Below are 54,317 nucleotides of genomic sequence, written 5' to 3'. Positions count from 1 at the left end.
GGAGATCGCCATCGCGAGGATCTGACATGCGCTTCCTCTTCTACACCCATTCCCTCGTCTCCGACTGGAACCACGGGAATGCGCATTTCCTGCGCGGCGTCATGCGCGAGCTTCTGGCGCGGGGGCACGAGGCGCTCGCGCTCGAGCCCGCGGACGGCTGGAGCCGCACCAATCTCCTCGCCGATCAGGGGGAGGTGGCGGTCGAGCGTTTCGCACGCGATTTCCCGATGCTGCGGTCGCAGGTCTACGGGCCGGATTTCGCCCATGAGAAGGCGCTCGACGAAGCCGACGTCGTGATCGTGCACGAGTGGACCGATCCCGCGCTCGTCGCCCGCATCGGCAGGGCGCGGCGCGAGGGTGGACGCTTCACGCTCATCTTCCATGACACGCACCATCGTGCCGTCTCGGCCCGGCCCGAGATCGCGGCGCTTCAGCTCAAGGACTACGACTGCGTTCTCGCCTTCGGCGAAGCCTTGCGGCAGCGCTATCTCGCCGCCGGCTGGGGCGGGGAGGTGGCGACCTGGCACGAGGCGGCCGACACGCGGCTCTTCCGGCCGCTCGAGGAGGAGCGCCGGGGCGATCTCGTCTGGATCGGCAACTGGGGCGACGGCGAACGCTCGGCCGAACTCGCGGCGATGCTGATCGAGCCGGCCCGCCGGCTCGGCCTTGCCGGCGAGGTGCGCGGCGTGCGCTATCCGCCTGAGGCGCTGGAGCAATTGGCGACGACCGGCCTCAAGTACCGCGGCTGGATCGCCAATGCGGACGTGCCCATCGCCTTCGCCCGCCACCGGGTTACCGTGCACGTGCCGCGCCGGCCCTATGTGGAGGCCCTGCCGGGCATCCCGACCATCCGCGTCTTCGAGGCGCTGGCCTGCGGCATCCCGCTCGTCTCGGCCCCCTGGTCCGACAGCGAAGGACTTTTCCGCCCGGGCGAGGACTTCCTCGTCGCAAGCGACGGCGAGGCGATGGCGCGGATGCTCCGGGACGTGCTGCACGATCCCGCCCTTGCGGCATCGCTCGCCGCCTCGGGCCTTCGGACCATCCTGGCCCGCCACACCTGCGCGCACCGCGTCGACGAACTTCTCGGGCTGATCGCCCGCAGGGGCACGGATGCGGTGCGGCGCCAGATCCCGCTCATGGAGGCCGCCGCACGATGAAGATCGCCTTCTACGGTTCGAGCCTGGTGTCGTCCTACTGGAACGGTGCCGCGACCTATTACCGGGGGCTGCTCAAGGCGCTCGCCGCACGCGGCTACGACATCACGTTCTACGAGCCGGATGCCTATGACAGGCAGAAGCATCGCGACATCGAGCCGCCGTCGTGGTGCCGCGTGGTCGTCTACGAGGCGAATAGCGATGCGCTGAAGGCGGTGGCGGGCCGCGCCGGCGAGGCGGATGTCGTCGTCAAGGCGAGCGGCGTCGGCTTCGCGGACGACGAAATCCTCGCGGCCGTGCTCGATGCCGCGGCGCCGGACGCCATCAGGATCTTCTGGGACGTCGACGCTCCGGCGACCCTCGCGGAGATGGCGCAGGACCCGGGGCACGCGCTGCACCGCGCGCTCGCACGGCTCGACCTCGTCCTCACCTATGGCGGTGGCGATCCCGTGGTGCGGGCCTACGAAGGCTTCGGCGCCGCCCGCTGCATCCCAATCTACAATGCGCTCGATCCCGAGACGCATCATCCCGTGGCGCCGGACGAGCGCTTTTCCTGCGATCTCGCCTTCCTCGGCAACCGCCTGCCGGACCGGGAGGCGCGGGTGGAGGAGTTCTTCCTCCGCGCGGCCAGCCTCCTGCCCGGGCAGCGCTTCCTCCTCGGCGGCGCCGGCTGGGACGACAAGCCGCTGCCGGCGAACGTGCGCTCCCTCGGCCATGTGCCGACGCGCGACCACAATGCCTTCAACGTCACGCCGAAAGCGGTGCTCAACATCAGCCGGGCCAGCATGGCCGAGAACGGCTTCTCGCCCGCGACCCGGGTGTTCGAGGCCGCCGGGGCGGGCGCCTGTCTCATCACCGATGCATGGGAGGGGCTCGACCTCTTCCTGAAGGAGGGCGAGGAGGTGCTCGTCGCCCGCGACGGGCGCGACGTCGCCGAGGCGCTCGCCGCCCTGACGCCCGAACGGGCCCGGGCCATCGGCGAACGGGCGCGGGCGCGCATCCTCGCCGAGCATACCTACGAGCACCGGGCCGAGCAGGTGGACCGCCTGTTCCGCCGGTTTGTCCGGTCCCGCAACGTCGAGGCTGCCGAATGACCAAGCGCCTGTCCATCGCCGTGCTCGGCCTGTCGCTGTCCTCCTCGTGGGGCAACGGCCACGCCACCACCTACCGGGCCCTGCTGCGGGGCCTGGCGGAGGAGGGGCACGATATCCTGTTCCTCGAGCGGGACGTGTCCTGGTACGCCGATCACCGCGACCTGCCGAAGCCCGACTTCTGCCGGCTCGCCTATTATCGCAGCGTCGAGGGGCTGCGCCGCTTCCTGCCGGCGCTGCGTCGCGCCGATGCGGTCATCGTCGGCTCCTTCGTGCCCGACGGCGCCGCGGTCATCGATTTCCTTGCGAAGGCAGGCCTCGCCAACCTCAGTTTCTACGACATCGACACCCCCGTCACGATGCGGCGGCTGGAGCATGGGGAGGAGGACTACCTCGCCCGGCGGCAGGTGCCGCTCTTCGACATCTACTTCTCCTTCTCCAGCGGCGACGTGCTGGAGCGGCTCGAGCGCGAGCACGGCGCCCGGCGGGCGGTGGCGCTGCACTGCTCGGTCGATCCTGCCGCCTACCAGCCGACCGGCGAAGCGCCGCGATGGGACCTCGGCTATCTCGGCACCTACAGCCCCGACCGGCAGCCGGCCCTGGAGCGCCTGCTGATCGGGCCGGCGCGGCGGCTGCCGCATCTGCGCTTCGTGGTGGCGGGCGCGCAATATCCGCCTGACATCGCCTGGCCGGACAATGTCGAGCGCATCACCCATCTGCCGCCGGGCGAGCATGCCTCGTTCTACAGCCGGCAGCGCTTCACGCTCAACGTGACGCGGGCCGACATGATCGCCGCCGGATGGTCGCCGAGCGTGCGGCTGTTCGAGGCCGCCGCCTGCGGCACCCCGGTGATCAGCGACCGCTGGCGCGGGCTCGACGGGCTTTTCCCCGACGGCGAGGCCATCGTCATCGCCGACACTGGCGAGGATGTCGTCACCGCGCTGACGCGGATATCCGACGCCCGGCGCCGGCAGATCGCGGCAGCGGCGCGCCGGCGCGTCCTGGCCGGACACACCGGCAGGGCGCGGGCCCGCGAAATGGTGGCGGCGCTCGATACGACGGCGGTCGATCCGCTCCGCACGGTGGCGGCCGAGTGAGACGGCAGGAGATGGCAGATGGATGCATCGGTTCGTGGCAGGCGCGTGCGGACGGTTCTCGTCGCTGGCGGAGCGGGCTTCGTCGGGTCGCACCTGTGCGATGCGCTCATTGCCGAGGGCGCCAGCGTGATCTGCGTCGACAGCTTCGTGACGGGCCGGCGCGCCAACGTCGCACCGCTCGACAACCACCCGCGCTTCCGGCTCATCGAGCATGACGTGAGCGAGAGCCTCGCGATCGACGAAGAGCTCGACGAGATCTTCAATCTCGCCTGCGCCGCATCGCCGCCGCGCTACCAGGCGGCGCCGGTCCACACGATGATGACGAGCGTGGTCGGCACGGCGAACCTCCTGACGCTGGCCGAGGAGCATGGCGCGCATTTCCTGCAGGCGTCCACCAGCGAGGTCTACGGCGATCCCGAGCAGCACCCGCAGCGCGAAGACTATCGCGGCAACGTCAACTGCACCGGCCCGCGTGCCTGCTACGACGAGGGCAAGCGGGCGGCGGAGGCGCTGTGCTTCGATTTCCTGCGCCTCGGCCGGGTCGATGCGCGGGTCGCGCGCATCTTCAACACCTATGGTCCGCGCATGCAGCCGGACGACGGCCGCATCATCTCGACCTTCATCTACCAGGCGCTGGGTGGGCGGCCGCTCACCGTCTACGGCGACGGCGAGCAGACGCGCTCCTTCTGCTTCGTCTCCGACCTCGTCAAGGGTCTCCTGAGGCTCATGCGGGTCGAACCCAACCCGGGCGCGCCGGTCAATCTCGGCAATCCCGGCGAGTTCACGGTGAATGAGCTGGCCCGTCTCGTCCGCGACGGAACCGGCTCGCCGTCAAGCGTCGTCTACCTGCCCCTGCCGGAGGACGATCCGCTCAGGCGGCGGCCCGATATCGGGCGGGCGCGCGACGTGCTCGGCTGGGAGCCGGTTGTGCCGCTCACAGAGGGACTCGATCTCACGATCGACTGGTTCAGGGTATCGGCGCGGGCGAACGGCGACAAACGGCGCCGCCAGCCCCGTCGTCTCAAGGAACGGGTGCAGCAGAGCAATGAAACTCAACGAACGATCTGACGCGACCGTCGACATCCGCCGCCGCATCGCCGAACTCGGCCCGTGGTTCCACAACCTGCGCATCCAGGGCGTGGAGACGGCGCCGGACCATTTCCTCGGCGATTATCCGGCCTTCAAATGGGCCCGCTTCGCCCATGCCCTGCCGCAGGACCTCGAAGGTCGCAGCGTGCTCGACATCGGCTGCAACGCGGGCTTCTACCTCATCGAGATGAAGAAGCGGAATGCCGGCCGTGTCGTCGGCATCGACGCCGATCCCCATTACCTCGAGCAGGCCGCCTTCGCCGCCGAGCAGACCGGCGTCGATGTGGAGCTCAGGCAGATGTCGGTCTACGAGGTGGGGCAGCTCGGCCAGCGCTTCGACATCGTGCTGTTCATGGGCGTGTTCTATCACCTGCGCCATCCGCTGCTGGCGCTCGACCTCATCCACGAGCACGTGGCGGGCGACATGCTCGTGTTCCAGAGCCTGATGCGCGGCTGGGACACGGTGCCCGACCTTGCCGACGACTACCCCTTTGCCGAGTGGGATGCCTTCGAGCGGCCGGACTATCCGAAGCTCTTCTTCGTCGAGGAGCGTTATTCGGGCGATCCGACGAACTGGTTCATCCCGAACCGGGCTGCGGTCGAAGCCATGCTGCGCAGCGCCGGCTTCGTCATCACCGACCGGCCGGAGCCGGAGGTCTATCTCTGCAGGCGGGGGCAGCGGCATTACGCGGCCGAGCCGCCGCCCTTGTGATCGTCGGCAGCCGCCGACGTCGCTCAATCCTGCTCCTTCTCGCGCCGTTGCCTCGTCAGTGCCTCCTGGAGCTCGAGGGCAAGCACGAGCAGCCGCTCGGGCACCGGTTCGCGCTCGATTTCGTCGAGCAGCAAGCTGACGTCTCTCGCGCACGTCGCCGAGGCAGTCGGTTCCTTCATGTGCTTGCCGATCTTCTCGCCCATGGCGACCCTAACAATTGTTAATCACATGTGAGCCTCGGCCCTTGCAATCGCGATTGCAAGCGAAACATCACCATTTGCCAGAGATTTCAACGTGTTCCGATCTATCGGCCGGTATCGGGAAAATCTCCGCGCGGCGGGTGCTGGATCGGATGATCACCCGGTGCCTGGCGGGGTGGAACATCCGTTTCGTCGGGATTGGGGTCAGGCACCTCGTCCGGCAGGCGATCGGGATCCGGCTCCTCCACGGGCGGGATGGGCCGGTGGGGCGGCGGCATCGGAATGGGCGGCTCCGGTCCGGGATCCGGACCCGGCCGCGGAGGTTCCGACATCGCGGCGACGGGTCTGCGGGGCATGGGGACGAAGGTATGGGACATTGGCATGTTCGCTTCCTTCAACGATCGTGGCGGGCGGCGCGTCTCGGCCCCCGGGGAAGCTCGCGCCTCTAACCGCCGACACGGCGACCTGTTCCGGCCTCAGTTGCGGGGAAGGGCGTAGGCGATGACGTAGTCGCCTGCATCCGTCCCGATCGAGCCGTGGCCGCCGGCGACATGGACGACGAACTGTCGGCCGTCGGCTTCGTAGGTCATCGGCGTCGACTGGCCGCCGGCCGGCAGGCGCTGCTCCCACAGCGTCTCGCCCGTCGCCACGTCGTAGCCCCGGAGGTAATTGTCGATCGCCGCGCCGAGGAAGGCGACGCCGCCGGCGGTGATGATCGGGCCGCCGATGCCCGGCACGCCGATGCGGATGGGCAGGGGCACGGGCGCCGCATCCCGGATGGTGCCGTTCTTGTGCCGCCAGGCGACCGTGCCGGTGCGCAGGTCGACGCCGGCGACATAGCCCCAGGGCGGTGCGTGGCAGGGCAGGCCGAGCGGCGAGGTGAACGGCTGCATGATCACGCCGTAGGGGCCGCCGACATTGAGGTTGAGGCCGGCCTCGCCGGCATTGGCGCGCGCATCGGGGCTGATCTCGTCAGCCGGTATCAGGCGGGAGGTGAAGGCGACATAGGTCGGCATGCCGAACATGGTCTGGTTCACCGGGTCGACGGCGACGGAGCCCCAGTTGAAGGTGCCGAAGTTGCCGGGATAGACGAGCGTTCCCTCGAGCGAAGGCGGTGTGTAGCGGCCCTCGTAGCGTAGCGACCGGAAGGCGATGCGGCAGGCCAACTGGTCGAACAGGGAGACGCCCCACATGTCGCGGCCGCGCAGCGTCGACGGGTTGAAGGTGAGGGCGGAGACCGGCTGCGTCGGGGCGGTGAAATCCTCGGGGATGGCGCCGCCGGGGGCGGGCACCTCGCGCACGGGCAGGATCGGTTCGCCCGTCGCGCGGTCGAGCACGTAGATATCGCCCTGCTTGGTGGGGATGACGATGGCGGGTCGCGTGCCCTGATCCGTCGTCAGGTCGAGGAGGGCGGGCTGGGCGGGCACGTCCATGTCCCACAGGTCGTGGTGGACCGTCTGGAAGACCCAGCGCACTCGCCCCGTGCCGATCTCGAGCGCGACCACCGACGACGAGAAGCGCTCGACGGCGTCGCTGCGGCCCATGCCGAGCTGGTCGGGCGTCCGGTTGCCGAGCGGGACGTAGACGAGGCCGAGCTCCTCGTCGGCGCTCGAGACGGACCAGCTGTTGGGCGAGTTGGGCGTATAGGTCGCTCCGGGCGGAAGCGGCTCCGTACGCTCGGGATTGCCGGAATCCCAGTTCCAGACGAGCGCGCCGCTGCGGGCGTCATAGGCGCGGATCACGCCGGAGGGGGAATCCATGGCGTAGTTGTCGTTGACCGCGCCGCCGATGATGACGAGGCCCTGGGCGACCACGGGCGGGGAGGTGGAATAGTAATAGCCGCTCTTCTGGTTCGGCATGTTGGCCCACAGGTCCACGGCTCCGTCCTCGCCGAAGTCGGGACAGGTCCGCCCGGTCCGGGCGTCGAGCGCGATGAGGCGGGCATCCGACGTCGGCAGGTAGATGCGCGTGGCGCAGGCTTCGTCGGCGGCCTGCAGGTCGGTGCCGGCGAAATAGGAGACGCCGCGGCAGGTCTGGTGCTGCCGGTTCGGGTCGAGCGGGATCTCGGGGTCGAAGCGCCAGCGCTCCTCGCCCGTCGCGGCGTCGAGCGCGATGGCGATGTGGTGCGGGGTGCAGAGATAGAGCAGGTTGCCGACCTTGAGCGGCGTGACCTGATAGGTGGTCTCCTCGACATCGTCCTCCCGGCGCACGTCGCCGGTGCGATAGGTCCATGCCACCGCGAGCTGGGCCACATTGCCCGGATTGATCTGCGTCAGCGGCGAGTAGCGCTGCCCCTGCAGGGTCCGGCCATAGTGATGCCAGTCCCCGTCGGGGACGGATCCGGCCTGCAGGACGGCCTCGCCCGCGCCGGCCGCCAGGGTGCCGGACTTCTCGTGCGGGTTCTGCGTCAGCGCATAGCCGGCGACGCCGATGGAGACGACGATGACGGCCGCCAGCGCGATGCGGCCGAAATCCCACCGGCGTCCGTCGCCCACGGCCCACGGCAGCAGGAGCCACAGGCCGACGAGCACGGGGATGCCGCCGCGGGTGCCGAGCGGCCACCAGTCGAAACCGACCTCCCACAGGGCCCAGGCGAGCGTGCCGGCGAGCACGAGGGCGTAGACCGTCCGGGCCGCCGGCTGGCGGACGAAGAGAAGCGCCGAGGTGACGAGGCAGGCGAGGCCGGCGATGAGGTAGTACCAACTGCCGCCGAGGGCAACGAGCCAGCCGCCACCGAAGGCCAGCGCCGCTCCCATGACGAAGAGGACGATTGCCGAGAAGACCGCCATGTCGTTTCCCTTGCCTCGCTTCGCATGCATGCGCCGTGTGTACGGCGCCCCCCGAACAAGGCCGCCCCGGAACTGTTCCGAAATCGCCGCGGCGATGCCGATCCCGTGGGAACAGAAGCGACCGCGCGCCGTTCTGGGAAAGGTCGCCCGGACAACAGCGCGAAGGAGGTCCATCGCCATGCCCGACCGTGAAGCGGAGCTCGAGGAACGCATCCGCCAGCGCGCCCACCGCCTCTGGCGGGAAGAAGGCTGCCCTCCGGGCGGCGAGGAGCGCTACCGGGAGATGGCGAGCGAAATCATCGCCATCGAGGACAGCCAGGCCGACACGCTCGAGCCGAATCCGCTGACCCATCCCCAGGAGGCCGAGACGCCCGTCGAGCCGGTCGAGGCCGTCGAGAATGCCGGCGAATTCCCGACCTTGACCGATCAGGGCGAGGGCGAGGCCGTTTCCGCGCGGCGGGAGCCCGCCCCGGCGCCGCTGCCTACTCCCGACGAGGAACAACGCGAAAAGGGCACCGGAACCGGTTCCGCCAAGGACGGTAGCTGACAAGGACCACGGCTAAGGCGTGCGGCCGGATCCTTGGCGGGACCGGCCGTCGAGCCGCAGCTCGATGGCGGCGATGACGGCCGCGAGCCTGTCCGCCGCCTCGCGCAGGCCTTCAAAATCTCCCCGCAATGCCTTGAGACCGTAGCGTTCCTGCTCGATCTCCGTCTGCGTCCGGAAGCCGAGGCGGCGCAGGACGGGCACGGGCGGGCACCAGCCCTGGATGGCGTGCTGGAAGAGGAAGGCGGTGACGAGGGCGGGCAGCAGGAGCCATTTGCGGCTCGCCGTGATGCCGAGGACGAGCCCCGTGAAGGCGAAGGCCGAGGCATTGGCTTCCAGCAGGCGCTCCACGTCCCATTCGGCGTCGAGCTCGTCGAGCCGGTTGTCGATCTCTTCCGGATGGGCGGCGAAGTGGCTGAACCTGCGGGCGGTTTCCAGCGCGATCCGCCGGTTGATCTCTTCATCCGTATGAACGGGAACGCGGTCGACGGTGTCGGGCATCATGGCGGCGGTTCTCCGGGCGGTGGAGCCGCCCCAACCCCGCGCCGGAACGGATTGTTCCCACGCGCTGCTCCCGCCGGCCTGCCCGCATCATCGGCCGCTCTTCGGCACGATGCTGAGGGAGCCGCTCGGCTCCAGGATGGCGAATTCGATCTCCTCCAGCCGCTGCAGGCCATGCTTCTGGCGGGCCGCCTCGAGCACGTCCTCGACGCTGACGCGGGCGCGCCGCAGCGCTTCCGCGTCCGGCTGGCCGCGGCTGATGAGCACCGTCGGTGTGCCGTCCATGAGGAGGGCGGCACGGGGCGACCACTGCTTGACGTAGGACAGCGCGACATCGGTCGTGAACAGGGTGATGATGAGGAGGACGGCGTTGATCATGGAAAAGTCGTCGCCGAGCAGCGCCTGCTGGGTCGTCTCCGCGATGATGAGCAGGAGCACGAAGTCGAAGGGCGTCGCCTGCGCCAGGGAACGCCGCCCCGACAGGCGCAGCACGATCAGCAGCACGAAATAGATGGCGATGCCGCGCAGGACCGTTTCCATGCGGTGCTCCTACGGCAGGATGAGGGTCGTCGCCGTGATGGCGGGGCCGTCGAGGCCGATCGCGTAGCGCGCGAGCCCCGCCCGCCGGGCGCGGGCATGGATCGTCACCCGGTGCGGGGGAGCCGCCTCCGCCGGAAATTCCAGCGCCCGCGCATCCGGCAGGAGAAGCGAGCGCTGCGGCTGGGGCTGGATGTCCTCGATCTGGAAATAGTCGGCAAAGCTCTTCGAGATGACGAGCCGGTGCATCGGCTGTTCCTCGTTGAAGACGATCTCGAACGTCTCGGGCGCGTCGAGCCGCGCGATGCGGGGCAGATCGGTCTGCCCGCCGCCGGCGGCGAGGCTGGTGCGCGCGAGGGGACCGCTCGCGCCGGTGAGCCCGGCGAGCGCCACGGCGATTATCGCGGCGAAGACGATCCAGGCCCAGCGCTCGGCGGTCCAGAACCTGCGCTGGAAGGCGCGTTCCTCGTCGAGCTGAAGGCCATCCGGCCGCAGCGGCGGTACCTCGAGCTCCGGCGGCTGTCGCTTTCGGGCGTTCATCGTCCGCTCCGCCATGGTCACTCTGGATGTGGGACATCTCTCATGCCCGGCGGCACAGAACGGCTGGCGCAGCAGGAAAGTTCCTCGGAACGAAAGCGCGCCCGCTCCATTTGAAGGGATGTGTTCCGGATTCTGACCTACAACGTGCATTACTGCCGCGGCACCGACGGCCGCGTGTCGCCCACCCGCATCGCCGAGGTGATCGCCTCGTGCCGGCCCGATATCGTCGCCCTGCAGGAGCTCGACGTGGGGCGTGCCCGCAGCGGCCGCATCGACCAGGCGCGCGAGATCGCCCGCGAACTCGGCATGCACATGCTCTTCCATCCCTCGATCGAGGTGATGGAGGAGCGCTACGGCAACGCCATCCTCAGCGTGCGGCCGGCGAAGCTCGTCAAGGCCGGACCATTGCCGGGCCGGCCGGGAGCCGAGCCGCGCGGCGCGCTCTGGACGACCGTGCAGCTCGGGGGGGCGACCCTTCAGGTCGTGACCACGCATCTCGGGCTGCGCCGTCCCGAGCGCCTCCTGCAGGTGGAGACCCTGCTCGGGCCGGACTGGCTCGGCCATCCGGCCTGCCGGGAACCCTTCATGCTGCTCGGCGATTTCAATGCCGTGCCACGCTCACGCGCCTATCGGAGCCTTGCGATGCGCCTCGACGATGCTTCGGTCGCCGTGGCCGGACGGAGGCGTATCGCCACCTTCCCGAGCTGGCTGCCGGTGGCGCGCATCGACCATGTCTTCGCCTGCGGCATCGAGGTGTTGCGCGTGGAGACCCTGCGCGGCCGCCTGGCGCGGGTCGCCTCGGACCACCTGCCGCTCCTCGTCGAGTTCCAGATCGCGGCGGCACGCGAGAGGCCGGCCCGGGCCAACGCGCTGCAGACGGACTGACAGGGCGATGGAGGGAGCGGCCGTGCAACACGATGTTGCCGCAGAGGGACGGGAGCCGCGCCGCGGCGGGGCGGCCCGGCCCCTGTGGCGCCGCTGGCAGACGTGGGCCGTGCTGGCGGCCGTCACGCTGGCCGGCGTCCTCCTCTACCGGACGCTCAGCCGCTACAGCATGGAGGAACTCGTCGCCTCGGTCGCCGCCGTGCCGATGGCGCGGCTCCTCGGCGCCGCCGGCTTCGCCGCGGCGAGCTATCTTTGCCTGACGGGCTTCGATTTCCTGGCGCTGCGCTCCGTGGGCCGGCCGTTGCCCTATCCCAGAGTGGCGCTCGCCTCCTTCATCAGCCTGTCCATCGGCCACAATATCGGCGTCGCCTTCCTCAGCAGCGGGGCGGTGCGCTACCGCTTCTATTCGCGCTGGGGGCTCGGCGCCGCCGATATCGCGAAGGTGATCCTCTTCTGCGGCGTCACCGTGGGGGTCGGGCTCGCCACGCTCGGCGGCATCGCGCTGCTGCTGCGGCCCGGCCTGGCGCAGGACGTGACGGGCCTCGGCCGCTCGCTCGCCTTCGCGGTGGGCATCGGCTGCATCTGTGTGCCGCTCGCCTATCTCGGGCTGGCGGCTTTCGTGCGCCGGCCGGTCGGCATCGGCCGATGGCGTCTCGCCCCGCCGCGGCCGCTGCTGGCCCTTGCCCAGATCGCCGTCGGCGCCGCCAACTTCGCCTGCGTCGCCGGCTGCCTGCACCAGGCCATCTCCGCCGTTGTCGAGACGGGCTATCTCGAAGTCGCGGCCGTCTACGTCATCGCCAATGTCACGGCGCTCATCAGCCACGTGCCCGGTGGCCTCGGCGTCATCGAGAGCGTCGTTGCCTTCCTGATGCCGCGGGCTGACCTCATCGGCGCGCTGCTCGTCTTCCGCTTCGTCTATTTCCTTGCGCCGCTCACCCTGGGGCTCACTCTGTTCGGCGCGACGGAGCTCGTATTCCGGGCGAAGGCTTCGGGCGCTACCGCCGCCGGGGAACGAGGGCGCCGAGAATCCTGAAGGGCCGTTCGGGGTCGAGCAGCCGCGTGCCGATGATCGGCCGCCGCGGGCCGCGCTGGTGCATCGCCTCGAAGGTCGCAAGGCCGCGCGGGCGCGTGTTGAGCCGCTCGATGGCGGCGATGAGCGAGCCGTCGTGCCCGGCGATCTCCGCGGCGACCTGCGCCTCGTCGGTGCCGAGATGCTCGGCAGCCAGGGTGTTCCGCAAGCGGGCGATGCCGTTGCGCGTCGTGGCGTCCTGCGCCTCGACGGCGAGGTCGCATTCGGTGTCGAGGCCGATGGATCGGTTGTTCAGGTTCGAGGAGCCGATGCGCAGGAAGACGTCGTCCACGATGACGAGCTTGGAATGGACGAGGATCTGCCGGCGCCGGCCGTCGTCATGCGGCGTGCAGGGATAGTAGACCCGCAGGCGGTCGTTCTTGTCGGCCCGCCTTAGGCGGCGGATGAGGCGGTCGCGGTTCATGCCCATGACGAGGCGCTCGGTCAAGCCGCGCGACTTGCGGGTCAACAGGATGACGACCTCGGGACCGTCCGGGCGCCGCAACTGCCGCTCCAGCACGTCGCCGACAGCGGGCGCCGTCAGGTACTGGGCCTCGATGTAGATGGTCCGGCGCGCAGCCGCGAGGGCATCGAGCGTCAGATTGGCCGCCTCGCGCACCTCCTTTTCGCCGTTCCAGGCGGGAAGCGTGCGCGCGATGGCGACCGGGACGCGCTCGAAATGCGGCGCAAGGCCCGCCGGCCACGCGTCATCCGCGCTGTCGGGGCAGGGGGGCAGGGGCTCGCCCGTCGCCAGGAACCAGCGGCTGCGGACGAGCTTCATCACGGCCGCAGCCGCCTCGCCGTCCACCACCATCTGGATGTCGTGCACCGGGTCGTAGGACGAGCCGTCGGGATGTTGCCGCAAGGGTTCGTCGGCCGCATGGGCGGAGGTATCCCAGCGTCCCACGGTGAGGTCGATGCCGCCGACGAAGGCGAGGCAATCGTCGATGCAGACGAGCTTCTGGTGATGGGCGGCATAGAGCGGGTGCTGGGTGTCGAGCTTCAGCCGGATGCGCGGGTGCTCCTGCCAGGCGGCGCCGAAGATGAGCGGGCCCGAGGCGCCGGGGGCGTGCACCACGGCCGTGCTCCAGACGAGGATGTCGACCTCGAGCTCCGGCCGTTCCTCCACGAGCGCGCGCAGGAACGGTCCAAGCGGCGGCGAGGCATCGGGGTCGACCTGCGGGCGCAGGCGGATGCGGCCGTCGAAATCCCAGCCGACGATGCGGATGGAGCGGCGGGCGGCGCGCAGGGCCGCCTCGAGCTCGCGGAAATAGGCGGCGCCGTCGACCAGCACCGCCATCCGGCGGGCTTCCGCCAGGCGCCAGAAGTTGCGTCCCGGCGCGAGGATGCGGTGTCGCGGCATGTCCCGGCCATCGAAAGCCGCCGGCTGTTCCACCTGTGGTGAGCGCTTGAGCATGGGCCTTGGTGTTCGCATCGGCTTCCGAAGCAACGAAGCACCATGGGGAAGGTTCCCTCGGCCGGCAGAATGGCTGCTGCCGGCTGCGGGGCCCGCCTCATGCGACGCCGCGCATTCTCGTCGTCGCCCGGCCCGCGTAGCGCTCGATCATGGTGGCGCAGAAGGCGGCGAATTCCTCCTTCACCAGCGGCGGGCTCGTGTGGTGAGGTGCGATGCCCCGGTGCTCGGGCGTAAAGCAGAAGGTCAGCGTGACGTCGAAATCCTCCAGCGCCGCCATCTGCCGGTCGAACCAGGCGAGCGCGTCCGGGCGGAAGCTGTCGGCCCATGACAGGCCCGTGCGCACCGACCGGACGCCGAGCCGCCTCAGCCACGTGACCGCCTCGTCGAGCCGCGGGTCCTCGAAATGGAACCACTGGCAGATGCCGAATTCGGGCGTGTGGAGGGCGAATTCCTCGAGTGCGGGCTTCGGCGTGCCGTCCTCGCGGATGAGGCCCATGTAGAAATGGCGGTAGTAGGAGGAGCCTTCCGCCTCCCTGTGCCGCGTGGTGGCGCCCCAGGCCTGCGGCAGGTCGAAGAGGCTGTACCACTGGATGCGCGGTGCGCGGCCCTTGAGCAGCTCGGCCGTCCGCCTGAGACCCCACAGCTGCACCTCCTCGGCGCCGAAGGTGGAGACGCCGACCTCGCTGATCCAGACGGGCAGGTGCGTCAGGGCCTTGATTTCGTCGACCCTCTGCGGCCATTCCCCGATCTGCCACAGGTTCCAGTCGAGCGGGAAGCCGTGCACGGCGATGGCGTCGACATGATCGAGCACGCCCTTGCCCTGCATGTTGCGGATGAACAGCGGGTCGATCGGCGAGATGCCGCCGAGCACGGTCACGATATCCGGATTGGCATCCTTCACGGCATCGGCGGCGACGATGGCCATCTCGGCGAACTGAGACCAGTCGGGATCGATCTCGATGTCCCAGTGGGACTTGTTGTTCGGCTCGTTCCAGATCATCGCAGCTTCGATCATCGATGGTTTCTCCCGCATCAGGTCCATTGCTCGAGCCCGGAGGCGACGCGTCCTCCGGCAGCGGCACGCCGGCGCCCGGCGGGCGCGCCGGCGGTCGCGTGCACGCCCGCTTCCGGCTGCCGCGGCGGCGCAAGGAGGCGGTGGGCCGCGCGATAGCCCTCGAGAGTGCCGACATCGACATAGTGCTCGCCGGCCTTGACGCCGGCCGCCGCTCCGCCGCGGGCGAGATAGGCATTGACGAGGGTGCCGAGATATTCGTCACTGCCGTCCCGCGCGAGCCACAGCCGGCGCAGGTCGTGCAGGATGTGGCCGGGCATGCGCAGCGCGCCCCAGATCCAGTTCGTCGCCGGGGCGGGTTGCTTGACCTCGATCTCGAGAACGCGCCCCTCCGCGTCCGTCCGCACGGCGTCGAAGGCCTGCGGCCGGTCGACCGGGAAGAGCAGGAAGGACAGGCGGTCGCCGGGAAGCTCCCGGAAGCCGTCGGCCGGGAGCCAGACGGTGTCCGGCAGGCCGACGAGCACCTCCTCGTCGGGCGCGATGAAGGGGGCGGCGCGGAACACCGCGTCGCACAGCCCGACCGGCTCCGGCTGGACCACATAGGCGATCGCGGCGGGACCATAGCTGCCGCCGTAATATTCCATGATGTCGGACTTGCCGGGCGCGATGACGAAGCAGAGCTTGTCCGCGCCGCCGCGGATCATGCGCTCGCACAGATATTCGCTCACCGCGCGGGGACGCTCGGCGCCGCCGTCGAAACGGCTGCCGACCGGCAGCAGTTCCTTGGAGAAGGCCAGCGGCTGGATGCGGCTGCCGCAGCCGGCGGCGGGAATGATGCCCCACATGGTTCAATTCTCCTCGATCTGCAGCACCGGCGCGGCGCGCGAGGGACCACGTGCCTCCTCGAGGAGGGCTTCCAGTTCGTCCACGCGCCGGGCCGACGTGTGCTCGGCGAGGACGCGCTCGCGTGCGGCCGCGGCCATGCGCCGGAGCGCGGCATCGTCCGTGTCGAGCGCGGAAACGACGTCCTCGGCGCGCGCGGCAACGAGGATCTCCTGCCCCGGGTGGAAGAAGGCATCGAGCCCGGCCCAGGCATCGGAGAGGATCGGGACGCCGCACGCCGCAGCCTCGAAGAGGCGGCCGGAGGGGCACCAGCCCATGCTGGCCATCGCCTGGCGCGTGATGTTGAGCGTCAGCCGCGACGACGAATAGAAGGCCGGGTGCTCACCCGGCGGCAGGTGGTAGACGAAGAAGATGTTGTCGGTCCACGGAAAGTCCTGCGGATATTGCGCGCCGGCGATCACGAAGCGCTCCTGCGGCCGCTCCCGGGCGGGCCGGAGGAAGAGCTCGACGAGGGCCTCCTGGCGGTCGGCGGCATAGGTGCCGATGTAGGAGAGCGCCGCCCGGTAGTCGGCTCTCGGCTCGGCGGGGCGGTGGACGTCGGGATCGACATGGCCGAAGAGCGGGCGCGCCATGCGGGCGCCGAGCCTGTCGCGCAGCGCGGCCAGTGCTTCGCCGCCGGTGTAGCTGAGGACGAGGTCGAAGTCCTCGAGGCCGCGCGGCCCGATGTAGGACAGGCTCTCGCCGCGCTGCAGGGCGGACAGCGTCGCGGGCGTGTCGAGGTCGTAGAACAGCTTGAGGGGCCGGGAGGCGGCAAGCACGAGGTCGGCCGCGGCGATGCCGTCCGGGCAGTAGGACGTCACCATGGCGACGTCGGCATCGGCGAGGTGGCGCTGCGCCACCGGCTCGATGGCCTCCCAATCGTCAAAGAGGACGATCTCGGCGCCGTCGATGGCGAGGAGGTCCCGGGCGCGGGCATAATAGGGCACGTCGCGCTCGAAGAAGACCACATGCCAGCCGCGGCGCACCATGGCGTGCACGAGGCCGCGCCAGAGCGTCGCGTGCCCGTTGCCCCAGGAAGAGGTGATCGTCAGGCCGAAGATCACGACTTTCAATGGATCGCCTCCTCGGGCTCCGTGCAGCCGGGCTCGTTGAGGGTGAGGATCGTGCCGCCCTCGGCCTCCACGAGCAGGCTCGTGATCGAGACGGGGTCGATGTCGAAGAGGTGGATGTGCTGGAACGGCAGGTCGAGGTAACGGCAGATGCAGGCCTTGATGACGTCGCTGTGGCTGACGACGCCGATGCTGGTCCCCGGCGTCTGGCTCGCCAGGGCTTCCAGCAGCCCGGTCGCTCGGGCGGCCACGTCGGCCATCGTCTCGCCGCCCGGCGTGCGGGCGCTATCGCGCCGGGCGTTCCAGACCCGCCAGCGCGGATCGCGGTCGAGCGCCTTGAAGGTCTGGCCGGCCCAGGAGCCGAAGTCGATCTCGTCGAAGGCGGGTGCCACCCTGACGGCGAGGCCCGTCGCGTCGGCGATGGCCTGCGCCGTCTCCAGGGCCCGCGGCTGGGGGCTGCTGTAGAGGCTGTCCAGGCCCACGGCGGCCATGCGCTCGCCCAGAACCTCGGCCTGGGCCCGCCCGATCGCGGAGAGGTGCACGCCCGGCAGGCGCCCGGTCAGGATCTTGCCGACGTGGCCGTGGTCGGCATGGCGCAGGAGATGGACGATCGCAGTCACGACCGTGGCCCGCTCGTCTCATCCTCGCCGGCGACGAAGGCGAGGGTGCGCGCCCTGGCCTCGCTGTCGGTGAACTGTTCCGGCGGGGATTTCATGAAATAGCTCGACGGCCCGACGAGCGCGCCGCCGATGCCGCGGTCCATGGCGAGCTTGGCGCAGCGCACGGCATCGATGACAACGCCGGCGGAATTGGGCGAATCCCAGACCTCGAGCTTCACCTCGGCGCTGATCGGCACGCCGCCGAAGGTCGTGCCCTCCATGCGGATGTAGGCCCATTTGCGGTCGGTCAGCCACGGCACGTGGTCGCTCGGGCCGACGTGGATGTTCTCGGGGGCCATGGGCACGCCGAGCTGGCTCGTCACCGCCTGCGTCTTCGACAGCTTCTTCGATTCCAGCCGCTCGCGCTCCAGCATGTTCTGGAAATCGGTGTTGCCGCCGAAGTTGAGCTGGTAGGTGCGGTCGAGCCGCACCCCGCGTTCGCGGAACAGGTTGGTCAGCACCCGGTGCACGATGGTGGCGCCGAACTGGCTCTTGATGTCGTCGCCGACGATGGGCAGGCCGCGTTCCTCGAAGCGCCGGCGCCACTCCGGCCGCGAGGCGATGAAGACGGGGATGCAGTTGACGAAGGCGCAGCCCGCCTCGAGAGCGCGCTCGGCATACCAGAGCGAAGCCTCCTCCGAGCCGACCGGCAGGTAGGAAACGACGACATCCGTGCCGCTGCTGCGCAGCACCTCGGTGACGTCCGCGACCGGTTCCGGCGATTCCGGCACCACGTCGCGCAGATAGCGGCCGATGCCGTCGAGCGTCGGCCCGCGGGCCACGGTGACACCCGTCGGCGCCACGTCCGCAAAGCGGATGGTGTTGTTGGGAGGCGCGAAGATGGCCTCGGCAACGTCGCGGCCGACCTTCTCGGCGCTGACGTCGAAGGCGGAGGAGATGGCGATGTCCTCGACGCGGTAGCCGCCGATGTCGCTGCTCATCAGCCCGGGGATCGGCGTGTTCGACTGCGCGTCGCGGTAGTAGCCGAGACCCTGCACGAAGGACGAGGCGCAATTGCCGACGCCGACGATGCCGACTCTCAGAGCGGATTGCTGCATGCTGTCACCTCCGTACGCGGCCGCCCCGGCGGACCGAATGTCCGCTCCGAACAACGTCGCTCCGCTCTTGTTCCAGAGTAGATGCTCGGTGCCGGTGCCGAAGGGGGGCGGGAGAAGGAACATCCGCGCCGCGAAGCCGTTGAGCGAAGGGACCATTTCGCAGGGATCAGCCGAGGAGCAGGCCATGGCCGAGCGCCCGGTCTGGAAGGGCCAGCTGCGGTTGTCGCTCGTCTCCATCCCGGTGGAGATGTATTCGGCGACGAACACGTCGGCGCGCATCTCCTTCCGCCAGATACACAAGCCCTCGGGCAAGCGCGTGCAGTACCAGAAGGTCGTGCCCGGCGTCGGGCCGGTGAAGAACGACGATGTCTGGAAGGGCTATGAGGTCGAGGACGACGAATATGTGCTGATCGACCCCGACGAGATCGACGCCATCAGACTCGAGACGAAGAAGACGCTCGAGCTCGTGCATTTCGTCGATGCCTGCGAGATCCCTCCGCTCTACTTCGACCGTCCGTATTTCCTCGCCCCCACCGACGAACTGGCGGAAGACGCCTTCCGGGTGGTGCGCGACGCGCTCGCGGAGACGCGCAAGGCGGGCCTCGGCCAGCTCGCCATGCGCGGCCGGGAATATCTCGTCGCCGTGCGGCCGTGCGGCAGCGGCCTTTTGGCGGAGACGCTCCACTACGAGGAGGAGATCCGCAAGACCGACGCCTTCTTCTCCTCGATCTCGCGCAAGGCCGCCGAGAAGGACCTGCTCGAGGTCGCCAAGCAGCTGATCGACCGCAAGAGCGGCCCCTTCGACGCGAGCGCCTTCGAGGACCGCTATGCCGAGGCCATCCGGGCCCTGATCGACGAGAAGGTCAAGGGGCGCAAGCCGAAGCGCGTGAGGGCCGAGGAGGAGGCCCGGCCGCGCGGCGGCAATGTCGTCGACCTGATGTCGGCCCTCAAGGAGAGCCTCGAGAAATCCGGCAAGCAGCCGTCGGCGCAGAAGAAGCCGCCGGCGCAGAAGAAGCCGGCCGCGAAGGCGGCCCCGGCCTCGCGGCGCAAGAAGTCGGCGTGAGGGCCCCATGGCCGAGGCGCGGCATCTCCTCAGGGAATACCGGGAGCGGCGGGATTTCACCAGGACAGCCGAACCCGACGTCACGGCCGAGGCCGGCACCGGCGAGGGGCTGCTCTTCGTCGTGCAGAAACATGCCGCGACGCGCCTCCACTACGATTTCCGCCTCGAATGGCAGGGTGTTCTGAAGAGCTGGGCGGTGACACGCGGCCCGAGCCTCGACCCTGCCGACAAGCGGCTCGCGGTGCGGACCGAGGACCATCCGCTCGCCTATGGCGACTTCGAGGGCATCATTCCCAAGGGCCAGTACGGCGGCGGCACCGTGATGCTGTGGGACCGCGGCACCTGGGAGCCTGTCGGCGACCCTGACGAGGGCCTGCGCCGCGGCAAGCTGACCTTTCGCCTCCACGGCGAGCGGCTGTCGGGCGAATGGGCCCTCGTGCGCATGGCGCCGAAGCCGGGCGAGAAGCGGGAGAACTGGCTGCTGATCAAGCATCAGGAGGAAACCTCCGGCCGACGCCGCCCGCCGGACATCCTGGCGCGCCATACCCGCAGCGTCGCCTCCGGGCGCACGATGGAGGAAATCGCCGCTGGGGGGCGCACGATCGCCCCCGAGGACGTCGCGCCCAAGCGGCGCGCCCGGCGGCCGGCGGCGAAGGCTGCGGAGAAAAAGGCCGGCACGGGCGGCCGGGGCGGGCATGCGCTGCCGCGCTGGGTGGAGCCGCAGCTCGCCACGCTGGTCGACGCCGCGCCCGAGGGCGGGCAATGGCTGTCGGAGATGAAATACGACGGCTACCGCGCCCTGGTCGCCATCGGCGGCGGCACCTGCCGCGTCTATACCCGCAACGGCAAGGACTGGACCGATCGCTTCCCCGAGATCGCGCAGGCGGCCAGCCATCTCGACACGTCGGGCACCCTGATCGATGGCGAGATCGTCGCCTTCGACGAGAAGGGCAAGACCGACTTTTCCACCCTGCAGGCGGCGTTGCAGGAGGGCGGGAGAGGACTGACGTTCTTCGCCTTCGATCTCCTGTGGCTCGACGGCGAGGACGTCCGCGGGCGTCCCCTCACCGAGCGCAAGGACCTGCTGCAGCAGCTCCTCGGCGAGGCCGGGCCGCCGCTCATCTATTCGACGCATGTCGTCGGCAATGCGTCCGAGGTGAACCGGCGGCTGTGCGCGGCCGGGCACGAGGGGATCATCGCCAAGCGGGCGGAGGACGCCTACCGCTCCGGCCGCGGGCGCAGCTGGCTGAAGGTGAAATGCGGAGCGCGCCAGGAGTTCGTCATCGGCGGCTACAGGCCGAGCGACAAGAAGGGCCGCACCGTCGCCTCGCTGCTGATCGGCGTCAACGAGGGAGGCAAGCTCGTCTACAAAGGACGGGTGGGGGCCTTCGAGGGCGACCATCTGGCGCGGCTGGAGCAGCTCCTCGCCAGCCGCGGCCGCAAGACCTCGCCCTTCACCGAGCTGCCGCGCGACATCGCCCGCCGGGCCCGCTTCGTGCGACCGGACATCGTCGTCGAAGTCGGCTTTACTGAATTCACGCGCGAAGGCGCCGTCCGCCACGGCGTTCTGAAGGGCATCCGCGAGGACAAGGCGGCGCGCGAGGTGGTGCTGGAGACACCCAGGGGGACGGCCATGCAGGAGCACGAAGCGCGGGATGTCATCGCCGGCATCAGGCTGTCCAACCCGGACAAGGTGCTCTTCGCCGAGCAGGGCGTGACGAAGGCCGATCTGGCGGCCCATTACGAGCGCGTGGCCGGGCGGATCCTGCCCTTCGTCTCGGAGCGTCTCCTCAGCCTCGTGCGCTGTCCCGAGGGGGCCGGCACACAGTGCTTCTTCCAGAAGCACGGCAACAAGACCGTGGCCCGCGAGCTCAAGCGCCGCGAGATCACCGAGAGCGACGGCGAGCGCGGCGTCTATCTCTATGTCGACGATCTCGCGGGTCTCGTCGCCGGCGTGCAGATGGGGACGCTCGAATATCACATCTGGGGCTCGCGCATCGATCGCCTCGACCAGCCGGACCGGCTGGTCTTCGATCTCGATCCCGACGAGGGGCTCGACTTCGCCGCCGTGCGCGCCGCCGCCTTCGACCTGCGCGAGCGGCTCGCGGCGCTCGGCCTTCAGACCGTGCCGCTGCTGACCGGCGGCAAGGGCATCCATGTCATCGCCCCCCTCGTGCGCCGGGCGGACTGGCCGATGGTCAAGGCCTTCGCCCGCGGCTTCGCCCGGCTCATCGCCGGGGAAGAGCCGGACCGCTATGTCGCCCAGGCCTCGAAGGCAAAGCGCGCCGGCCGCATCTTCGTCGACTGGCTGCGCAACGAGCGCGGCTCCACCGCCATCGCGCCCTATTCGACGCGGGCGAAGAAGAACGCGCCGGTCGCGACGCCGGTGGGCTGGGAGGAACTGCGGACCCTCGACACCGCCCAGGCCTTCACCATCGCCGACATGGAGAGGCGCCTGTCGATGCCGGATCCCTGGGCGGGTGAAGCCGAGGGGCGCCAGGCGATCACGAAGACCATGCTCGGGAAAGTGGGCGCCGAGGAGGGCTGAGAAGGAGCCGGGCCGCGTCATCGGGCCGGGAACAGTCCGCTTGGGGAGTGGTTGGGGGGCACACGCGCGTCTCCGGGCGCCCTTTCGCAACAGCCCGCAAGCAAGGTGAGTCCCATGAAACAGGCACGACCGACGCAGGTGCCGCCGCCCGAAGCGCCGGCGACCGTGGAGCGTCTGCGGCGCGACATCGACCTCGGAAAGACGGGGGACAAGGTGCCCTTTCCCGACCCCGCAGCCGCGCCGCTCGGCACCGACGACGAGGCGGCCGGAACGCCCGTCACGACTGCGGAACTGCACGCGGAAAGCCATGCCCTGACGCCGCAGCCTTCCTCGCCACCCCACAGCCGCCGCGCGATCATCGTCGCGGCCGCGATCGCCGGTGCGGCCATCGTCTTCATCATGGCTGTCGCGGCCCTCGGGTGAGGAGCCGCGACAGGCAGTGGGCGGGGCGTGATGAGTTCGTTTCGGGTCGCGCTGTCGTGTGCCCACGGCGGACCCCGGAAAAGGGGCCCAGCCGGCGTCCGCTACGTCGCAGACCAGGGGAAGGGGGGATGGGGGCGACGCACCACCGCCGGCTGGACTTCAACCAACCATCGGTGAAGGGCGTTGTTCCGCTCCGTGATGAAAAAAATAGGATGAAAAATTCGGCGGGTCGCCCGGCGGCATGCTCCCCCGGCTCCGGAACCTTTCCAGCCCCGCCAGGGTTCGGAGGGCATTCACAGTCGCGCCCTGCGACAGCGTGCAGGGCAGGCTGTGCCGGACCTCAACGAGACTAAGAAGGGGCACGGACAATGCCGAGAGAACGTTCCCCCTGGTACGGCGACGACCGGGAGTATTTCGAAACCGACGACCTGCGCTATCGCGACCGTGACTACGGGCCGATGAGCGAGGATGAATGGGCGCGGCAGGTGCGCCGCAACAACCCCTACGAGGACTATTACGAGCGCCGCTACGGCCGTGGCTACAACGAGTGGCCGCGCCGCGACCCGCGCTATGACCTCGCCCCGACAGGGGCCGGGCGCTATTCGGCCCTCTATGAGGGCACCTACGGCACCGGCGGGCGCCGCCAGCGCCAGCCCTACGGCGGACGGGAACACTACGCGCGCGACTATCGTGCTCGCCGGCCCGAGGAGCGCGACTTCTGGGACAAGGCGAGTGACGAGATCTCGTCCTGGTTCGGCGACGAGGAGGCCGAGAGGCGCCGGCGGCAGGACCAGTACCGCGGTCACGGCCCGAAGGGCTACACCCGCTCGGACGAGCGCATCAAGGAGGATGTGAGCGACCGCTTGAGCGACGACCCCTCGCTCGATGCATCGGGCATCGAGGTGAGCGTCGAATCGCATGAGGTGACCCTCTCCGGCGAGGTCTACAGCCGGTACGACAAGCGGCGGGCCGAGGATATCGCCGAGGATGTGTCGGGCGTCACCCATGTCCAGAACAATCTGAGGGTGAATGCCAGAGCGACAGGCCCGGACACGGGCGTGAACACGACCTTCTGACACTTTCCGGATCGGCAGCCCGCCGTCCTGCGCCGGCCGGCTCGCGGCCGGCGCTTTCGTGAGACGCCATGCTCGCCCATGCGCAAACGGCTTCCGTCCTCCCGCCCGATCCGCCCGCCAGCGCGGAGGCCGCCGATCTTCTCTACATCAACGACGGGGAGCCGGGCATCCGGCGCAGGCGCGCCGGGCGCGGCTTCTTCTATGTCGATGCCGCCGGCCGGCGTGTCGAGGACGAGGCGACGATGGCGCGCATCCGCAGCCTCGCGATCCCGCCCGCATGGACCGACGTGTGGATCGCCCCGACGAGCCGCGGCCATGTCCAGGCGACGGGGCGGGACCAGCGCGGCCGCAAGCAATATCGCTATCATCCGCTCTGGACCGCCTGCCGCGACGAGGTGAAATACGCGACGCTCGCCGCCTTCGCCCGCGCCCTGCCGCGGATGCGCCGGCGGGTGCGGCGCGACCTCGCGCTGAAGGGGGTGCCGCGCGAGCGGGTGCTGGCCGCAGTCGTATGGCTGCTCGACCGCGCCATGATCAGGATCGGCAACGAGACCTATCGGCGCCAGAACAAGAGCTTCGGCCTGACCACGCTGCGGGCCCGCCATGTCGCGGTGCGCGGCGCGTCGCTGCGCTTCGCCTTCCGCGGCAAGTCCGGCAAGGAATGGAACCTTCGGATCGAGGACCGGCGCATCGCCAAGGTGATCCGCAGCGTCCAGGATCTGCCCGGGCAGCATCTCTTCCAGTATCGCGACGAGGACGGCAGCCGCCGCCCGGTCGCCTCCCAGGACGTGAACGACTACATCCGCGCCGCGAGCGGCGGCGAGCCCTTCAGCTCCAAGCAGTTCCGCACATGGGGCGGTACGGTGCTGGCTGCGCGCCTCCTCTCCGGGACGCCGCTGCTGGAAACGAAACGTGAAAGGGCGCGGAGCCTCAACGAGGTGATCGACGCGGTGGCTGCCCAGCTCGGCAACACACGCGCGATCTGCCGGCGCTGCTACATCCATCCCGGGCTGATCAGCTCGTGGGAGGAGGGCCGGCTCGCCGAGGAACTCGCCGATGTGCGCGCCAGGCTCGGCCGCCCGCCGGCCGGGCTTGCCCGCAACGAGGCGGTGGTTCTCGCCTGGCTCGAGCGGGAAGGGGGATAGACACCCTCAAGCAAACCACATGAGGAGCAGCGGCAGGATGACGGCGGCGGCGAGGCCCGCGATGAAGATGGCCCGCCGCAGGGGCGTGCGCAGGATGATCTCACCCTGGCGGACGTCCTCGGCCGAATAGACCTTCTGCTCGCCTTCCTGCGTTCCGCCCCCGTCGCGCCGGTCTTCGTTCATCTCTGGCCTCCTTGCCGGCCGAACGGGTGGCGCATGCGAACGTTCCCCGGAACATTCACCGGGCCCGCCGGTTGGGCTCGGCGCATCGAGCAGGGAGCACGACATGCATCTCGGCAGACACCGCGGGCACAGGCGGGATACGTGGGGCGCCAACCTGGGTGCCAACCTGGGCGTCAACTGGGGAGAGGGTTCGACGGTAGGCACCTGGGGCCGCCAGATCCGGGACCATCTCGGCGGCGGGCGCCACCACCGGAACGACGGGCACGGGCATGGGAATGCGGTGCTAGTGATCGCCTTCTGCGCGCTGGCCGCGGGCGTTGCCGCCTTCGCGATCACGCGCGGCAGCTCCATGCGCAACAACCGGCGCATCGACGCGGGCGATGCCCCGCGCCACACCGTGCGCAGGCGCCGTCTGCCAGGGCGCCACAACGCCGTCCATGTCGGGCGCACCGTGACCATCAACCGGCCGCGCAAATATCTCTTCTCCTTCTGGCGCGACTTCTCCCGCCTGCCGCAGTTCATGGAGAACGTCCAGTCGATCACCGTCATCGACGACAAGCGTTCGCGCTGGGTGGTCAAGGGTCCCGGCGAGATGGACGTGACCTTCGAGACGGAGATCACGGAAGAAGTGCCCGGCGAGGTCATCGCCTGGCGGTCCAGCGACGACGCGGACGTCAAGCACAGCGGCCGCATCCTCTTCCGCGATGCGCCGGACGGGCGCGGCACCGAGGTGGAGGCCGCCATCACCTATGTGCCGCCGGGCGGCAGGCTCGGCCAGCTTCTCGCCAAGCTCGCCGGGCGCGAGCCCGAGATCCAGACCCGGCGCGAGCTCAAGCGCTTCAAGCAGCTGATGGAAACCGGCGAGATCGCCGACGCGGCCCCGCGTCCGGCCGCCAGAGCCTGAAGGAGGACGAGGATGCGAGCGCTCGTCTGGCACGGCAAGAACGACGTCCGTGTCGACACCGTCGAAGACCCGGCCATCGTCAATCCGCGCGACGTGATCATCAAGGTCACGTCGACCGCCATCTGCGGTTCGGACCTGCATCTCTACCACGGCGTCATCCCGACGCTGCGCGCGGGGGACATTCTCGGCCACGAGTTCATGGGCGAGGTCGTCGAGACCGGTGCCAAGCAGAAGAAGCTGCGCAAGGGGGACCGCGTGGTCGTGCCCTTCGTCATCGCCTGCGGCGAATGCTTCTTCTGCCGCAAGCTGCAGTATTCGGCCTGTGACAACTCCAACCCCGTCGACAAGGCGGACATGTCGGAGATGCTGTTCGGGCACCAGATGAGCGGCATCTTCGGCTATTCCCACCTCACCGGCGGCTATGCCGGCGGACAGGCGGAATATGTGCGCGTGCCCTTCGCCGATGTCGGCCCCATCGCCGTGCCCGACGACCTGGAGGACGACAAGGTGCTGTTCCTGTCGGACATCCTGCCAACGGGCTGGATGGCGGCCGAGAACTGCGAAATCGAGGAGGGCGATACCGTCGCGGTCTGGGGCTGCGGGCCCATCGGATTGTTCGCGGTGCAGAGCGCCTTCCTCATGGGCGCACACAAGGTGATCGCCATCGACCATTATCCGCACCGGCTGGAACTCGCGCGCAAGTTCGGCGCCGAGATCATCAATTTCAAGGACGTCGACGTGCATGCCGCCCTCGTCGAGATGACGGGCGGCATCGGCCCGGACGCCGTCATCGACGCCGTCGGCATGGAGAGCCACGGCATGGCGCCCGACAACATCCTCGACTGGGCCGAGCAGACGGTGATGCTGGAGACGGACCGTCCGCACGCCCTGCGGCAGGCCATCCACGCCTGCCGCAAGGGCGGGCGGGTCTCGATCCCGGGCGTCTACGGCGGCTTCGTCAATCACTTCCCCATCGGCGCCGTGATGGAGAAGGGGCTCACCATCCGCACCGGGCAGACGCACGTGCAGAAGTATCTGCCGCGCCTCCTCGACATGATCCGCGAGGGGCGCATCGACACGACCTTCCTCATCAGCCACCGCCTGCCGCTCAAGGAGGCGCGGGAGGGCTACCGCCTGTTCGACGAGGAGCAGAACGAGACGACGAAGGTGGTGCTCAAGCCGGGAATGGAGGCAGCGAATGGCCGCTGATCGTGGAATTGCCGTCGTCACCGGTGCCTCGACCGGCATCGGCTACGAACTCGCCCGATGCTGTGCCGCCGAGGGCTACGATCTTCTCATCGCAGCCGACGAGAAGGCGATCGTCCAGGCCGCCGAGGACTTCAGGCCGTATGCCGTCAAGGTCGATGCGCTCGAGGCGGACCTTGCCACGGAGGAAGGCGTCGGCATGCTCTATGACGCGATCGGCGGCCGGCCCGTGGATCTTCTCCTCGCCAATGCCGGGCGGGGCCTCGGCCATGCTTTCCTCGACCAGGATTTCGACGACATCCGCCAGGTGATCGGCACCAACGTCACCGGCACCGTCCTGCTCATCCACCGCGTCGGGCAGGACATGCGCGCCCGCAACCGCGGCCGCATCCTGCTGACCGGCTCCATCGCCGGCTTCATGCCCGGCAGCTTCCAGGCCGTCTACAACGCCACCAAGGCCTTCATCGACAGCTTCGCCTGGGCCCTGCGCAACGAGCTCAAGGACACGAACGTCACCGTCACCTGCCTGATGCCGGGCCCGACCGACACCGCGTTCTTCGAGCGGGCGGACATGATGGACACGAAGGTGGGCGCGGATGACAGCGGCAAGGAAGACCCGGCGAAGGTCGCCCGGCTCGGCTTCGAGGCGATGATGAAGGGCGAGGCCGGCGTCATCAGCGGCTTCAGCAACAAGATCCAGGCGGCGATGGCCCACCTCCTGCCGGCGAGCCTCTTGGCCGAGCAGCATCGCCGCATGGCGGCGCCGGGCACGGCGCCCGACTGAAATCGCCGCGGCCCGCGGCTGCCGTGGAACAGGAGCGGCAGCCGGTTGTTTGCTCAATCATGCTGAGCGAAGGCGGCTCCCTGACCGACCACATGGCCGTGCACATCGGCGCGATGAACGTCGTCGCGCCCGTGGCCGCCCTCGTCTTGCGGCGGCGCGCCGTCGTGCTGGCCGGGGCACGCTGGCCGCTCGCAGCCGCCGTCACGCAGGTTGCGCTGATCGCCATATGGCACCTGCCGTCGATGCTCGCCCTCGCCATGCACCAGCCCGCCGCCATGGCCGCGATGCATCTGTCGCTCTTCCTCGCGGCGCTGTGGTTCTGGCATGCGGCGCTCGCCGCGGCCGATGGCGAGGCGTGGCGCAGCCTTCTTGCCCTGCTCGTCACCGGCAAGGTGTTCTGTCTCGTCGGGGCGCTGCTCGTCCTCGCGCCGGCCCCGCTTTATGCGGCGGCGTTCGCTTCGCACGGGGAGGGGCCGGCGGCCGGGCTGCTCGCCGACCAGCAGACGGCCGGGCTCCTGATGCTCGTCGCCTGTCCCATGACCTATGTTCTGGCCGGTATTGTCGTGACCGCGCGCTGGCTGTCGCGGGTCGATCGCGCGCAGGAGTGGCCGGGCCCTGCGCGGCCGGCCTGATCCCATGGCCAGGCGCAGCCCACGCCTTCGCCGTGCAGCCTGGGGCTTTGCTGCAGGGATCGGCATGGTGGCGATCGGGCTTGGTCTCCTGGCCGTCTCCGGCCTCTACAACGTCGCCGCCACGAGGCCGCATTTCCGTCCGGTCGACCACCTCATCAAGTTCGCACTGCGCCGCTCCATCTCGCTCCACAGTCTCGGCGTGCTGCTGCCGGATCTGACCGATCCCGCGCTCGCGCAGCTTGGCCGGGAGCATTTCGCGACCGGCTGCGCCCCCTGCCATTCGCAGCCCGGCCATGCGCGCCACCCGATCGCCCGCGGCATGCTGCCGTCGCCGCCGCGCCTCGAGGGCGCGGCGAGCCGCTGGGAGACGCGCGAATTGTTCTGGATCGTCCGCCACGGGCTCAAGTTCACCGGCATGCCGGCGTGGACGGGGCGGGACCGCGATGACGAGGTCTGGGCCGTGGTCGCCTATCTGCAGCGGATGCCGCATGACGACGATACGGTCCCCGCCCGGGAGAAAAGGACCCCGGCACTCGGCTTCGGCATCGACGAGCCGTCGCCGCTCGCGCGTTGCGCCGCCTGCCACGGCGACGGCAGGCGCCGGCCCGTCCATGCGTCCGTCCCCGTCCTGCACGGGCAGAAGGAGGGCTATCTCGCCCGGGCGCTGAGCGAATATCACGACGGCCGGCGGCAAAGCGGCATCATGGAGCCGTTGGCGGCGGTTCTGTCGGCCGAGGACATCGGGCGGATCGCCCGCCACTTCGCGGAGGCGGGCCGGCCGGCCGCGGCCGCAACGACCGCGGATGAGCGTGTCGCGCGGGGGCGGCGGATCTTCCGAGAGGGCGTGCCGCGCCAGGAACTGCCGGCCTGCCGCGCCTGCCATGCGCCCGAGACCTCCGGGCAGTTTCCGCTGCTCGACGGTCTCTCCGGCCACTATGTGGAGGCGCAGCTCGGCCTCTTCCGCAGCGGCGTGCGCAGCGGAACGACCCACGGCCGCATCATGTCGGTCATCGCCGAGCGGCTGAGCCCGGAGCAGATCGCCGACATCGCGGCCTTCCTCGACAGCGGGGGCGAGCGGGCGCCGGTGCCCGCCGAGGCGCGCCGGGAGGGCGAGTGATGGCCCGCCCGGCGCGCGTCCTCGCCTGCACCTGCAGCTCCGCGATGCTGCCGCTGGCGGGATGCGCCGGCATCCAGTCCGCCCTCGTGCCGAAGGGCGGCGAGGCGCTCGATATCGACCCGCTGTTCTGGACCTCGGCCGGCGTCGCCATGGCGGTCATGGCCATGGTGACGATCCTCGTCGCGGTCGCGCTCCGGGGGCCCGTGCGCTGGCGGCAGGTGCTTTCGCGCGAGTGGTTCCTGACCGGCGGCGGCATCGTGCTGCCCATCGTGGTGCTGACGTTTCTGCTCGTCTACGGCTTCCTCGTGATGCAGGCCGGTGCCACCCGGATGAGCGCGGCCGGAGAGCATGTCGTCACCGTCACCGGCAAGCGCTGGTGGTGGCGCGTCGTCTACCGCACCCCGGAGGGGCGGGAGGTCGAGAGCGCCAACGAGCTGCGCCTGCCCGTCGGCCGCAAGGTCATGGTGCGGCTTCTCTCCGACGACGTCATCCACTCCTTCTGGGTGCCGCAGCTCGCCGGCAAGCTCGACATGATCCCGGGCCGCACCAATGTGCTGACGCTCGAGGCGGCGGAGCCCGGCGTCAGCCGCGGCCAATGCGCGGAATATTGCGGCGGGGCCCATGCCCTGATGGCCTTCCACGTCGTCGCCATGCCGGCGGCGGAATACGACGCCTGGCTGGCGCGCGAGGCCATGCCGGCGCGGGCGCCGGCCAGCGCCGAGGAGGAGCGGGGTGCGGCCCTGTTCATCGCCAATGGCTGTGGCGCATGCCACACGATCGCCGGTACGCCGGCGCAGGGCCGCCTCGGCCCGGATCTGACCCACGTGGGAAGCCGGCACTCCATCGGCGCCGCGACGCTGCCCAACGACGCCGCCGCTTTCGCGCGCTGGATCGCCGAGAACGACCACATCAAGCCCGAGAACCTGATGCCACCCTATCGTAACCTCGCGCCGGACGAGCTGCGGGCCCTCGGCACGTTTCTCGACCGGCTGGAGTAGGGCGATGCCGGACTTCGCCTCCTTCAGCCCGCTGCTCAACATCGCGCTCTTCGCCGTCGCGGCGGTCGTCGTCTGGCTGGCCGGGGCCCGGCTCGCCCGCTATGCCGCGGCCATCAGCGCCGTGACGGGGCTCGGCCAGGCCGTCATCGGCATCGTCCTGCTTGCCGGCGTGACGTCGCTTCCCGAGATCGGCGTCGTCCTCACCTCGGCGGCGCGGGACAATGCCGACCTCGCGCTCAACAGCATCTTCGGCAGCATCGCCCTTCAGGTGGCGCTGCTCGCGGTGGTCGATTTCGTCATCGGCCGCAGGGCGCTGACCGCCGTCGTCCCCGAGCCGGGCGTCATGCTGCAGGGCAGCCTCAACATCATCCTCATCGCCACGGCCGCGGCGGCGATGATCGTCGGCGACGTCCCCGTCCTGGGCATCGGGCTGTGGGCCTGGGGGCTGATGCTGGCCTATCTCGCCTGCGTGTGGGTGCTCGCCGGCGCCGAAGGGCGGCGGCCGTGGCTCGCCGCCCGCGACGGCCGGGTCGACCGCGCGATCGTGGAGGAGCCTGCCGCAGGCGGGCAGGGCGGGCGGAAGGGCGCGCACGGCGGCAGCGCGCAGGACAGTCTGTCCTCGCTCGTGCCGCGCACGGCGGTGGCCGGCATCACCATTCTCATCGCCGGCTTCATCCTGGCGCAGTCCGGGGAGGCCCTGGCGGACCAGACCGGCATCGGGTCGAGCTTCATCGGCTTCGTCCTCGTCGCCTTCGCGACGTCGCTGCCGGAACTGAGCACGGCCCTGTCGTCGGCCCGGCAGGGTCTCTTCACCATGGCCATTTCCGATATCCTCGGCACCAATCTCATCAATGTCGCCATGGTCTTCCTCATCGACCTCGTCGCGCCCGGCGAGCCGGTGATGACGCGGGCGGGCGCCTTCTCCGTCTTCGGCGCGCTGCTGGCGGTCGTCGTGACGGCCCTGTTCCTCGCCGGGCTTGCCGAGCGGCGCGACAGGTCGCTGCTGCGCATGGGCTACGATTCCATCCTGGTGCTCGCCGTCTATGCCGGCGGCCTCGTCTTCCTCTACCTCCTGCGGCAACAGCCATGAACCGCGCCGGACCCGACGACCTGCCGAATGCGCTGCCCCGCCCGCCGGGCGAGGAGGAGAAGCTCAAGCGGATATGGGCGACGCCGCGCGGCTGGCGCATCCTGAGCGCGGTCAACAACACCGTCGTCGGCGTCGCCTATCTCGGCTTCGCCTTCCTGTTCTTCCTGCTCGCGGGCGTCGTCGCGCTCGTCATGCGCGCCCAGCTCGCGATGCCGGGCAACGATGTCGTCGGCCAGGACCTCTATAACCAGCTCTTCACCATGCACGGCACGACGATGATGTTCCTCTTCGCCGTGCCGGCGATGGAGGCGCTCGGCGTGCTCCTGCTGCCGCAGATGCTGGCGGCGCGCGACCTGCCGTTCCCGCGCCTCAGCGCCTTCGCCATCTGGGCCTATGTGATCGGCGGGCTCGTCTTCTTCTCCACCATCTTCTACGGCCTTGCGCCGAAGGGTGGCTGGTTCATGTATCCGCCGCTGACGCTGACGGAATATTCGCCGGGCGACAACGCCGATTTCTGGCTGCTCGGCATCGGCTTCATCGAGATATCCGCCATCGCCGGCGCCATCGAGATCGTCGTCGGTACGCTGCGCACGCGCCCGCCGGGGATGAGCCTGACGAAGATGCCGATCTTCGCCTGGGCGATGCTGATCTTCGCGGCGATGATCATGTTCGCCTTTCCCGCCGTGATCCTCGCCACCATGCTGCTCGAGATCGAGCGGGCCTTCGGCTGGCCGTTCTTCTCGGCCGAGAAGGGGGGCGATCCGCTCCTGTGGCAGCACCTCTTCTGGTTCTTCGGCCATCCGGAGGTCTACATCATCTTCCTGCCAGCGGCGGGCCTCGTGTCGATGATCGTGCCGGCCATGGCGCGGCGGCCGCTCATCGGCTACCGGCTCATCGTCGTCGCGCTCATCGGCACCGGCTTCTTCAGCTTCGGCCTGTGGGTGCACCACATGTTCGCCACGGGCCTGCCGGCGCTGAGCCTCGCCTTCTTCTCGGCCGTGAGCATGGCGGTGGCCATCCCCTCCGGCATCCAGGTGTTCTCCTGGATCGCGACCATCGCGGCGAGCGAAGGCCGCTTCCGCATCACCATCCCGTCGCTCTTCGTGCTCGGCTTCCTCGCGATCTTCACGCTCGGCGGGCTGACGGGCGTGATGGTGGCCCTCGTGCCCGTCGATCTGCAGGTGCACGACACCTATTTCGTCGTCGCCCATTTCCATTACGTGCTCATCGGCGGCATGGTCTTCCCGCTGTTCGCCACCTTCTATTACTGGGCGCCGATGGTGAGCCGCCGGCGCCTGTCCGAGAGGCTCGGGCGCATCGCGTTCTGGCTCATGTTCATCGGCTTCAACATCGCCTTCCTGCCGATGCACCTGACGGGCCTGCGCGGCATGCCGCGGCGCGTGTGGACCTATCCCGGCGATATCGGCTGGGACGTGCTGAACATGATCTCGACGGTGGGGGCCTTCGTCCTTGCCGCCGGCGTCCTCGTCTTCATCGTCGATCTTCTGCGCAATTTCCGCCCGACCGCCGGCGGTGGCGGCACGGGCGATCCCTGGGGCGCGGGCACGCTCGAGTGGCTGCCGGGCGATGTCTATGCGGCGCGCAGCATTCCCCTGGTGCGCAGCCGCGAGCCGCTCTGGGACCAGCCGAACCTCGCCCGCGAGGTGGAGGAGGGGCGCCATTTCTTGCCCAATGCACCGACGGGCGGGCGCGAGACGCTGGTCTGCTCGCCGGTCGAGGCGAAGCCCGAATACGTGCTGCAGATGCCGGGGCCGGGCTGGTCGCACGTGCTCGCCGCCATCTTCATGGCGGGCTTCTTCCTGCTGCTCACCGTCAAGCTCGTGGTGCCGGCCGTTCTGTCCGGCATCGCCTGCATCATCGCCTGCATCTGGTGGGGCTGGAGCCTCGATCCGGGCCCCGTCAAGGGCAACGTGCCGATCGGCGCCGGCATCGTCCTGCCGACCTATGTGAGCGGACCGCGCTCGCACGCGTGGTGGGCGATGATCGTCCTCGTCTTCGTCGCCACCTCGCTCTACATCGCCTATGTGTTCTCCTACCTCTACCTCTGGGTCGTCTCGCCGGACGCGTGGTCGCCGCACGGCGCGCCGGCCCTGCCGCCGGCCATCTGGCCGCTCGCGAGCGGCGCGCTCGTCGCGGCGGGGGCGGCGGCCATGCTCCTCGCGGGGCGGCGCCTGCCGGTGCCGGGACGGCCATCGGCCACGGCACCGCTGCTCCTCGCCTTCGCTGCCCTCGCGATGACGGGCGCCGTGGTGCTGGAAGTGCTCGGCCACTGCTACAGCGGGCTGCGGCCGGGCCAGAACGCCTATGCGGCGGCCACCTATATGGCGAGCGTCCTCAACGTGCAGGTCGGCATCGCCGTCGTGCTGCTTGCAGGCTATGCGATTGCGCGCAGCCTCGCCGGCCGTCTCGACGCCGTGCGGCGCGTCAATTTCGACAACTGCGCCATTCTCTACCTCTACGGCGCGGTGCAGATCCTGCTGTCGCTCCTTCTCGTTCACGGCTTCCCACGGATGGCGGGGTGACATGCGCAGCGAGCCGACGGCGTCCTTCTGGGGCACACTCCTCTACATCCTCGCCGGGCCGATCCTGTGGGCGGTGCAGTTCACGCTGATCTATGCCGGCCATACGGCCGCCTGCCTGCCGGCGGTGCCGGAAACACTCGCCGTTCCCCTCGTCGCCGTCCCGACCGTCGCCGCCGCATTGGCCGCCGTCGCTTTCATCCTCCGGCAGGAGGCTTTCGCCCGGGCGCTCGGCGCGCCCGAGCCGCCGCGCGCCGCAGCCCTTCACGCCATCGCGCGCATCGCTGTGCTGCTCGCGCTCGTGGCCGTCATCTGGAGCGGCTTCGCCCTGGCGCTGGTCGACAGCTGTCTCGCAGGGCGCTGACGGCCCGGGAGGGCCGCCAGCTAGCGGCGGTCACGGCCGTCGAGCGAGAGGAGAAAGGCGATCAGCGCATCCTGCTGCGCCTCCGTGAAGCCTTCTGCGGCATCGACGTAGAAGTCGTGGCCCTCGCCGCTCACGTTCGTCGCCCGCGGCCGGGCGTCCTGCCTGTTCGCGTCGATCACGCGGCGCCGCAGCTCGCGGTCGACAAGGGCGCGCAGGGAATTGGCCGGGTCCGGCCGCACGCCGGCATGGACCGTGCCCGGCAGGCCGATGTCGCGCTCCGGGTCCGGCCCCACGGCGACGCCGCCGTCGTGCAGATAGGGTGCCGTCCAGCGCAGGCCGACGAGGCCCTTGACCTTGTAGCCACCCCGGCCATCGGCCGCGAAGGCGAGTTGCAGTTGCGCCGCCTCGTCCTCCCCGACGGGGACGGGAAGCGTCTTCGGCGCCTGTGGCAACGGCACGGACGTGTCGGGCGTATAGAGGACCGGTGGCGCCAGGTTCTGGCCCTGCTTCATCAGCGCCTGCGCCCGCGACGGCTGCGTTCCGATCTCGGCGACCGGCAGGACCCGGTTGTTGGTATAGCCGGGCCCGGCGTGGCATTGCCCGCAGCCCGCCTCCTCGAAGACCTGCCGGCCGAGCGCGACCGCGTCGCCGGCGGGCGGCGAGGGCGGCGGCAGGAGCGTTTCCTGGAAGGCGGACATGGCGCTGACATGGTGCCAGATCGGATGATCCGGCTCGCTCGCGAGCACGCTGTTGGTCGCGACGTAGCTGCCCTTGGGAAACGAGGGCAGGGCCACCGAGCGGATGAGGGCGGGCCCGGCCGGCCAGGGTGTCGCGGCCTTCAGGACCTCGCTCGGCCGCCGGCCGCCATCCGGATCGAAGCGCAGGTCCGGGTTGGCGGCATTCTGCAGGAGGATGCCGAGGTAGAGTTCGGGGTCCATGTCCAGCAGCGCATCGGCCGCCTCGGCGATGGTGGTCATGTCGGCATTGAGGCCGTGCACGTTGTTGGTGAGCGTGTTGAGCCCGCGAAACGGCCCCACGGCGGCAAAGCCGCTCCAGCCGAAGGGATGGTCGTGGCGGGTGAAGCTGTCGGGGATCTGCGTCGGGTTGTTGATCCCGTCCGGGGTCGAATCGAAATTGCCCGGTGCCCAGGCGGCGAGCATGTCGTCGACGGCCCGTTCCGTCGCCGCTGGATCGGGCAAAGGCAGGACTTCGCCGTTGCGCCCCGTGACGGTGCGGGCGGGATCGGTACCCTGCCGGTCGATGCCGTTGATATCCACGTGGCCGAGATAAGCCGCCGAATTCGTCGCCATGGCGAGCAGGGGGCCGACGGCGAGATCGGCATTCGGTGCGCCTTCGACGACACGGCCGCTTTCGGGGTCGACCGTCGCATGGCAGAGGGCGCAGGTCGCGCCCACGCGGATGGTGCCGCGGTCGTAGACCACCTTCATGCCGAGCGGCGCGAAGCTGCCACGCGGCACGTCGATGCCGGTGGAGACGAGGGTTCCCTTCTCGTAGGTCCTGCCGCCGAAGGTCACGGTTTCGGCGAGTTCCACCTGAAGGTCGGTGGTGCCGCGACCCCGCAGCTTGAGGACCGCCTTGGCGACCTGGAAGGGCGTCAGCGCGCCGCGCGTCAGGCCCATGACGTCGGTCATGAACCACTCGTTGCCGAAGGTCTCGTTGTAGAACGCCCGCCGGCCGAGCTGCCGCAGGTCCTCGTCGACACGGATGGCGCCCTCGGCCGGCGACAGGCGGCGCCTGCCGTCATCCGTCTGCTGCAGCTCGTCCGCCTCGCTCCGGGTGATCTCCCTGCCGAGAACGTCATAGGCCACGTCGAGCGTGCGGCGCTCGGGATTGAGGAGGTCGGAGGTCGCTGGCACGGGCGCGTATTCGAAGCGCACCAGGAAGGCGGCGGCGACCAGCGTGGCCACGATCGCGAGGAGGACGAGAAGCAATCTCATGACGGGTGGCGCGGTTCCATCACGGCACGGCAGGGAGAGGCAAGGATGGCGTCGGTCCCCCCAACCGCGCCCGGCCCCGTCTGTTCCGCCGTATCGTCCGCGTCGCGATCAGCCGGGGATGTTGCTCGATGCGCGCATGCGCGCCCGCGTCGCCTCGTCCACCAGAGCGCGGATCTCGGCCAGAAGCGGGTGGCGGGCAGTGTGCTGCACGCCATAATCCAGGTTGAAGGCGTAGTCGAAGCCGGGCGGATTACGGCCGACATTGTGCTGGAGCATGGTTTCCAGCTTGTCGAAACCCTTGGCCAGGATGGCTTCTGGCGTCGCGGCGGCGTTGTATTCGTCCCACAGGGCGAGGATGTCGCGATTAAGGTCCTCGGGCAGGGGCGCGCAGAGCTGCATCAGGTCCGCCCGCTCCCGGGCCGCCTTGTCGTCGTCGGCGCGCTGGTCGATGGCGGGGATGTCGCCCGAGATCGCCTCGCCGAGATCGTGCACGATGCACAGCTTGAGCAGGCGATGCAGATCGCAGCCGGCGAGCTCCTTCTCGAACATGATCACCAGCAGGCACAGGCGCCAGCTGTGCTCGGCGGTGCTTTCGGCGCGGCCGTTCGACGTCCTGCCGCTGCGCAGCGTGTCCTTCAGCCGCTCCGCCGCCTGGATGAAGTCGATGATGCCGGTGAGCCTTTCGCTGTCGATCACGGGTCGCATGCCGCTGTCCTTCGGGGTCTTCGTGCTGCGCCAGCGCACGGGCGGTTTCGGCCCCACGAGGCGCCGAATCTCTCGATAGCCGATCGTTCCGACGCATTTTCGACACCGCCGGTGCCGTGTGGAAAGGCCCGGGAGCGTTCCTGCGAGGCCGCGGCTGCAGGTCAGCCAGTTCGCCGCCGTGCGCCCTGGCTGGAAAGACCCTGCACCTTCCACTCGCTGAGCGGCAGGATGTCGGGCGCTCCGCCCATCGGGGCGTACCAGGAATCGACCGCCCAGTCGGTGCCGCCCGCATCGCGGATGACGGCGGTGGAGTGGAAATAGCGGCCGTCGAGGAGGAAGCCGCGCGAGGCGACGGACCCCACCGTGTGATGGCGCAGGAGATCGTGCTCGGCGAGATAGAGGAGGAGGGCGCGCGTGTTGGTCGATTCGTCGATGCAGTCCATCTGGCCCGCTTCGCCCGAGGCGCCGAAGCGTGAGCGCGGCTCGTCGCGGATGCCGATCACGTCGAAGGCGCGGCGCTCGAAATAGCGCACGGCGTCCGAGATCGCGGCGCGCTCGGCGGCCGGGGATCGACGTCCCGCCGCGAGGATGGCGGCGAAGCGCCGGGCATCGGCGGCATCGAGGGCAAGGCTGGCCCTGAACCAGCAGCCGTAGCCGTGGCAGACGTGGATCACATCCTGCGCCGCTGCCGGGCGGCCGGCGCCGTCGACGGCAGACAGGAGGGAGAGGAGCAGGAGGAGCGACAGCAGGCGGCCGCTCCTGGCGCTGATTCCCGGCAGCGAGACGATCATCCGGAGCCTCTCGAACGCAGACGCCGCGATCGGGAGCAAACCTGCCGGCTCGCCCCCAGCCGTCGAGAACTATAGCGCTCGCTGCACCTTGCACCAGCATCTGCCGCCGGCGGGTGCCTGCCTGGACTCCATCAGTGCAGACCGAACACGGATTTCATCTGACCCGGCAGGTGCTTGTGGGGGCTTCTGCCACCATTTTCCTCGCCGCTTGCACATTCCCAAGTTTCGTAATATCAAAAGTTACATGAAGCGCGACAGCCGTCTTTCCTCCGTCCTGCATGCCCTGCTGCATATGGCCGCCCACGATGCGCCCATGACGTCGGACGTGCTCGCCCGCTGCATGGGCACGAACCCGGTCGTGGTGCGGCGGACGATGGCGGGGTTGCGCGAGGCAGGCCTCGTGAAGTCCGAGAAGGGACACAACGGCGGCTGGTCGATCGCCTGCGACCTCGAGGCGGTGACGCTGCGGGATATTCATGCGGCGCTCGGCGAGCCCGCGGTCTTCGCCATCGGCCACCGCAACGAGGCGCCTGAGTGCCTCGTGGAGCAGGCGGTCAACGCCGCGCTCGACGATACCTTTCGAGAGGTGGAGGCGCTCCTGCTGGAGCGGTTCAGCCGCCTGACGCTGGCGCAGCTCGCCGAGGACTTTGCCCGGCGCCTCGCCGCCCATCGGCAACAGATGAGGAACAAGCCCGATGCAGTTTGACGTCATCGTCGTCGGCGGCAGCTATGCCGGCATGGCCGCAGCCCTCCAGGTGGCGCGCGCCCGCCGCCGGATCATGGTGATCGATGCGGGGCTTCGCCGGAACCGCTTCGCGCGGCATTCGCACGGCTTCCTGAGCCGGGACGGCCATGAGCCTGAGCGGATCGCGGCGGAGGCGCGGGAGCAGTTGCTCGCCTATCCGAACGTCGCCTGGACCGAGGGCAGGGCCGAGAGCGCCGAGCAGGTGGACGGCGGCTTCCGCATCGCGACGGAGGCCGGGGAAAGCTTCGAGGGACGGCGCCTCGTCCTGGCGCTCGGGGTGGTCGACCGGCTGCCCGACGTGCCCGGCCTCGCGGAGCGTTGGGGCAGGAGCGTCTTCCACTGCCCCTATTGCCACGGCTACGAGCTCGGCGGCGGCCCGTTGGGCGTGCTCGCCACCGGGCCCGCCGCGATGCACCAGGCGCTGCTCATCCCCGAGTGGGGGCCGACGACGCTGTTCACCAACGGCGCCTTCTCGCCGGGCGACGAGGAGCTGGCGCAGCTCGCCGCGCGTGGCGTGAGCGTGGAGGCCGTGCCGGTCGACGGCATCGCCGGCCATGCCGATGTGCATCTCGCCGACAGCCGCACGATCGCGCTCGCCGGCCTCTTCACGGTGTCCACGACCCGTCCTGCAAGCCCGCTCGCGGAGGAACTCGGCTGCGCCCACGAGGAAGGGCCGCTCGGGCCCTTCATCCGCACGGATGCCATGAAGCAGACATCGATCCCCGGAGCCTTCGCCTGCGGCGATGTCGCCCGGGCCACGGGAACGGTGTCACTCGCGGTGGGCGACGGGGCGCTCACCGGAGCGGCAGTGCACCGCTCGCTGCTCCTCGGCTAGCGCCACAGCCCGCGGCTTGAGAAAAGGCAATCGCACCAGACATATCGGGCGTGGCGCGCCCTCCGGCGGGGCGCCGGGTGCTGGCGTATCATCAATTCACGCTTGACACCGGTCGGCTTCCGCCCCAACCTGCTGAAAAAATGTAATCGATTACAAACGTCGATCGCAACGCTTCTGGGAGGAAGCCATGGGCTCGTTCTCACGCCTTTCAGCGTGCACGCTTGCTGTCACTCTGCTCTGCGGCACGTCCGCCTTCGCGCAGGAGAAGGCGGAGGTGATGCACTGGTGGACCTCGGCCGGGGAATCCGCCGCGGTCAAGGTCTTCGCCGACGCCTATACCAAGGGCGGCGGCACCTGGGTGGACAATGCCATCGCCGGCGGCGTCAACGCCCGTGCGGCGACCGTCAACCGCATGGTGGGCGGCAATCCGCCGACCATGGCGCAGTTCAACACCGGCAAGCAGTTCGACGAGCTCATCGAGAACGGCCTCCTCATCGACGTCGAGGCGATCGCCGAGGCCGGCAAATGGCGCGAGCTGATGCCGAAGCCGATCATCGAGGCGAGCGTTCGCGACGGCAAGTTCTACGCCGTGCCCGTCAACATCCACGGCCAGAACTGGATGTTCTACAACACCAAGGTCTTTGCGGACGCCGGGCTCGAGCCGCCGAAGACCTTTCCCGAGCTCATCGAGACGGGCGAGAAGCTGAAGGCCAACGGCATCATCCCGATCGCGCTCGGCGGCCAGCCCACCTGGGAGCGCAACCTGTTCAGCGCGGTCCTCGTCGGCCACGGCGGGGCGGACCTCTTCCGCAAGATCTTCGGCGCCCGCGACGTCGAGGCCGCCAAGAGCGACAAGTTCAAGGAAGTGGCCGAGCTCTACGGCAAGATGCGCGGCCTCGTCGACCCCGGCAGCCCGGGGCGCAACTGGAACGATGCCGCCTCGCTCGTCATCACCGGCAAGGCGGCCATGCACTTCAACGGCGACTGGGCGAAGGGCGAGTTCATCGCCGCCGGCCAGACGGCGGGCAAGGAATATGGCTGCACGATCGTCGGTGATGGCAAGCTCGTCATCGGCGGCGACGTCTTCGTCTTCCCGGTGACCAAGGACGCCGGCGCCCAGGCGGCGCAGCAGAAGCTCGCGGCGGTGCTGCTCGACCCCGAGACCCAGCTCGCCTTCAACAAGAAGAAGGGCTCCATCCCCGTGCGTCTCGATGTCGACGTGTCGAGCATGGATGCCTGCGCCCAGAAGTCCCACGCCGTGCTGAAGGATCCCGCCAACCAGGTCGAGGCGACGGAGATTATCAGCACGCCGAACTTCACCGGTGCCATGCAGGACGCCATCACCCAGTACTGGAACACGTCCTCCATGTCGGCCGACGCCTTCGTCGAGAAGGTCGTCACGGCGATGCGCAGCGCAAGCTGACCCGCGGCGCCGGTCCGGCCATCGCCCGGACCGGCCTCACGCCCGTTCCAACCTCTGCCAACGCAGGCCGCCGCGCCGCTCCTCCGGGAGGCGGGCGGAACCGGGAGGAGGTCCCATGGCTACCGTCACCGTCCGTGCCGCCGCGACCGGCGCCGCGGCGCCAGCGGCACGCCCGCGCATCGGACGAGGCCTTCCCGCCGCGCTCGCCCTGGTGCCGACGGCGCTCATCGTGCTCGTCGTCTATGTCGGCTGCATGCTGTGGACCGTGCGGCTGTCCTTCACGAGCTCGACGCTGCTGCCGAAGTTCGACTTCGTGGGCCTCGCGCAATATGAGCGGCTGATCGTCAACGACCGCTTCGTCGTCTCGGCACAGAACACCGTCATCTTCGGCGTCCTGTTCATCGCCGGCTGCCTCGTGCTCGGCTTCCTGCTCGCGGTCTTCATCGACCAGCGGGTGAGGGGCGAGGGCGCCTTCCGCACCGTCTTCCTCTTTCCCTATTCCATGTCCTTCGTGGTGACGGGCGTTGCCTGGCAGTGGTTCCTCAACCCCGGCCTCGGGCTCGAGAAGCTCGTGCGCGACATGGGCTTTTCCAATTTCACCTTCGACTGGCTCGTCAACCAGGAGATGGCGATCTACACCCTCGTCATCGCCGGCATCTGGCACGGGGCGGGGCTCACCATGGCGATCCTCCTCGCCGGCCTGCGCGGCATCGACGAGGACCTGTGGAAGGCCGCGCGCGTCGATGGCGTGCCGCCCTGGCGCTACTACCTCTCCATCGTCCTGCCCCTGCTGCGGCCGATGGTGGTGACCGCCACCGTGCTCCTCGCCATCAGCGTGGTGAAGCTCTACGACCTCGTCGTCGCCATGACGGGCGGGGGGCCCGGCATCGCCACCGAAGTGCCGGCCAAGTTCGTCATGGACCACCTCTTCGAGCGCAACAACATCGCGCTCGGCACCGCCGCCGCGACGCTGATGCTGGTGACCGTCGTCATCATCATCGCGCCGTGGATCTACGCCCGCTACGTGCGCAGCAAGGGGAGGCGCTGATGAGCGCGTCGCTGCCCAGCGGCCCGCGGCCGCGCCGCCTCACGCCCGGCCGCATCGGCCTCTATGCCTTCCTCCTCACGGCGGCGGTCTTCTTCCTCCTGCCGCTGTGGATCATGCTCATCACCTCCTTGAAGCCGATGGAGGAGATCCGGCTCGGCAACATCCTTGCGCTGCCCATGGCGCCGACCCTCGAAGCGTGGGGCAAGGCCTGGTCGTCGGCCTGCACGGGACTCGACTGCAACGGCATCAGCGTCGGGTTCTGGAACTCGGTGCGCATCCTCGTGCCGTCGGTCATCCTGTCCATCGCGCTCGGCGCGGTGAACGGCTACGCCCTGTCGTTCTGGCGGGTGAAGGGGGCGAACGTCCTCTTCGGCGTGCTGCTCATCGGGGCCTTCATCCCCTACCAGGTGTTCCTCTATCCGCTGGTGCGCATCTTCTCGCAGATGGGCATCTACAATTCGCTCACCTGCATCGTGCTGGTGCACGTCATCTTCGGCCTGCCGACGATGACGCTGCTCTTCCGCAACTATTACGCGGGCATCCCGATCGAACTGTTCAAGGCGGCGCGCATCGACGGCGGCGGTTTCTGGACCATTTTTCTGCGCGTCATGCTGCCGATGTCGGTGCCGATGCTCGTCGTCGCCACCATCCTCCAGGTCACCGGCATCTGGAACGACTTCATCTTCGGGCTCACCTTCGCCGGCCGCGAAAACCTGCCGATGACCGTGCAGCTCAACAACATCGTCCACTCCACCCAGGGCGAGCGCGCCTACAACGTCGACATGGCCGCCACCATGCTCGCGGCGCTGGTGCCGCTCGTCGTCTACTTCGTCTCCGGGCGCTGGTTCGTCCGCGGCATCGCCGCCGGCGCAGTGAAAGGATGATCCATGTCGGCTGTCTCCATCCGTGACGTCTCCGTCGCCTTCGAGGCGGTCCGCGTCTTCGACGGGCTTTCGCTCGACATCGAGGAGGGCGAGTTCGTCGTTCTCCTCGGCCCCTCCGGCTGCGGCAAGTCCACGCTGCTCAACGCCGTCGCCGGTCTCATCGACGTTGCCGACGGCCAGATCTTCATCGGCGGGCGCAACGTGACCTGGGAGGAGCCGAAGGACCGCGGCATCGCCATGGTCTTCCAGTCCTACGCGCTCTACCCGCGCATGAGCGTGCGCGAGAACATGTCCTTCGGCCTCAGGATGGCGAAGACGCCGAAGGCGGAGATCGGGCGCCGGGTGGCCCAGGCGGCCGAGCTCCTGCAGATCGGCCACCTGCTCGACCGGCGGCCGGACCAGCTCTCCGGCGGCCAGCGCCAGCGCGTCGCCATCGGCCGGGCGCTCGTGCGCGATGCCGCCGTCTTCCTCTTCGACGAGCCCTTGTCGAACCTCGACGCCATGCTGCGCAACGAGTTGCGCGTCGAGATCAAGCGCCTGCACGCGCGCCTCGGCAAGGCGACGATGATCTACGTCACCCACGACCAGATCGAGGCGATGACGCTGGCCGATCGCATCGTCGTCATGCGCGACCAGAAGGTGCAGCAGATCGGCTCGCCCGCCGAGATCTACGGCCGGCCGGCCAATCTCTTCGTCGCCGGCTTCATCGGCGCGCCGCAGATGAATTTCCTCAACGGCCGGCTTGAGGCCGAGGGCGGCGGCCTGTCCTTCGTCGCCGGCACCTTGCGCCTGCCGCTCGCCGGCTATGCCTTCAACGGCGCGCCGCCCGTCGGCCAGGAGGTCGTGCTCGGCGTGCGGCCGGAGCATCTGGCGCTCGCCGAGGCGGGCCTCTGGCAGGGCTTCGGCGTCGACATCGTCGAGCCGATGGGCGCCGACACGGTGCTGTGGTGCTCCGACGGCACCCATACCCTGCAGGTGCGCACGACCGGGACGAGCCGGATCACGCGCGGCGAGCGCGTCGGCCTCGGCCTCGATCCCGAACAGGCTTCCCTCTTCGCCGCCGATACCGGCGAGCGCCTGTGAACCCTCCCTCGGCCGGCGCGGGCGTTCCGCGCCGGCCTTTCCGCTATGCATGAGGCTCTCATGTCCGTCACCGATTGCCTGTCGATCCAGCTCTACACCCTGCGCTCGCTCGAAGACCTCGACCGCATCCTCGATACGGCGGCCGAGGCCGGCTACCGCCGGGTCGAGACCGTGGGCTCGCAACTCGACGACGCCGCGCGCGTCAAGGCCAAGCTCGACGCGCGAGGGCTCGCCGCCTCGTCGAGCCACGTCAGCCTCGCGGCCCTGCGCGAGCGGCCGGAGGCCGTCGTCGAGGCCTGCCGCACCCTCGGCATCACCGATCTCTACATGCCGGCGGTGCCGCCGGAGGACCGGGACATGGCGGCGGAGGGCTGGCGCGCCGTCGGCCGCGAACTCGGACAGATGGCCGAGCGCTTCGCGAAGGAGGGCATCCGCCTCGGTTATCACAACCACCATTGGGAGCTGCAGCCGAAGGCGGGGCCGACGACGGCCCTCGAACTTCTCTTCGAGGGCGCCGGCGCGAGCCCGCTGACGTGGGAGGTGGACGTCGCCTGGCTGGTGCGCGGCCATGTCGACCCGAAGCCCTGGATCGAGCGCTACCGCAACCGGATCACCGCCGCCCATGTCAAGGACATCGCACCGGCCGGAGAGAACGAGGATCAGGACGGCTGGGCCGACGTCGGCGCGGGCGTCCTCGACTGGCGCGACCTGTGGCGTGTCTGCCGGGCGGCGGGCGCCAGGTGGATGGTGGTGGAGCACGACAAGCCGGCCGATCCCGCCCGCACGGCCCGGGCGAGCCTCGCCTTCCTCAACGGCATCGAAGGGTGATCGCCATGGCCAGTCTCAACGTCGGCATCGTCGGCTGCGGCGTCATCTCCGGCATCTATCTGAAGAACATCCTCGCCTACCGCGGCCTCACCCTGCGCGCCTGCGCCGACATGCGGCCGGAGGTGGCGCAGGCGAAGGCCGCCTCCGCCGGCATCGAGGCGATGAGCGTGGACCAGCTCCTTGCCAGCGAGGATATCGACCTCGTCGTCAACCTCACCGTTCCCGCCGCGCATTTCGGCGTCTCGCTCGCGGCGCTCCAGGCCGGCAAGCACGTCTTCTCGGAGAAGCCGCTCGCGGTCGATTTCGCGCAGGGGCGCAAGCTCGTCGACGAAGCCGAGGCGCGGGGGCTCCTGCTCGGCTGCGCGCCCGACACCTTCCTCGGCGCGGGCGGGCGACTCGCCCGCAAGCTGGTGGACGAGGGGGCGGTGGGGCGGATCCTGTCCGGCACCGCCTTCCTGATGTCGCACGGCATGGAGCACTGGCATCCGGATCCGGAGTTCTTCTTCAAGCCGGGCGGCGGGCCGATCCTCGACATGGCGCCCTATTACCTGTCGGCGCTCATCAATCTCGTGGGGCCCGTGGCCCGGGTCTTCGCCATGGCGAGCATCGGTTTTCCCGAGCGGGTCGTGACGGCGGAATCGCCGCGCAAGGGCGAGCGCATCACCGTCGAGACGCCGACGAGCGTCATGGCGCTGATCGAATTCGCCTCCGGCGCCCAGGTGACCTTCACCATGAGCTGGGATGTGTGGAAGCACGGCCATCCCGCCATCGAGCTCTACGGCACGGAAGGCTCCATGCGCGTGCCGGACCCGAACTTCTTCGGGGGTGTGGTCGAGACCACCGAGCGGGGCGGCGAGTGGCGGGGCCACGATGCCGGCGCCCTGGCGCTCGGAGCACCCAACTGGCGCGCGCCCAACTGGCCGCCGGAGATGCCGGACCGGGCGAACTACCGGGCGCTCGGCCTCGCCGATCTTGCCAGCGCCGCGCTCGCCGGCACGCCCCACCGCTCGACGGGACGGCTCGCGCTGCACGTGCTCGAAGTGATGCACCGCATCCTCGAATCCGCCGCGACCGGGCAGGCGATCGCCATCACCACGGCGCTGGACCGGCCGCCGGCCCTCGAGGAAGATGCCGCCGGCGCGCTGTGGAAGGGGCTGCCGGAGACGGCGAGCGCCGCCTGACGCGCGGGTGGCCAACAAGGGAGATGGGTCCGTGGAGCCTGTTCGCTGGGGCATCCTGAGCACGGCCAGGATCGGCCGGGAGAAGGTCGTGCCCGCCATGATGAAGAGCCCCTCGTGCAAGGTCGTCGCGGTCGCCTCGCGCGATCTCGAGGCGGCTCGCGCCATGGCGTCGACGCTCGGCATCGAGCGGGCCTACGGCTCCTACGAGGAGCTGCTGGCCGATCCGGAGATCGAAGCCGTCTACAACCCGCTGCCCAACCACCTGCACGTGCCGCTGACGCTCGCCGCCGCGGCGGCGGGCAAGCATGTCCTGTGCGAGAAGCCCATCGCGCTCGACGCCGCAGAGGCACGGCAGCTCGAGGCGGTGGCGGACAAGGTCCTCGTCGCCGAGGCCTTCATGATCCGCCATCACCCGCAGTGGCTCGCCGTGCGCGACATGGTCCGTGCCGGCGAGATCGGCGAACTGCGCCTCGTCAATGTGCTCTTCTCCTATTTCAACGCCGACCCGGCCAATATCCGCAACATGGCGGAGATCGGCGGCGGCGCGCTCTATGACATCGGCTGCTATGCCGTCGTCAGCGGGCGCTACCTGTTCGAGGCCGAGCCACAGCGCGTCGTCAGCCTTCTCGAGCGCGACCCCGCCTTCGGCACCGACCGTCTGTCGAGCGGCCTCGCCGATTTCGGCGGCGGGCGCCAGCTCGTCTTCTCGGTCTCGACCCAGCTCGTGCCCTTCCAGCGCGTCGAGGTGCTCGGCACGAAGGGGCGCATCGAGATCCGCATCCCCTTCAATGCGCCGCAGGGGGAGGGCACGCGCATCCTCGTCGACAGCGGCGCTGCGCATGACGATGCAGCGGCGCGTTTCGTCGCGATCGCGCCCTCAGACCAGTACACGCTGCAGGGCGAGGCCTTCTCCCGGGCCGTGCGGGGCGTCGCGCCGTTCGCGGCCGGCATCGAGGATGCCGTCACCAACATGCGCATTCTCGACGCGCTCTACCGGTCGGCGAAGAGCGAGGCCTGGGAAGGCGTCTGACGCAGCGCCGGTTCAGACCGCAATGACACGTCCGGGCCAGGGATTGCGGCCGTCGCGCAGCCACAGGAGCGTGTCGAGCCAGAAGCCCGACGCGTGGCTGTCGTGGAACAGGCCGAAATGGCCGATGGCCTCCCGGCCGTAATCGGCGGGGGCGAGACGCACGGCGGTTCGCGCGGCGCCGGTGTAATAGCCGAGCGCGCGGCGGATCGCCGGCACGGTGCCGAATTCGTCATCCGCCATGGTGACGGCGAGGATCGGCGCGGTCACCGCCGCCATGCGGGCGAGGACGTCGGGCCGCTCGGCCCGCGGATGGCTTTGCTCGAAACGCGGGCGGCGGAAGCTCCACTCGGTGGCGACGCCGGCCGGCAGGTCCTCCAGCCAGCCGAGGCGGCGGCCGGGGAAATAGCCGCAGGCGGCCGTCATGGCCGGCATGGCGATGTGCCATTTAAGGAACAGGGCGAGGCGCCGCTCCGGCGCATAATCGCCGCACCAGGCATATTGGGCGCCGACGGTCAGCATCCGGTCGATGAGCGGGGCGCTGCGCGCAAGGCCGGGCAGGAAGCCGCCGATGCTGTGGCCGACCACCATCAGCGGTCCCGTCCGCCGGCGGGCGTGCATCAGGCGGATGGCGGCGTCCATGTCGCGCTCGCCCCAGTCGCGCCAGCGATAGCCGCAGCCTTTCAGCTTCTGGGGCCGCGAGGCGCCGATGCCGCGGTAGTCGTAGGTCAGCACCTCGAAGCCGTGCCCGGCGAGGAAGCGGGCATAGCGGTGGTAATAGCGCGCGAGGACGCCCGTGGCCGGATTGACGATGACGCTGCCGGCGCTGTCTACGCGCGCCGGCCAGAGGCGGGCGCCGAGCCGCACGCCGTCCGTGCAGACGATCTCGCAGGCCTCGCCGTCCTCGACAGAAGGAAAATGGGCTCGCTCGTTCATGCCGGGAGGATAGGGGGCGGGGCGCGTTGTGTATATTCACTGGTCGGTATACGTTGGGGCATGGGTGAAAGGTCGGTCACGACGCGCGAGCGCATCATCAAGGCTGCGGTGAAGCTCTTCCACGGCGAAGGGATCCGCGCCGTCAGCGTCGACGCCGTCGCGGCGAAGGCCGGCGTCACCAAGCGCACGCTCTACTATCACTTCCGCAGCAAGGACGACCTGATCGCGGCCTATCTGGAGACCCGCGACCAGCCCAATCTCGTCGTGTTCAGGCAATGGTTCGACGAGGCCAAGGGCGATGTGGCCGACCGAGTGGAGGCGATCTTCCAGAACCTCGCCCGCTCGGCGCGCCACCCGAAGTGGAAGGGCTGCGGCTTCCTGCGCACGTCGGTGGAGCTCATCAACATGCCGGGCCACCCGGCCATCGTCGCCGGCCGGGCGCACAAGAAGCGGGTGGAGGACTGGCTGTGCGGCGTGTTCGTGGAGGCCGGCATCGAGGGACCGGATGCCCGGCAGCTCGCGCGGCAGGTCATCCTGCTCATCGACGGGGCCTTCTCCGTCGTGCTGCTCCACCGCGACCCCGGCTATATGGAAGCGGCCGGCGCGGCGGCGGCCAGCCTGGTTCGGGCGAGGCTCGCCGCCGGCCGCGCGAAGGATGGGCCGACCGGCGCCCCGATCACTGCAGGAGACCCGGATGTCGAAGGCGACGCGCGCGACGAAGATGCTTGAAGGGGCGGGCATCGCCTTCACGCTGCACAGCTACGCTTATGATCCCGATGCCGAGAGCACCGGCCTGCAGGCCGCCGAAGCCCTGGGCGAGGCGCCCGGTCGCGTGCTCAAGACGCTGATGGCGCATGTCGACGGCAAGCCCGTGTGCGTGATCGTGCCCTCCGACCACGAGGTGTCGATGAAGAAGCTCGCCGCCGCCTTCGGCGGCAAGTCGGCGCAGATGATGAAGCCGGCCGATGCGGAACGGATTACCGGCTACAAGGTGGGTGGCATCAGCCCCTTCGGGCAGATGCGGAAGGTGCCCGCCGCCATCGAGGAACGGGCGCTCGCCCATGAGCGCATCTATGTCAACGGCGGCCAGCGCGGGCTGCAGGTGCGGCTCAGCCCGCAGGATGTGATTGCGCTGCTCGGTGCCCGCGTGGCGCCGGTGATCGCCTGACGCCGCGAGCCGCGTATTCCGGTTGATGCCGGTCAAGGCGGGAGGGCAGGCGGGGCCGCTATGCTCGTTTTTCGCCGATGCCCTTCAGCGCGGGAGGCGATCGATGGACGAAGCGATCAGGAAGACGATACTGGCCTTGCTCGACGAGCATCGCATCATGACGGTCGCCACGCTCCGGCCGGACGGCTGGCCCCAGGCGACCACGGTGGGCTATGTCAACGACGGCCTCACCCTCTACTTCCTCTGCGGGCCCGACAGCCAGAAGGCGGCGAACCTCGCTGCCGACGACCGGGTGTCGCTGACGATCGACCATGACACGTCGGATCTGATGGCGATCTCGGGTCTCTCCATGGCGGCCCATGCCCATCCCGTGACGGATCGGGCCGAAGCCGAGAAGGTTCTCGGCCTCCTGCCGCTAAAATATCCCGAGCAGGGGCCGTTGCCGTTTCCCATGCCGACGCCCGACGACGTGCGCATCTTCCGGCTGACGCCGACAGTCATCTCGGTGCTCGACTATTCCAGGGGCTTCGGGCACACGGACCTCGTCACCTGCTGACGGGCCGGACGGCGCAGTCTCCTCAGATCGTGAGCGGGGACCGGCCCTCGCACGACCATGACAGGAGTTCCTGCTTGTTCGGCGCCGGCCGCCAGCTCTCGTCGGTCTTGGCCGGGCCGAAGAAGCTCGCCGGCTCCGCGTGGGCCGGGCTCCAGTCGCTCTTGGGGCCCGCGAAGAGACCAACGACGAAAAGGCCGGCGACGCTGAGGAGAACGAGCGTGTTGAGCACGGTGTCGACGGGATTGGCGGCGAGATGGTCGCTGATCTCGGACCAGCTCGCGAAGGCCTCGTCGTCGTGAAAGGGCAGGCGGCTCATCATGACGGCTCCTCGGTGATGAAGCGGCCGCATTCTCGGCGCCTGCCGTCGCAGAATTTTGCCCGGCGGAGGCCGAATTTGTCACAGGAGATGTCGGTTCCCGGGCTTGCGACATCTCGACAAACATTTCCTCAGGGACGCACCCCCGGCGTCTCCAGGGGCAGGCCCGCCGCGCGCTCCATGAGGTAGAGCTCGAGCTCGATGAGCTCCGGCGCGCCGAAGGCGAAGGGTTCCGCGCGCACGCCGATCATGCAGTTGCGCAGGCGGCGCTGCAGGGAGCCGACGGCCTGCCATTCCAGCCGGTAGAGAGGGTAGGCCGTCGGGTGGCCCTGGGGCATGACGCTGCCGCCGAGGCGCTCGCCCCAGCGCGCGTCGTGGCAGGAGCCGCAGGAGAGGTCGAGCTGGCCGATGCGCCGTTCGTAGAGCCGGCGGCCGTTGTCGCGGAACGGCGCCAGCCGCTCGTCCTGCGGCGGGCTGATCGGTATGCCGCGCGACTGGTGGGCGACATAGGCCGTCAGCGCGATGAGCTCCGGGCTCTCGTGCGGCAGGGGCGAGGCCTCCTGCCGCATCCGACGGCACTCGCCGATGCGGCCGGCAAGGTCGATGGGGCGGCCGCTTCTTTCGTCGAACGCAGGATAGCGGGCGGCGACGCCGCGCATGCTCGTTGCCGCTTCGCCGTGGCAGCCGCTGCAACTGCGCCCGCTCGCACCTTCGGGGCGGTTCCATAGCTGCTCGCCGTCGAGGACCGCGAACATGCCGGGATTGCTCATGTCGTCCGCCTGCATGGCGCGGTTCTCGGGGCTCATGAAGTCGGCGCCGGAGCGCTTGTCGGCCACGTCGGCGGCAGGGGCCGAGGAGCCCGCAAGGCAGGCGGCAAGGAGGCCGGCGAGGAGACGCGGCACACGCCCCGTCATGTCACCGTGATCTCCGTCTCCGCGGTGCGCGTCTCGCCGTCGTCGCCGGTCCAGGCGAAGGCGATGGTGCCGCTGTCGGTCGCAACCGCGGTGAAGGCGAGATAGGGATTGGCCGCAATCGCCGGGAAGAGGTCGGCGGAGAAGATCTCCTCGCCGTTCCAGGTGCAGACGAAGCGGTTGATGATATCGCGCGGGATCGCCTTGCCCATGGTGCCCGTGCGGAAGCCGGTCTCCATCGGGTGGGCAAGCATGGCGCGGATCTCGACGATCTCGCCGCGGCGCGCCGTCTTCGGCGCATTGATGAGGGCGCGGGTCATAGGAGGTCCTCGACGCAGGCGGCCAGCGTCACGATCACGTCGGCCCGATGCGACCAGAAGCTGCCGTCGCTCATCTCGGCGATGGCCGCCACGGTCTGGGAGGTGGCGAGGCGGATGCGCGTGGCGACCTCGGCGCGTCCCGCCCGTGGGCCGATGTGGAACACCGCGACGTCTGCCTGCGGGTTCTTCTCGTTGAACAGGGCGATGCGCCGCACGTGGTCGGTCTCGCTCATCGGGCTCTCGACCTTGACCGAGAGGCCGACAGCATTGCCGTTCTCGACGAGTGGCGGCACCGCGAGCTGCACCCGGCCGGTCTTCACGTCGGCGCCGCCGGTGAAGGTGCGGATGGCCTCCTCCAGCGAGGGGCGGGCGCGGGCAGTGCGCGGCGCGACGAGCGTGAGGGCCAGCACCGCACCGCCGGCGACGAGGTCGCGCCGGCGGAGGCCGCTGGTGGTCGCTTTGTCCCGCATGACTCACTCCTTCAGCGTGACGAGGAAGGCGACGACATCCTCGATCTCCTCGGCCGTCAGGATCGGCCGGTCGCGGAACGAGGCGGCGACCTGCGCGAGCCCGCCGGTGCGATAATAGGCCGGCATGATGCTGTCAGGGACGAGACGTTTCATGTCGACGACGCGCAGGCGGATCTGCCCCTCGCTCAGGCGGCTGCCGGCGCCGGCGAGCGTCGGAGCGAGGGTTCCCTGCAGGTGCGGATCGGGCAAGGGTGCCGCATGGCAGAGGATGCACAGGCTCCTGTGCCGGTCCATGACGAGGCGCCGGCCGTTCTCCGCATCGCCGGGGCGGCCGGTGAGGGAGCGGGTAATGGCGTCACCCTCCACCACGTAAGGCCGCAGCGGCTCGGCCGCCGCAGGCGGGGCGAGCATCGCGAGCACGCAAAGGCTGTTCCACCACCTCATCCGAAGACTTCGCCCGTGATGGTGTCGAACCAGGCTTCGGCATAGACCGCCTCGCTGGCGCGGATATCGGCGGGGGCATCGAGCGGGCTCACGCCGCCGGATCCCGCGACTTCGGCGAGAAGGCCCTCGCGCGGCTCGTAGACGCCGGCGATGGAGATGCCGTAGTCGGGCGCGGCGAGACTGTAGCAGGTGTTGATGAGCTTCGGCGCAGCCGGCTGCCCGCCGGCGAGCAGGGTGGCGACGGCGGCGGCGCAGGCCTTCGCCTGGGCATTGGCCGCGAAGGCGGATTTCGGCATGGCGCCGGCGATGGCCGCATCGCCGATGACGTGGATGCCGGGCCGGAGCCGCGATTCGAAGGTGACGGGATCGATCGGGCACCAGCCGGTGCGGTCGGCGACGCCGGCGGCCGCGGCGATGGCGCCGGCGCGTTGCGGCGGGATGACGTTGGCGACGGCAGCCTGATGGCTGCCGAACTCGGTCGTCAGCGTCTTCGTTGCGGCGTCGACCTCCGTCACCCGACCGCCGAAGGACAGCGAGACCCATTCGATCAGGCCCGGATAGAGCTCCTCCCAGGCCTCCTCGAAGAGGCGCTGCTTCGAGAAAGTGTCCTTGGCGTCGAGGATGAGGAGCTTGGAGCGCGGCTTGTGCGCCTTGAGGTAATGGGCGACGAGGCTCGCCCGCTCGTAGGGGCCGGGCGGACAGCGGAACGGATTGGCCGGCGCCGCGATGACGACGAGGCCGCCGTCGTCCAGGGCTTCGAGCTGCCGGCGCAGCAGCGCCGTCTGCTCGCCGGCCTGCCAGGCATGCGGCATCACCTCTGCGCCCGAGGCGCCGTAGCCGGGGATGGCGTCGAGCATCAGGTCGATGCCAGGTGCGAGGATGAGGCGGTCGAAAGCGAGATCGGAACCGTCGTCGAGCCGCAGCCGGCGGGCTTCGGCATCGATCGCGGTTGCGCTCGCGGCAACGACGTCGATGCCGTCGCGCTTCAGTCCGTCATAGCCGAAATACTGGGCGTCGAGGTCGCGCAGGCCGGCGAGGACGGCATTGCTGAACGGACAGGCGGCGTAGCGGGCCTTGGGCTCGACGAGCGTGACGCGGATGTCGGTGCCCTGCCGTTTCAGGGCGCGGGCCGCGCTCGCCCCCGCGAAGCCGCCGCCGACGACGGCGACATGGGGCGGGGCCTGGGCGAGAACGCGCGGGGCCGCGAGCGCGGCGGTGCCGGCGGCGAGCCCCGCCACCACCGTCCTGCGGCTGACCGTACTACGGCCCGGCCGCGATCCACTCGGCGATGGCGCGCGCTTCCTCATCCGAAAAGCCCTTCGCAATGCGATCCATGACGGTGGCCGGCCGCTCGCCGCTGCGGAAGGCCGCCATGGCGGCCGCGATCTCGGCGGCGGGCCGGCCGGCAAGGCCCGGGACCGGGCCGCTGCCCGCGGGCGCGTGGCAGCCCGAGCAGGCGGTTGCTCCGGGCGGTGCCGGCAGCGGCGCCCTCTGGGCCGCGTGGGGGCTTGCGGCCCAGAGGGCGGCGAGGAGGGCAAGCCCTCCACGCATCAGGCGGCGATGGCGCGTGGTGGCCACGGACGCCACCGCTCACACGAGCGAGTGGTTCTTCAGCGGCAGCTGACGGATGCGCTTGCCCGTCGCCGCGAAGATGGCGTTGAGCACGGCCGGCGCGGCGACCGCGATGGTCGGCTCGCCGACGCCGCCCCAGAAGCCGCCGGACGGCATGACGATGGTCTCCACCGCCGGCATGTCCGCCATGCGCATTACGTCGTAGGTGTCGAAGTTCTCCTGCTCGATGCGCCCGCCGTTCACGGTGCATTCGCCATAGAGGCAGGCCGAGAGGCCGTAGACGAAGGAACCTTCGACCTGGCGCTCGATCTGGGCCGGATTGACGGCGTGGCCGGGATCGGTCGCCGCGACGATGCGGTGGATCCTGAGCCGGCCATCCGTCACCGAGACCTCCGCCGCCGCCGCCACATAGCTGCCGAAGCCCATGATCTGGCCAAGGCCCCGGTGGCGGCCCTCGGGCGCCGGCTCATCCCAGCCGATGCGCTCGGCTACCGCATTGAGCACCGCGAGGTGCTTCGGATGGTTCGCCATCAGCTTGCGGCGGAAGGCGAGGGGATCCTGCCCGGCCGCATGGGCGAGTTCATCCAGGAAGCACTCGAGATAGATGGCGTTCTGGTTGAGGTTGACGCCCCGCCAGAAGCCGGGCGGCACCGGCGGGTTGCGCATGGCGTGATCGATGAGGAGGTTCGGGATCGTGTAGCCGAGATGCCCTTCCGGGCTGTCGGCCGTGAGCCCCT

Annotated in this window: 59 protein-coding genes (2 of these 59 cut by a window edge); 35 read left to right on the top strand and 24 right to left on the bottom strand. The window is 69.7% G+C overall.

Annotation, left to right across the window (positions count from 1 at the left end):
• The 6 genes in view from AL346_RS19485 to AL346_RS19460 are tightly spaced (at most 18 nt apart) and all read left to right on the top strand, a layout consistent with a single transcriptional unit that may run on beyond the window.
• Positions 1-25: the end of a glycosyltransferase family 4 protein gene (locus AL346_RS19485; protein ID WP_019401918.1), read on the top strand. The gene continues 1,130 nt to the left of window position 1, outside the view; 25 of the gene's 1,155 nt are visible here — the last part of the coding sequence; its start codon lies beyond the left edge, outside the window; the stop codon is at positions 23-25.
• 1 nt (position 26) lies between these two features.
• Positions 27-1,157, top strand: a complete 1,131-nt coding sequence (locus AL346_RS19480; RefSeq protein ID WP_019401919.1) for a glycosyltransferase — start codon at positions 27-29, stop codon at positions 1,155-1,157.
• Positions 1,154-2,248, top strand: a complete 1,095-nt coding sequence (locus tag AL346_RS19475; RefSeq protein ID WP_019401920.1) for a glycosyltransferase — start codon at positions 1,154-1,156, stop codon at positions 2,246-2,248. Before AL346_RS19480 ends, AL346_RS19475 begins: the two co-directional genes overlap by 4 nt.
• A complete protein-coding gene (locus tag AL346_RS19470; RefSeq protein ID WP_053193957.1) occupies positions 2,245-3,342 on the top strand; it encodes a glycosyltransferase in 1,098 nt (365 codons plus the stop codon). The genes AL346_RS19475 and AL346_RS19470 overlap by 4 nt, the downstream gene beginning before the upstream one ends.
• A gap of 18 nt (positions 3,343-3,360) precedes the next feature.
• The gene (locus tag AL346_RS19465; protein ID WP_019401679.1) at positions 3,361-4,410 is read left to right on the top strand and encodes a UDP-glucuronic acid decarboxylase family protein; all 1,050 of its coding nucleotides are present in this window, start codon (positions 3,361-3,363) and stop codon (positions 4,408-4,410) included.
• Positions 4,388-5,143 carry a TIGR04290 family methyltransferase gene (locus AL346_RS19460; RefSeq protein WP_019401680.1) on the top strand — a complete coding sequence of 252 codons (756 nt, stop codon included), beginning with the start codon at positions 4,388-4,390 and terminating at the stop codon, positions 5,141-5,143. The genes AL346_RS19465 and AL346_RS19460 overlap by 23 nt, the downstream gene beginning before the upstream one ends.
• A gap of 23 nt (positions 5,144-5,166) precedes the next feature.
• Here the strand turns inward: AL346_RS19460 and AL346_RS19455 are convergent, their stop codons facing one another.
• Both AL346_RS19455 and AL346_RS19450 read right to left on the bottom strand, forming a co-directional pair.
• On the bottom strand, positions 5,167-5,346 hold the full coding sequence (locus tag AL346_RS19455; protein WP_019401681.1) for a hypothetical protein: 180 nt from the start codon (positions 5,344-5,346) through the stop codon (positions 5,167-5,169).
• Between the two features lie 473 nt (positions 5,347-5,819).
• The gene (locus AL346_RS19450) at positions 5,820-8,132 is read right to left on the bottom strand and encodes a glucose/quinate/shikimate family membrane-bound PQQ-dependent dehydrogenase (protein WP_053193955.1); all 2,313 of its coding nucleotides are present in this window, start codon (positions 8,130-8,132) and stop codon (positions 5,820-5,822) included.
• A 178-nt stretch (positions 8,133-8,310) separates the two neighbouring features.
• Between AL346_RS19450 and AL346_RS19445 the strand changes: the two genes are divergently transcribed.
• A complete protein-coding gene (locus AL346_RS19445; RefSeq protein WP_019401367.1) occupies positions 8,311-8,679 on the top strand; it encodes a DUF2934 domain-containing protein in 369 nt (122 codons plus the stop codon).
• 12 nt (positions 8,680-8,691) lie between these two features.
• Here the strand turns inward: AL346_RS19445 and AL346_RS19440 are convergent, their stop codons facing one another.
• From AL346_RS19440 to AL346_RS19430, 3 genes are all read right to left on the bottom strand, one after another.
• Positions 8,692-9,180: a DUF2892 domain-containing protein gene (locus AL346_RS19440; RefSeq protein WP_019401366.1), complete on the bottom strand. Its 489-nt coding sequence runs from the start codon at positions 9,178-9,180 to the stop codon at positions 8,692-8,694.
• Between the two features lie 87 nt (positions 9,181-9,267).
• Positions 9,268-9,717, bottom strand: a complete 450-nt coding sequence (locus AL346_RS19435) for a DUF421 domain-containing protein (protein WP_019401365.1) — start codon at positions 9,715-9,717, stop codon at positions 9,268-9,270.
• Positions 9,718-9,726: 9 nt separating this feature from the next.
• A complete protein-coding gene (locus tag AL346_RS19430; protein ID WP_156332809.1) occupies positions 9,727-10,254 on the bottom strand; it encodes a hypothetical protein in 528 nt (175 codons plus the stop codon).
• A 120-nt stretch (positions 10,255-10,374) separates the two neighbouring features.
• Here AL346_RS19430 and AL346_RS19425 point away from each other — a divergent pair, with 120 nt between their 5' ends.
• Together AL346_RS19425 and AL346_RS19420 are read left to right on the top strand one after the other, a co-directional pair.
• Positions 10,375-11,139 carry an endonuclease/exonuclease/phosphatase family protein gene (locus tag AL346_RS19425; protein ID WP_019401361.1) on the top strand — a complete coding sequence of 255 codons (765 nt, stop codon included), beginning with the start codon at positions 10,375-10,377 and terminating at the stop codon, positions 11,137-11,139.
• 22 nt (positions 11,140-11,161) lie between these two features.
• Positions 11,162-12,172, top strand: a complete 1,011-nt coding sequence (locus AL346_RS19420; RefSeq protein ID WP_245258862.1) for a lysylphosphatidylglycerol synthase domain-containing protein — start codon at positions 11,162-11,164, stop codon at positions 12,170-12,172.
• On the opposite strand, the gene AL346_RS19415 is transcribed toward AL346_RS19420, so the two are convergent.
• The 6 genes from AL346_RS19415 to AL346_RS19390 form a co-directional block, all read right to left on the bottom strand.
• Complete coding sequence (locus tag AL346_RS19415; RefSeq protein WP_050996508.1) at positions 12,135-13,571, bottom strand: phospholipase D-like domain-containing protein; 1,437 nt, start codon at positions 13,569-13,571, stop codon at positions 12,135-12,137. The genes AL346_RS19420 and AL346_RS19415 overlap by 38 nt on opposite strands.
• 151 nt (positions 13,572-13,722) lie before the next feature.
• Positions 13,723-14,640, bottom strand: a complete 918-nt coding sequence (locus tag AL346_RS19410) for a beta-xylosidase (RefSeq protein ID WP_019401358.1) — start codon at positions 14,638-14,640, stop codon at positions 13,723-13,725.
• Positions 14,641-14,657: 17 nt separating this feature from the next.
• A complete protein-coding gene (locus AL346_RS19405) occupies positions 14,658-15,482 on the bottom strand; it encodes a sugar phosphate nucleotidyltransferase (RefSeq protein WP_019401357.1) in 825 nt (274 codons plus the stop codon).
• A 3-nt stretch (positions 15,483-15,485) separates the two neighbouring features.
• Complete coding sequence (locus AL346_RS19400) at positions 15,486-16,592, bottom strand: glycosyltransferase (RefSeq protein ID WP_019401356.1); 1,107 nt, start codon at positions 16,590-16,592, stop codon at positions 15,486-15,488.
• Positions 16,589-17,209: a histidine phosphatase family protein gene (locus AL346_RS19395; RefSeq protein WP_019401355.1), complete on the bottom strand. Its 621-nt coding sequence runs from the start codon at positions 17,207-17,209 to the stop codon at positions 16,589-16,591. Before AL346_RS19395 ends, AL346_RS19400 begins: the two co-directional genes overlap by 4 nt.
• Complete coding sequence (locus tag AL346_RS19390; RefSeq protein WP_026014993.1) at positions 17,206-18,306, bottom strand: inositol-3-phosphate synthase; 1,101 nt, start codon at positions 18,304-18,306, stop codon at positions 17,206-17,208. Before AL346_RS19390 ends, AL346_RS19395 begins: the two co-directional genes overlap by 4 nt.
• Before the next feature lie 184 nt (positions 18,307-18,490).
• On the opposite strand from AL346_RS19390, the gene AL346_RS19385 reads away from it, so the two are divergent.
• From AL346_RS19385 to AL346_RS19365, 5 genes are all read left to right on the top strand, one after another.
• Positions 18,491-19,369, top strand: a complete 879-nt coding sequence (locus tag AL346_RS19385; RefSeq protein ID WP_019401353.1) for a Ku protein — start codon at positions 18,491-18,493, stop codon at positions 19,367-19,369.
• 7 nt (positions 19,370-19,376) lie between these two features.
• Positions 19,377-21,917, top strand: a complete 2,541-nt coding sequence (gene ligD / locus AL346_RS19380; RefSeq protein ID WP_019401352.1) for a DNA ligase D — start codon at positions 19,377-19,379, stop codon at positions 21,915-21,917.
• A 114-nt stretch (positions 21,918-22,031) separates the two neighbouring features.
• The gene (locus AL346_RS19375) at positions 22,032-22,340 is read left to right on the top strand and encodes a hypothetical protein (protein ID WP_019401351.1); all 309 of its coding nucleotides are present in this window, start codon (positions 22,032-22,034) and stop codon (positions 22,338-22,340) included.
• A gap of 368 nt (positions 22,341-22,708) precedes the next feature.
• The gene (locus tag AL346_RS24815) at positions 22,709-23,416 is read left to right on the top strand and encodes a BON domain-containing protein (RefSeq protein WP_019401350.1); all 708 of its coding nucleotides are present in this window, start codon (positions 22,709-22,711) and stop codon (positions 23,414-23,416) included.
• Positions 23,417-23,484: 68 nt separating this feature from the next.
• Positions 23,485-24,561, top strand: a complete 1,077-nt coding sequence (locus AL346_RS19365; RefSeq protein ID WP_019401349.1) for a DNA topoisomerase IB — start codon at positions 23,485-23,487, stop codon at positions 24,559-24,561.
• Positions 24,562-24,567: 6 nt separating this feature from the next.
• On the opposite strand, the gene AL346_RS25445 is transcribed toward AL346_RS19365, so the two are convergent.
• The gene (locus AL346_RS25445) at positions 24,568-24,744 is read right to left on the bottom strand and encodes a hypothetical protein (protein ID WP_019401348.1); all 177 of its coding nucleotides are present in this window, start codon (positions 24,742-24,744) and stop codon (positions 24,568-24,570) included.
• A 103-nt stretch (positions 24,745-24,847) separates the two neighbouring features.
• On the opposite strand from AL346_RS25445, the gene AL346_RS19360 reads away from it, so the two are divergent.
• From AL346_RS19360 to AL346_RS19320, 9 genes are all read left to right on the top strand, one after another.
• Entirely contained in the window at positions 24,848-25,648 is an 801-nt protein-coding gene (locus AL346_RS19360; protein WP_245258861.1) for an SRPBCC family protein, read from the top strand.
• Positions 25,649-25,660: 12 nt separating this feature from the next.
• A complete protein-coding gene (locus tag AL346_RS19355; RefSeq protein WP_019401346.1) occupies positions 25,661-26,857 on the top strand; it encodes a zinc-dependent alcohol dehydrogenase in 1,197 nt (398 codons plus the stop codon).
• Complete coding sequence (locus AL346_RS19350; protein ID WP_019401345.1) at positions 26,847-27,638, top strand: SDR family oxidoreductase; 792 nt, start codon at positions 26,847-26,849, stop codon at positions 27,636-27,638. Before AL346_RS19355 ends, AL346_RS19350 begins: the two co-directional genes overlap by 11 nt.
• A 59-nt stretch (positions 27,639-27,697) precedes the next feature.
• The gene (locus AL346_RS19345; protein WP_019401344.1) at positions 27,698-28,270 is read left to right on the top strand and encodes a cytochrome c oxidase assembly protein; all 573 of its coding nucleotides are present in this window, start codon (positions 27,698-27,700) and stop codon (positions 28,268-28,270) included.
• A gap of 64 nt (positions 28,271-28,334) precedes the next feature.
• The gene (locus AL346_RS19340; RefSeq protein ID WP_053193953.1) at positions 28,335-29,387 is read left to right on the top strand and encodes a c-type cytochrome; all 1,053 of its coding nucleotides are present in this window, start codon (positions 28,335-28,337) and stop codon (positions 29,385-29,387) included.
• The gene (locus AL346_RS19335) at positions 29,387-30,385 is read left to right on the top strand and encodes a c-type cytochrome (protein ID WP_019404374.1); all 999 of its coding nucleotides are present in this window, start codon (positions 29,387-29,389) and stop codon (positions 30,383-30,385) included. The genes AL346_RS19340 and AL346_RS19335 overlap by 1 nt, the downstream gene beginning before the upstream one ends.
• A gap of 4 nt (positions 30,386-30,389) precedes the next feature.
• Positions 30,390-31,475, top strand: coding sequence for a sodium:calcium antiporter (locus AL346_RS19330; RefSeq protein WP_019404373.1), 1,086 nt, complete (start codon positions 30,390-30,392; stop codon positions 31,473-31,475).
• The gene (ctaD, locus tag AL346_RS19325) at positions 31,472-34,018 is read left to right on the top strand and encodes a cytochrome c oxidase subunit I (RefSeq protein ID WP_019404372.1); all 2,547 of its coding nucleotides are present in this window, start codon (positions 31,472-31,474) and stop codon (positions 34,016-34,018) included. The genes AL346_RS19330 and ctaD overlap by 4 nt, the downstream gene beginning before the upstream one ends.
• A gap of 1 nt (position 34,019) precedes the next feature.
• Entirely contained in the window at positions 34,020-34,379 is a 360-nt protein-coding gene (locus AL346_RS19320; protein ID WP_019404371.1) for a hypothetical protein, read from the top strand.
• A 20-nt stretch (positions 34,380-34,399) separates the two neighbouring features.
• Here AL346_RS19320 and AL346_RS19315 read toward each other — a convergent pair whose 3' ends face one another.
• The 3 genes from AL346_RS19315 to AL346_RS19305 form a co-directional block, all read right to left on the bottom strand.
• Positions 34,400-36,337, bottom strand: a complete 1,938-nt coding sequence (locus AL346_RS19315; protein WP_026015514.1) for a hypothetical protein — start codon at positions 36,335-36,337, stop codon at positions 34,400-34,402.
• A gap of 108 nt (positions 36,338-36,445) precedes the next feature.
• On the bottom strand, positions 36,446-37,042 hold the full coding sequence (locus AL346_RS19310; RefSeq protein ID WP_040405481.1) for an HD family hydrolase: 597 nt from the start codon (positions 37,040-37,042) through the stop codon (positions 36,446-36,448).
• A 161-nt stretch (positions 37,043-37,203) separates the two neighbouring features.
• Positions 37,204-37,833, bottom strand: coding sequence for a hypothetical protein (locus AL346_RS19305; protein ID WP_019404368.1), 630 nt, complete (start codon positions 37,831-37,833; stop codon positions 37,204-37,206).
• A 244-nt stretch (positions 37,834-38,077) separates the two neighbouring features.
• On the opposite strand from AL346_RS19305, the gene AL346_RS19300 reads away from it, so the two are divergent.
• From AL346_RS19300 to AL346_RS19260, 9 genes are all read left to right on the top strand, one after another.
• On the top strand, positions 38,078-38,539 hold the full coding sequence (locus AL346_RS19300) for an Rrf2 family transcriptional regulator (RefSeq protein WP_019404367.1): 462 nt from the start codon (positions 38,078-38,080) through the stop codon (positions 38,537-38,539).
• Positions 38,529-39,413: an NAD(P)/FAD-dependent oxidoreductase gene (locus AL346_RS19295; RefSeq protein WP_019404366.1), complete on the top strand. Its 885-nt coding sequence runs from the start codon at positions 38,529-38,531 to the stop codon at positions 39,411-39,413. Before AL346_RS19300 ends, AL346_RS19295 begins: the two co-directional genes overlap by 11 nt.
• Positions 39,414-39,600: 187 nt before the next feature.
• Positions 39,601-40,836 carry an ABC transporter substrate-binding protein gene (locus tag AL346_RS19290; RefSeq protein ID WP_019404365.1) on the top strand — a complete coding sequence of 412 codons (1,236 nt, stop codon included), beginning with the start codon at positions 39,601-39,603 and terminating at the stop codon, positions 40,834-40,836.
• A 115-nt stretch (positions 40,837-40,951) separates the two neighbouring features.
• Positions 40,952-41,884 (top strand): carbohydrate ABC transporter permease, encoded by a 933-nt coding sequence (locus tag AL346_RS19285; RefSeq protein WP_019404364.1) that lies wholly within the window; start codon positions 40,952-40,954, stop codon positions 41,882-41,884.
• The gene (locus AL346_RS19280; RefSeq protein WP_019404363.1) at positions 41,884-42,768 is read left to right on the top strand and encodes a carbohydrate ABC transporter permease; all 885 of its coding nucleotides are present in this window, start codon (positions 41,884-41,886) and stop codon (positions 42,766-42,768) included. Before AL346_RS19285 ends, AL346_RS19280 begins: the two co-directional genes overlap by 1 nt.
• Positions 42,769-42,771: 3 nt before the next feature.
• Positions 42,772-43,851, top strand: a complete 1,080-nt coding sequence (locus AL346_RS19275) for an ABC transporter ATP-binding protein (protein ID WP_019404362.1) — start codon at positions 42,772-42,774, stop codon at positions 43,849-43,851.
• A 60-nt stretch (positions 43,852-43,911) separates the two neighbouring features.
• On the top strand, positions 43,912-44,679 hold the full coding sequence (locus AL346_RS19270) for a sugar phosphate isomerase/epimerase (RefSeq protein WP_019404361.1): 768 nt from the start codon (positions 43,912-43,914) through the stop codon (positions 44,677-44,679).
• Positions 44,680-44,684: 5 nt separating this feature from the next.
• The gene (locus AL346_RS19265) at positions 44,685-45,860 is read left to right on the top strand and encodes a Gfo/Idh/MocA family protein (protein WP_040405479.1); all 1,176 of its coding nucleotides are present in this window, start codon (positions 44,685-44,687) and stop codon (positions 45,858-45,860) included.
• Between the two features lie 31 nt (positions 45,861-45,891).
• Positions 45,892-46,890 (top strand): Gfo/Idh/MocA family protein, encoded by a 999-nt coding sequence (locus tag AL346_RS19260; protein ID WP_019404359.1) that lies wholly within the window; start codon positions 45,892-45,894, stop codon positions 46,888-46,890.
• A 12-nt stretch (positions 46,891-46,902) separates the two neighbouring features.
• Here AL346_RS19260 and AL346_RS19255 read toward each other — a convergent pair whose 3' ends face one another.
• Positions 46,903-47,823, bottom strand: coding sequence for an alpha/beta fold hydrolase (locus tag AL346_RS19255; protein ID WP_019404358.1), 921 nt, complete (start codon positions 47,821-47,823; stop codon positions 46,903-46,905).
• A 60-nt stretch (positions 47,824-47,883) separates the two neighbouring features.
• Between AL346_RS19255 and AL346_RS19250 the strand changes: the two genes are divergently transcribed.
• From AL346_RS19250 to AL346_RS19240, 3 genes are all read left to right on the top strand, one after another.
• Positions 47,884-48,552 (top strand): TetR/AcrR family transcriptional regulator, encoded by a 669-nt coding sequence (locus tag AL346_RS19250; RefSeq protein WP_019404357.1) that lies wholly within the window; start codon positions 47,884-47,886, stop codon positions 48,550-48,552.
• The gene (gene ybaK, locus AL346_RS19245; RefSeq protein WP_019404356.1) at positions 48,518-48,991 is read left to right on the top strand and encodes a Cys-tRNA(Pro) deacylase; all 474 of its coding nucleotides are present in this window, start codon (positions 48,518-48,520) and stop codon (positions 48,989-48,991) included. The genes AL346_RS19250 and ybaK overlap by 35 nt, the downstream gene beginning before the upstream one ends.
• 103 nt (positions 48,992-49,094) lie before the next feature.
• Positions 49,095-49,547, top strand: coding sequence for a pyridoxamine 5'-phosphate oxidase family protein (locus AL346_RS19240; RefSeq protein ID WP_019404355.1), 453 nt, complete (start codon positions 49,095-49,097; stop codon positions 49,545-49,547).
• Between the two features lie 22 nt (positions 49,548-49,569).
• On the opposite strand, the gene AL346_RS19235 is transcribed toward AL346_RS19240, so the two are convergent.
• From AL346_RS19235 to AL346_RS19200, 8 genes are all read right to left on the bottom strand, one after another.
• Positions 49,570-49,866: a hypothetical protein gene (locus tag AL346_RS19235; protein WP_019404354.1), complete on the bottom strand. Its 297-nt coding sequence runs from the start codon at positions 49,864-49,866 to the stop codon at positions 49,570-49,572.
• A 128-nt stretch (positions 49,867-49,994) separates the two neighbouring features.
• A complete protein-coding gene (gene soxA / locus AL346_RS19230) occupies positions 49,995-50,777 on the bottom strand; it encodes a sulfur oxidation c-type cytochrome SoxA (protein ID WP_019404353.1) in 783 nt (260 codons plus the stop codon).
• A complete protein-coding gene (gene soxZ, locus AL346_RS19225; RefSeq protein ID WP_019404352.1) occupies positions 50,774-51,094 on the bottom strand; it encodes a thiosulfate oxidation carrier complex protein SoxZ in 321 nt (106 codons plus the stop codon). Before soxZ ends, soxA begins: the two co-directional genes overlap by 4 nt.
• Entirely contained in the window at positions 51,091-51,564 is a 474-nt protein-coding gene (locus AL346_RS19220; RefSeq protein ID WP_019404351.1) for a SoxY-related AACIE arm protein, read from the bottom strand. Before AL346_RS19220 ends, soxZ begins: the two co-directional genes overlap by 4 nt.
• Before the next feature lie 3 nt (positions 51,565-51,567).
• Entirely contained in the window at positions 51,568-52,008 is a 441-nt protein-coding gene (soxX, locus tag AL346_RS19215; protein ID WP_050996761.1) for a sulfur oxidation c-type cytochrome SoxX, read from the bottom strand.
• Positions 52,005-53,246 (bottom strand): FCSD flavin-binding domain-containing protein, encoded by a 1,242-nt coding sequence (locus tag AL346_RS19210; RefSeq protein ID WP_019404349.1) that lies wholly within the window; start codon positions 53,244-53,246, stop codon positions 52,005-52,007. The genes soxX and AL346_RS19210 overlap by 4 nt, the downstream gene beginning before the upstream one ends.
• Positions 53,247-53,268: 22 nt before the next feature.
• Positions 53,269-53,559: a c-type cytochrome gene (locus AL346_RS19205; protein WP_026015510.1), complete on the bottom strand. Its 291-nt coding sequence runs from the start codon at positions 53,557-53,559 to the stop codon at positions 53,269-53,271.
• Between the two features lie 39 nt (positions 53,560-53,598).
• A protein-coding gene (locus AL346_RS19200) for a xanthine dehydrogenase family protein molybdopterin-binding subunit (RefSeq protein ID WP_019404347.1) crosses the window boundary here: on the bottom strand, positions 53,599-54,317 show its end. It continues 1,447 nt past the right edge of the window; only the last 719 of its 2,166 coding nucleotides appear in the window; its start codon lies beyond the right edge, outside the window — the gene reads right to left on this strand; it ends in the stop codon at positions 53,599-53,601.

Source organism: Chelatococcus sp. CO-6 (genome assembly GCF_001271345.1).
Taxonomy (GTDB): domain Bacteria; phylum Pseudomonadota; class Alphaproteobacteria; order Rhizobiales; family Beijerinckiaceae; genus Chelatococcus_A; species Chelatococcus_A caeni.
The sequence above is the reverse complement of the archived record's forward strand: the minus strand, read 5'-3'. Positions and strand labels throughout refer to the sequence as shown.

Excerpts from the sequence above, each read along its gene's own strand:
- AL346_RS19480 (WP_019401919.1), top strand. The coding sequence starts at position 27 with ATGCGCTTCCTCTTCTACACCCATTCCCTCGTCTCCGACTGGAACCAC.
- AL346_RS19475 (WP_019401920.1), top strand. The coding sequence starts at position 1,154 with ATGAAGATCGCCTTCTACGGTTCGAGCCTGGTGTCGTCCTACTGGAAC.
- AL346_RS19470 (WP_053193957.1), top strand. The coding sequence starts at position 2,245 with ATGACCAAGCGCCTGTCCATCGCCGTGCTCGGCCTGTCGCTGTCCTCC.
- AL346_RS19465 (WP_019401679.1), top strand. The coding sequence starts at position 3,361 with ATGGATGCATCGGTTCGTGGCAGGCGCGTGCGGACGGTTCTCGTCGCT.
- AL346_RS19460 (WP_019401680.1), top strand. The coding sequence starts at position 4,388 with ATGAAACTCAACGAACGATCTGACGCGACCGTCGACATCCGCCGCCGC.
- AL346_RS19455 (WP_019401681.1), bottom strand. The coding sequence starts at position 5,346 with ATGGGCGAGAAGATCGGCAAGCACATGAAGGAACCGACTGCCTCGGCG.
- AL346_RS19450 (WP_053193955.1), bottom strand. The coding sequence starts at position 8,132 with ATGGCGGTCTTCTCGGCAATCGTCCTCTTCGTCATGGGAGCGGCGCTG.
- AL346_RS19445 (WP_019401367.1), top strand. The coding sequence starts at position 8,311 with ATGCCCGACCGTGAAGCGGAGCTCGAGGAACGCATCCGCCAGCGCGCC.
- AL346_RS19440 (WP_019401366.1), bottom strand. The coding sequence starts at position 9,180 with ATGATGCCCGACACCGTCGACCGCGTTCCCGTTCATACGGATGAAGAG.
- AL346_RS19435 (WP_019401365.1), bottom strand. The coding sequence starts at position 9,717 with ATGGAAACGGTCCTGCGCGGCATCGCCATCTATTTCGTGCTGCTGATC.
- AL346_RS19430 (WP_156332809.1), bottom strand. The coding sequence starts at position 10,254 with ATGAACGCCCGAAAGCGACAGCCGCCGGAGCTCGAGGTACCGCCGCTG.
- AL346_RS19415 (WP_050996508.1), bottom strand. The coding sequence starts at position 13,571 with ATGCCGCGACACCGCATCCTCGCGCCGGGACGCAACTTCTGGCGCCTG.
- AL346_RS19410 (WP_019401358.1), bottom strand. The coding sequence starts at position 14,640 with ATGATCGAAGCTGCGATGATCTGGAACGAGCCGAACAACAAGTCCCAC.
- AL346_RS19405 (WP_019401357.1), bottom strand. The coding sequence starts at position 15,482 with ATGTGGGGCATCATTCCCGCCGCCGGCTGCGGCAGCCGCATCCAGCCG.
- AL346_RS19390 (WP_026014993.1), bottom strand. The coding sequence starts at position 18,306 with ATGCAGCAATCCGCTCTGAGAGTCGGCATCGTCGGCGTCGGCAATTGC.
- AL346_RS19385 (WP_019401353.1), top strand. The coding sequence starts at position 18,491 with ATGGCCGAGCGCCCGGTCTGGAAGGGCCAGCTGCGGTTGTCGCTCGTC.
- ligD (WP_019401352.1), top strand. The coding sequence starts at position 19,377 with ATGGCCGAGGCGCGGCATCTCCTCAGGGAATACCGGGAGCGGCGGGAT.
- AL346_RS19375 (WP_019401351.1), top strand. The coding sequence starts at position 22,032 with ATGAAACAGGCACGACCGACGCAGGTGCCGCCGCCCGAAGCGCCGGCG.
- AL346_RS24815 (WP_019401350.1), top strand. The coding sequence starts at position 22,709 with ATGCCGAGAGAACGTTCCCCCTGGTACGGCGACGACCGGGAGTATTTC.
- AL346_RS19365 (WP_019401349.1), top strand. The coding sequence starts at position 23,485 with ATGCTCGCCCATGCGCAAACGGCTTCCGTCCTCCCGCCCGATCCGCCC.
- AL346_RS25445 (WP_019401348.1), bottom strand. The coding sequence starts at position 24,744 with ATGAACGAAGACCGGCGCGACGGGGGCGGAACGCAGGAAGGCGAGCAG.
- AL346_RS19360 (WP_245258861.1), top strand. The coding sequence starts at position 24,848 with ATGCATCTCGGCAGACACCGCGGGCACAGGCGGGATACGTGGGGCGCC.
- AL346_RS19355 (WP_019401346.1), top strand. The coding sequence starts at position 25,661 with ATGCGAGCGCTCGTCTGGCACGGCAAGAACGACGTCCGTGTCGACACC.
- AL346_RS19350 (WP_019401345.1), top strand. The coding sequence starts at position 26,847 with ATGGCCGCTGATCGTGGAATTGCCGTCGTCACCGGTGCCTCGACCGGC.
- AL346_RS19345 (WP_019401344.1), top strand. The coding sequence starts at position 27,698 with ATGCTGAGCGAAGGCGGCTCCCTGACCGACCACATGGCCGTGCACATC.
- AL346_RS19340 (WP_053193953.1), top strand. The coding sequence starts at position 28,335 with ATGGTGGCGATCGGGCTTGGTCTCCTGGCCGTCTCCGGCCTCTACAAC.
- AL346_RS19335 (WP_019404374.1), top strand. The coding sequence starts at position 29,387 with ATGGCCCGCCCGGCGCGCGTCCTCGCCTGCACCTGCAGCTCCGCGATG.
- AL346_RS19330 (WP_019404373.1), top strand. The coding sequence starts at position 30,390 with ATGCCGGACTTCGCCTCCTTCAGCCCGCTGCTCAACATCGCGCTCTTC.
- ctaD (WP_019404372.1), top strand. The coding sequence starts at position 31,472 with ATGAACCGCGCCGGACCCGACGACCTGCCGAATGCGCTGCCCCGCCCG.
- AL346_RS19320 (WP_019404371.1), top strand. The coding sequence starts at position 34,020 with ATGCGCAGCGAGCCGACGGCGTCCTTCTGGGGCACACTCCTCTACATC.
- AL346_RS19315 (WP_026015514.1), bottom strand. The coding sequence starts at position 36,337 with ATGAGATTGCTTCTCGTCCTCCTCGCGATCGTGGCCACGCTGGTCGCC.
- AL346_RS19310 (WP_040405481.1), bottom strand. The coding sequence starts at position 37,042 with ATGCGACCCGTGATCGACAGCGAAAGGCTCACCGGCATCATCGACTTC.
- AL346_RS19305 (WP_019404368.1), bottom strand. The coding sequence starts at position 37,833 with ATGATCGTCTCGCTGCCGGGAATCAGCGCCAGGAGCGGCCGCCTGCTG.
- AL346_RS19300 (WP_019404367.1), top strand. The coding sequence starts at position 38,078 with ATGAAGCGCGACAGCCGTCTTTCCTCCGTCCTGCATGCCCTGCTGCAT.
- AL346_RS19295 (WP_019404366.1), top strand. The coding sequence starts at position 38,529 with ATGCAGTTTGACGTCATCGTCGTCGGCGGCAGCTATGCCGGCATGGCC.
- AL346_RS19290 (WP_019404365.1), top strand. The coding sequence starts at position 39,601 with ATGGGCTCGTTCTCACGCCTTTCAGCGTGCACGCTTGCTGTCACTCTG.
- AL346_RS19285 (WP_019404364.1), top strand. The coding sequence starts at position 40,952 with ATGGCTACCGTCACCGTCCGTGCCGCCGCGACCGGCGCCGCGGCGCCA.
- AL346_RS19280 (WP_019404363.1), top strand. The coding sequence starts at position 41,884 with ATGAGCGCGTCGCTGCCCAGCGGCCCGCGGCCGCGCCGCCTCACGCCC.
- AL346_RS19275 (WP_019404362.1), top strand. The coding sequence starts at position 42,772 with ATGTCGGCTGTCTCCATCCGTGACGTCTCCGTCGCCTTCGAGGCGGTC.
- AL346_RS19270 (WP_019404361.1), top strand. The coding sequence starts at position 43,912 with ATGTCCGTCACCGATTGCCTGTCGATCCAGCTCTACACCCTGCGCTCG.
- AL346_RS19265 (WP_040405479.1), top strand. The coding sequence starts at position 44,685 with ATGGCCAGTCTCAACGTCGGCATCGTCGGCTGCGGCGTCATCTCCGGC.
- AL346_RS19255 (WP_019404358.1), bottom strand. The coding sequence starts at position 47,823 with ATGAACGAGCGAGCCCATTTTCCTTCTGTCGAGGACGGCGAGGCCTGC.
- AL346_RS19250 (WP_019404357.1), top strand. The coding sequence starts at position 47,884 with ATGGGTGAAAGGTCGGTCACGACGCGCGAGCGCATCATCAAGGCTGCG.
- ybaK (WP_019404356.1), top strand. The coding sequence starts at position 48,518 with ATGTCGAAGGCGACGCGCGCGACGAAGATGCTTGAAGGGGCGGGCATC.
- AL346_RS19240 (WP_019404355.1), top strand. The coding sequence starts at position 49,095 with ATGGACGAAGCGATCAGGAAGACGATACTGGCCTTGCTCGACGAGCAT.
- AL346_RS19235 (WP_019404354.1), bottom strand. The coding sequence starts at position 49,866 with ATGATGAGCCGCCTGCCCTTTCACGACGACGAGGCCTTCGCGAGCTGG.
- soxA (WP_019404353.1), bottom strand. The coding sequence starts at position 50,777 with ATGACGGGGCGTGTGCCGCGTCTCCTCGCCGGCCTCCTTGCCGCCTGC.
- soxZ (WP_019404352.1), bottom strand. The coding sequence starts at position 51,094 with ATGACCCGCGCCCTCATCAATGCGCCGAAGACGGCGCGCCGCGGCGAG.
- AL346_RS19220 (WP_019404351.1), bottom strand. The coding sequence starts at position 51,564 with ATGCGGGACAAAGCGACCACCAGCGGCCTCCGCCGGCGCGACCTCGTC.
- soxX (WP_050996761.1), bottom strand. The coding sequence starts at position 52,008 with ATGAGGTGGTGGAACAGCCTTTGCGTGCTCGCGATGCTCGCCCCGCCT.
- AL346_RS19205 (WP_026015510.1), bottom strand. The coding sequence starts at position 53,559 with ATGCGTGGAGGGCTTGCCCTCCTCGCCGCCCTCTGGGCCGCAAGCCCC.